Raw genomic sequence first — 57,671 nt, 5'->3', positions numbered from 1 at the left:
GGGTCCCCTTGAATTTCTATGGCCTGGATGTCGGAAAATTTGGCCCCGGTTTTTTGCAGGCCTTTGAGCACGACAGGAACGTAACCTGCTTCCAGGGTAAAGGTGCCCAGGGCGTATTTTTGCCAATCGCTGCCGTTTACGTCTATTTTGATGGTACGGCCTTGAATGCCCACATTGAGGCTGCTGGCTTGAGCAGCTTTGGCGATCAGTTTCAGGGAGTAAGTCCCTTTTTCCATAATGCGGAAATACACCGTGGGGGTCACCGCAGCGTCCGTCCAGTTTTGGATGCCCATGGTTGAAAGGCCGATGCCACTTGCTCCAAAATTATTGAAGAAGGTATTGCCACCCAAGGGGACCAGGTTGAAGGGTTGGTTACTGGTAGTTGGAGGCGAGACTACGCCTGTGCTGGAGGAGGTTTTCCAGCGGGCACTCAGCCAGCCGGGCTGGATTTCCCCCAGTTCAACGGCACCGCTTTCTGTGTGTAAATAGGTACTCCACCATTTGTTTTTGAGGCGTAGCTGATCAGTACCCGCAATGGGTTCCAGAATCCACATGGCGCTCCACCAGCCGGGTTCAATGGCCCCGATGGAGGGGAATTTCGCATCTTTTTCGGCATTGAGGTAGCCTCCACTGGCTACGTGTTTGAGGTGAACCTCCGTGCTGTTGGCGATTTTTTCGATGACCCAGGCCGATTTGTTGCTTTGAACCCCCAGACTGGGTTTTCCTGCATCAGATTGGAGGTAAGTTTGTTTCCAAACGTTTTGGATGTTGACATTGTTTTGGGCAGCAAGCTGCAGGGCCAGGGAAAAGCCTAAGATGAAGACGAGCAGGTTTCTCATGATAAAGTGGTAATGAGCTTGAAAGTATGTTTAAACTATTTTGGATGCCGTTACAATTCATCTGGCCAGGCTACCGGCTGACCAGTTGACTTCCATACGGGTATTTGTGCATTGCGTTTCCTCAATTCAGTAGCCAGCAATTTAGCCATTCTGGCTGTTTGAGCCGGGTATTTTTTAGAAAGATCATGCTTTTCACCAAGGTCCTCAGCAAGATTGTAGAGTTCCAGCTTTTTCTGCTTGAACAGATATACCAGTTTCCAATTCCCTTTGCGGATGGCACTGGCCCAGGCAATCGCTTCCGCTTCCCTGGTCGTCCAGCGATGGGGATAATGAAAAACCAGGCTGCGACTGGTATCCTGGAGTGCGGGCTTTTTCAAAACGGAAAGGTATGATTTTCCATCAATGGTATCTCGCAGGGCCTTATTCTGAATGCTGGCCATATCGAGAACTGTGGGAAAAAAATCTTCAGCCATCACGTATTGGGCAGTTCGGCTTCCCGGTTTGGTAGTACCCGGCCATTTTACAATCATCGGGATACGGATGCCGCCTTCATAGACGGAGCCTTTGCCCGAACGAAGCGGCAGATTATGGGTATGGCGTATTCCGCCCCGGTTGCTATTGGACAGGCCTCCATTGTCCGACATAAAAACGATAACCGTGTTTTTATCCGCATTTTTGCTTTTCAAAAAATCCATAACATCACCCAGGCTTTTGTCCATGCCCTCTACGAGTGTAGCGTAAGCCGCCTCAATCGAGTCAAGGCCATTTCGAAGGTATTTGTTAAAATAACGGTGGTCCGGCATGATGGGGGTATGCACCGCATAGTGGCCCAGGTAAAGGAAAAATGGTCGCTTTTGCTGAATGGGAGCGGCCATCAATTGCAAAGCTTTGCGGGTAAGTGCTTCGGTTAAAAAAATGTCCTGACCATAAAATTCCTGCAAACTAGGGATGGCCCAATGCGTCATTTTTCCGGGTTCATTCCCAAAATTTTTCAAACCGTAATAGCTCTGCGGATGGCCAATGGCCGTGCCTCCGATATTGCTCATAAAACCCAAATTAATCGGGTCGCTGCCAGGGGTAGACTGGCTGCCCCAATGCGCTTTCCCCACATGCAAGGTAATGTAACCCGCATCTCTGAGCAGTTGGGGCAATGGCTTGGCGGTGTAGGTTTTTCCAGTATTGGTAGGGCTCAAGCCGTTTACATTCCAGTCCGGAAATTGCAATAAACTGTCTGGATAATCAGTAGGACTGTCCTTGGGCGTATTGGTCCAATTGGTAATGTGGGTACGTATTGCGCTTAGGCCGCTAATCAAACTGGTACGGGTGGGAGTACATACCGGATTTACATACGCATTGGTAAATACCATGCCTTCATCGGCAAGCCTTTGCATATTCGGGGTGAAATATTTTTTATTGAGGGGCATCACCGTCTCGCCAAAAGGCAGCGAAGTATCCATCCAGCCCATATCGTCTACCAAAAACAGGATGATATTAGGTTGCTGCAGGGGGGCTTTTTGCCGGACAAAATCCTGTTGCAAGAACAAACAGAATAGCGTCAATGCGCACAAAGCTTGCTTCGTCATGGCTATTTGGTTGGTGGTTTAAAGTTGGACTTGGAAACTGTTTGAGTTTGTATCGTGGGCCGCATAGGGCCTATTTTAGGCCAACACCTGTTTATTGATCACCTTCAAACAAATCAGCCAATTGCACACTAAAACCGGGCAGTATATTCTCCCCGTTCAAAAATTCGTCAAAAGGAATTTTACTTTCAGTCCCATCGGCTCGAAACACGTTGATTGCTTTTTAAAAAGTTAGCGCATAAACAGCTATCAGGCCACAGCATACCCAGTATAAGGCCTTAAATGTGGTGCATGAAAAGCCAATACAATGTCTGATTTAGCCACACCTTTCTCTTCCAAGTCACCCACAATATCATAGTCCGAGGCATTTACTTGAACCCAGATTTTTCCGTCATTGGCGATAGAAAAGAAAAAAACAGTGAAACTGATTCTACGTTTGTTGCGCCAGCCCATTTTTTTAATCTCATAGTTATCGTGTTCTTCGTCAAAAACAGGCACAATTTGAACACCATCATCAGGGTTCTTTTTGCGGCGCTCAAGATACTCGTGCAGGACTTCTAGAAGAATTTGTCGATTGATTACTGCCTTATCCATTGCACAATGATTTTATCTGTTATTGAAAAAACCAAAAGGTTAATCTTGTCTTCATTCAAACGTTTTTGGGGGAAGGGAAGTTTGAAGAAAGATTCGTAAATGTCTTCCGAAATGGCTAGAAAGATAACCCTTTCTGGCTCAATGTCATCAAGCGCACTTTTGTAGTTCCGATATTGGCCAACAGCTTGGTGGAATTCATACCCTGCTGATTTTCCGACGAAGCTTTTAACCTCCACTGCGATTTTTTCTACTCCTTTTTGTGCGGCAATAATTTTTTCAGCCCCCAGGTCTATTTCATAATCAGGGCTACCCATTTCTAATTCATATGGATCATGGGTAATTACCCAACCATCTTTAATCAGTGCATCCCTTACATTTGAATGAAAAATGTCACGCGCCATTTGGAGAAATTCTGATCTAAAGTTACCGATTATTGTTTGATCCCACAATATCTTTAAAATTTCGGCACCTGGCTCAATTCCACTCCCAGCACATGTTTGCTGATCACATTCAAATCCGAAGCCTTGCCCTCAAAATGAAAAGTCTGCTGCACATGCCGGTAAGCACCGCCTTTTTTGAGCACCAGGGCAGGGGAGGAGGTTTCCAGTTCATAAAAAGCGCCCATTTGTTCACCTTTGTCGTTCGGGCCATCGTTGTAGGTATTTACCACGTCGCCACGGTAGGGGTAGCGCTGGATTTCCCACATGGAATTGACATAAGCGGTATCGCCAGTGTAGCTGAAGCGCACGATGGTCAAAGCACCTTTTTCGACGTCGTAACTGCCTGCGAGGGGTTTGACAATGGCGGGCGGAATGCCAATTTTGCCTCGCGACTTGGCGTCGCCTTTGAAGAAGAGCACACTGTCTTTTTTGATCAATCGATCGGCGGCGATTTTGCCAAAATAAGCGTCGTTGACCTGAGCGCTGCCCCCAGCTTTGTAGGGCAACATGACCACTTGTGCGGGGCTGGCTTTCAACATGCCCAATAGCCAGATGGAAAGCACTCCTTTGGATTTGTCCCAATCTTCCTGGCCGGTATTGCTCAGCTGATTGTCACTTTCGTAGCCTACCCATTTTACAGCGTTGAGGGGCACTTGCAAGAGGTCGCTGGCTTCTTTTTCGCTCAACAAACGGATGCGGCGTTCCACCTTGAGGTCGAAGCGGGTGCCCGCGTAGTTCTCGATGCTGAAACTTTTGGCAAAAAGTGCTTGCGTTTTATCTTTTTGCACGGCTGGATAAGTCATGGTATCGATGGCACCGGGTGTTTGCCAGTGGACAAGGTCAAAAGGATCACCTTTTTTGAAGTACAGGCCGTATTGCCCACCTTCCGGGCCTAACCAAAAACGTTCTTCGCCGCCAAAGGCATTCATGTGGGGTTGGTATTCGCCTTTGGAGATCAAATCATGGTTGATCCAGCCGTAGCTGGTGCCTTTCATCCCGGCGGCGGTGCTGGTCATCACGCGGCCTTGGTAGGCTTCAGCGAGCAGGACTTTGTGGTCGCCGTCTTCGAGCAGGATGAGGGGGGTGTGGGCTTTGAGTTGGGTGTAATCGTAGGCGAAGGTGTTGATGTCGGTGGTGGATTCGGTGGACTTGGTAGCTGGATTTTGGCAGGCCTGGAAAAGGCCAAGGGCCAAGATGAAAGGAAGTAATCTGTGCATAGGTGTTTCGTTGGTGGACTTAATGTCTTAAAAGTATCGAAAATGATTGATTAAAATAGAATTGGGCTGAGCTATTTTCAATTAGCCCAACCCAACTAAATCATCCTTTAAAAACAACTATTTCTCCCCAACAAAAACATATGGACTATTGCCAGCAGAACCCGTGCAAAGTGCGTCAGCATCCCATCTGCCAGCCGTTTTTTCCCACTTGCACGTACTGGTGTTGCACGTGAAGCTGAGGTTGTCCCACCAAACCCGGTTGCATTTTGGGAAAACGTATTTATTGTGGGCACCTGCCGGGATGTTGATGGTTTGGCCACTGCTGCCACCCGGTAGTCGGAACTCCACCCAAGTGTGGTCGCTCACACTGCGAAAGGTTTGAGCGGCACAAGCGCAAGACGGATTGTTGATGGAGCCAGCTGATTTTTTCGACCATAAAATATTGTAAATAGGCGACTTGGTACTCGCGCCAATGGTGCCATACATCACTTTTGAGGTATACAAATCGATTTGAAGAGCGACATTGCGACCAGGGTCCTGAAGGTAGACGGACCAATCGTCGCGCCCAACTTCGTTGAAGCTAAAACGGGTGGTACCCAGCAAATCGCGTTCCAACCATTTGCCCGAAGCGTCTCTGGCTAAAGTGCCCCTGCCTTCAGCGCCGTTGTGAAATTCGATCATTTCTACGTTGCGGCCATTGGCACTTTGGCTAGCCTGGCCACTCGTGAGCCTGAGGTAACGCAGGGGGGCCGGCCGGTCGCCTCTAAAGGCCAAACAACTCACCGAATAAGTAGAATCCAGCAGCATTTTTTTCTCTTCTTTGGCCAGAGGATACTCATACAAGGTGCGGAATTTATCGGTTTGTTGCATCAACAAACTGGGGAGTGTGCCCATGTCGATATTCAACTTAGCCAGGCAATTTTTAGTGTCCAAGGAGTGCATGAGGCCAAAGGCATGCCCCAGTTCATGAGACCAACCGGCCAGTTCGGTACTCAACATATGGGGGCGATTGATGAAAATGTCATAGCAATTGTTCCAAAAAGTACCCGTCATTTTTAATACTCCACCCCAGCCGCCAGCATCACCCGCCGTGCCTTCCAGAACGGAAACCACTATGTTACGGTTGTTGAGGAATTCTTGTCCTAAGTTGGTTTTAATGAAGTTGTAGTTGTTGTTCCAGTCAACGGCATCTGTCACACTGTAGTTCGAACGCAGCACACTGACTTCCGGATCAAATTCAAAAGTAACGCCCAGCATCTTCAAATAATGGCTTTGCATGATGGCCAAAATTGCTGCGATGGCTTCTTTTGCCCTGGGTTTTTCCACTTGTCCAACTGGGACAATGTAGAGGCCTTTCACCCGCAGGCTGGTCGCCGCGATGGGACTGTGGAGTTGGTGCCCGGTGGGCGTTTCATCTGCCGCATAACTGCTGGAAGCATTGTTCATAAACAAACTGCTTTGCAGCTCCTGTGGTTCGGTAATGGGTTGAAGAGATAAGTTTTGGGCATTCAAACTGGCAAAGCCCAAAATAGCCAGCACGGTTAATTGGAAATTTTTCATATTGGATTTTAACTGTTTTATGGTGAAAAGACTTTCAAAAAGCCATTTATAGGAGCAGTTTCAGTTGTACTAAATGTTGTTGGGATCAATAGGTTATCGAGATCAATTTTAAATTGTTATCAATGGCATAGCCAGCTCGTTCAGCATAAGCAACGGCGCTTAAAAAATAGCCTTGGACTACCGATTGCCAAGATTTGCCACCATCAATGGTAGATTTGAGGTTCCCTTGATCGTCGATGCCAATGCCCAGATCAAAACTTTTGGCACTGATGCTTTTCATTTTTCCGGGAACCTGGCTCCAATTGCTGCCCGCATTATTGGTACGCCACATATTGCCACTATTGAGGGCCCAGGCGGTAGTTCCATTCACTGCCGAGATGCTTTGCGCCGCGCCACTCACTTTTGACCAGGTAAAGCCTGCGTCCAGGGTTCTATAAATTTCCAGCTTGTCATTGACGCCCCATGCCGTGTTGGCGTCAACTCCGGATATCTGTTTCAGCAGACCGGAGGTGGTTCTCCAGGTAGTGCCTCCATCCAGAGTCAGTTCAACTTTTCCCTCAAAGTTGACGCCCCAGGCAGTTGTATTGTTTATTGCAGAAACGTACGCTAATTTTTTGTTCAGGTCATTCCAGGTCTTGCCAGCATCCATGGATTTGAAAAGATACCCCGCAATATTGACGCGCCAGATGACTTGTTTCAGTGGGGCAGAGATTTGATCCGGGAAGGTCCCACTGCCCATTGCGCCCAGGGGGGCGTCGGCTGTGTTTGATGGGCTGCTTGTAGAGATTGAAGAGGACCGATAAATCTGCCATTGGGCACTCAGCCAGCCGGGTTGAACTGCGCCCATTTCCAAGGCTCCGGTCTCCGTATGCAAATAAAGGCTCCGCCATTTGTTCTTGATGCGCACCAGGTTGGTTCCAGCTATGGGTTCCATGATCCACATGGCGCTCAACCAGCCGGGACCTACTGCACCTACCACTGGAAACTTCGCATCAGTCTCAGCGTGCAGATAGGCTCCACTGGCCACATGTTTGAGGCGCACATCGGAGCTGTTGGCAATTTTTTCAACTGTCCAAACTGCTTTTTCGCCTTGCGGCCCCAATCCTGTTTTGCTGGCATCAGCCTGGATGTAACTTTTTCGCCAGAAGTTCTGGATTTCAGCGGTTTCTTGTGCTGATAGCTGCTGTGCAACAATCATGAAGCTACAAAAGAGCAACAACATGGTGCATGTGGAGAAGAAACCACGCCAGGTTTGTATTGATTCGGCCGCCAGGTCTGCCGTGTTTTTTTGGGTTAGCTGTTTCACGTATATTGGTTTTGGTGGATGAATGAATTAGATGGTAGTGATGGGACAAAATTGATCAAAATCTGTAGGCATCACAATCACCCTAAGCGGTGAAAAAGGTGGGCCTTTTGTACCGAAAACTCACCCGGCCGGGTGAGTTTTTTATTCACCAAAAGCGCTTAACTTTACAGGAATCCATACCACATGAAAAAGACCAAAATCAGCATCATTGAAGACAATAAGGTTGTCCGTGAAAATGTATCCAAGTTCGTAGGATTCCATGAAGAGTTTGAACTGTGTCAGGTACATGGCTCCGTAGAATCTTTCTTGCACGTGTTGAACATCAATCCTTCGCTCCAATCGGACATTTTGATTCTTGACATCGGGCTTCCTGGTTTGTCCGGACTGGAAGCCATCCCGCTGATTTTGGAAAGATTGCCGCAGCAAGACATCATCATGCTCACCACCTATGAAGAGGAAGACGTGATTCTCAAAGCCTTGTGTTCGGGAGCCTGTTCTTATATTTCCAAAAAAGCCAGTCTGGACGAAATTGTGGAGGCCTTGCGCATTGTGGCCAACGGTGGTTCGTACATGTCGCCATCAATCGCCCGTGAAATTGTCAATCACCTGATGGGTGGCAGGGTCAGTAAAGCCAGTATTCTTTCGGATCGACAAAAAGAGATTTTGGAGAAACTCGTGGACGGCAAGAGTTATGCCACGATTTCCACGGAATTGTTTATTTCTATTGAGACCGTGCGTTCACACGTCAAGAAGTTGTACAAAGTCCTCCAAGTAAACAACAAAACCGAGGCGATTACGCAGTACATGAAGGGCTATATCAAATAACTAAACCAAAATCATTATCTTGAGAGCCTGAAGCGTAATCATTTAAAGGCTGCTCTATGATTTCCCAAAATCGATGCCATCATCACCTGTTCAGGTGGGTAAGGTTGTTGTGTATTTGTTTTTATCTATGCGCCCTGCTTTGTTGTACTCAGAATCACCACAATGAAAACTTGCCCCATTTTGCACCCCATGTTGCCCCTGCCACTGGTCATATTGTCCCCCAGGACAGCATCATTTCGCCACAAACTACAGCGTTGGGGGCTGTAGTTGTTGGTCCCAATTGTACGCCGCTGGAAGTACCTGCCTATACCAACGTTAAGGCACTCGGTCGGCCTGAAAATAGATCCGCAAATTTGCCAATCAAAGTTGTACCTGGGCAAAACGGCTTCACTCTGCCCAAGGTAAGCTCTGCAATCGATCGGCCGGTGGCCATGGGCATCCCCGAAAAAAATATAGCCAAAGATGCCCACATCAGCGACCACAACCCCGACAATTTTAGTTCCTTCAGCGTATTGCAGGGTCTGAAACACATCCAAACTACTTGTTTGCTCCTGGACCACTTGGGTTGCTTGTGGATCGGGACTGACGGCGGGGGATTGAGCCGCTACGATGGCAAACAATTCATCACCTATACGGATCAAACGGGTTTGGGAGGCAACAGCATCAGCAGTATTTTTCAGGATAAAACGGGCAATATCTGGATCGGGTTTTGGAGTGGGGGTATCTCTAAATTCGATGGAAATTATTTCACCAATTATCATCTCGCTGAAGGGTTTACCGATTCTCCCGCAATAAAAATCATCCAGGACCGTGCAGCGAATTTATGGTTTTGCACTTCCGGAGGACTAATCAAATACGATGGCAAAAACTTTGTTCACTATACCGAAAAACAGGGCTTGCTCAACAATGATGTCATCTGCGCACTAGAAGACCAAAAAGGCAACCTTTGGTTTGGTTCAGCGGCGGGACTGAGCAAATTTGATGGCCAAACGTTTCAGCATTATACCGACAAAAACGGACTCAAAGCCAATTACATTTATGCCATCACGGAAGACAAAAACGGGCTGCTTTGGCTCGGTTCCACCGGAGGATTGGCCTCTACTTTTGACGGCAGTACCTTTGCACATTATCAACTCAATGCCGATTTTATCATTACCGACATCCTGCAGGACAAGCACGAGAACATCTGGTTTGCTTCGGATGGCGAGGGTCTGCTGCGCTTAAATACCCGCCTGAATACCCTGACCCGGTTCAGCGAAAAACAAGGGTTGAGCAATAATTTCATTTCGGATCTGCTCGAAGACCGTACAGGTGCGATCTGGAGCAGTTCTCTGGGAGGGGGTGTGATCAAATATGCGGGCAATTTATTTTCGCATTTTACTATAGAAGAAGGCCTCAGCAGCGACATCGTGTTCGATGTATTGAAAGACCATAATGGCAAGATGTGGTTGGGGACCCGTGGGGGTGGTTTGGTTCAGCTGGATCGTAGCAAAAACACTTTTCGTCAATACTCTACTAAAGATGGTTTGGGGCACAAACTGGACAACAACAGTGTATTCAGCCTTTTAGAAGACCGACAGCGCAATATTTGGTGCGGAACCTGGGGTGGGGGAGTCTCGAAATTCAACGGCAAAAATTTTGTCACCTATACCCAAGAATCTGGCTTATGCGGCAATGATATTCGTTGCATCTATCAAGATCGCAGTGGCGCCATTTGGTTTGGATCCTGGGATAGTGGGGTTTCCCGGCTTGACCCTACTGGTCAGTTTTTTACCAATTATACTACCAAAGAAGGACTGAGCCACAATGACATTAAAAGCATCATCGAAGATCAACGCGGGAATATCTGGATTGGCACCAGAGGCGGAGGCCTCAATAAACTTGACCGACAGCGCAAAACTATCACCCATTTCACTACGCAGGAAGGATTCTTCAGCGATGATGTGTCGGGGATTGTAGAAGATAAATCGGGTCAAATTTGGATCAGCAGTGTTGGCAATGGGCTGATTCGATTGGATCGGGCACAGCGGCTGTTCACCCGCTTTGGCACAGAAGAAGGGCTGATCAATAACAATATTTTGAGCTTGACCCTGGATGCCAAAGACAACCTTTGGCTGGGTACCCGTGGTGGCTTGAGTAAGTTATCGCAGACTGCCTTGAGGCAACTGGAAAAAGTGCAACTCGTACAACCTGAAGCCTTGAAACAATCGCCAGTACTGTTCAAAAACTACGCCTATGAGGATGGCTTTTTAGGCGTATCCTGTTATTTGGGTGCCATTGGACAAGATACCGCGGGCAACATTTGGGTGGGTGCAAGTGATCGCCTTACCGTGTACCACCCAGGCGGTGACAACTTTGAAACTCAAGCTCCCCAGGTAGAACTCAGCAATATCAGCTTGTTCAACGAATCGGTCCCCTGGGCGCTGTTGGCGGGAAAAAAGGATACTTCTTTCAATTTGAGCAATGGTGTAAAAGTTGGCCAATTCCGATTTGCTGATTTAATGCCCTGGAAAGGGGTTCCTGAACAATTGAGCCTGACCTATAACAACAATTTTCTTGCTTTTCATTTTATTGGCATTGCCACCAAATCGCCGCAAAAAATGCGTTATCAGTACAAATTGGAAGGTATTGATGCCAATTGGAGCGGGCTAAGTGCGCTTACTGAAGTGCCTTATGGCAACTTGCCTCCGGGAACTTATACATTTAAGGTTAGAGCCATGAATGGGGATGGCTATTGGAGCAAAACCTTGATGTACCCTTTCAGCATCCGTCCGCCCTGGTGGAAAACCTGGTGGGCTTATTTACTTTATGCGGGAATTTTTGCAGCAGCTGTTTATGTGTTTATCCAATACCGCACTGCCCAGGCCGTCCAAAAAGTAAAAGCACTGGAAGCCATTCGCACCAAAATTTCCAGCGACTTACACGATGATGTCGGTTCCATTTTATCCGGCTTGGCCATGCAATCCCAGGTAATGGCCTACACCGCCCCAACTGAAATCAAATCTGCACTCAACGAACTGAGTGACATGAGCCGCGATGCCATGGAACGCATGCGCGATGTTGTTTGGGTCATCGATTCCCGCAAGGACAAATACGAAAACCTAATTGACCGGATGCGGGTTTTTGCTGAAAAAAACCTGGGCGTCAAAAACATTACTTACCACTTTGCAGTGAACAGTATTGATGGAAAAAAATTCATTGACCCGGAAAAACGCCAAAACATTTACTTGATTTTTAAGGAAGCCATTGCCAATATCCTGAAGCATTCGGATGCTACTCAGGTCAACATTCTTTTTGAACAAGACAAGGGGCATTTGCGCTTGGTGGTACAAGACAATGGAACAGTGTCAACACAAAAACCCTCCGATGGATTAGGGATGAGCAACATGGCCATGCGGGCTAAAAACATGGGAGGTAGTTTAAAAGCAGCCTATGAGGATGGGTTTCGGGTAGAATTGTTATTGGCATAATTTGGGACATAGCCAGAGAATTTTGCGATTACTTCTCCACAATCACAAACTCAATCCTCCGATTCCGATACTGGTCATTTTTGCCTTTTTCGGGAAAAACAATGGGTTCTTTCATGCCCTGGCCGGAAAAGGAAATCCGCGATTGATCGATCCCCTCTGTCAATAAATATTCATACACTTCCTTGGCTCGATTGGTAGAAAGATCGTATTGCCCACTCTGCTTGTCAAAAACATCCTGTCCAAAATCTCCACAACAAACGTGGCCACGGATTTCCAGCTTGAGCCGGGGCATACTTTTGAGGGCCGAAGATACGGCCTGTAAAGCAGGCAAATCCGACTTGGGCATCACATGATAGCCAAACTCAAAACCCAGGCCACGGATGATGATGGCCTGGCCAGCGGTGCTGCTTTGCAAAGTATCCATAAAAGCTCTGGCTAGCTCTGCCGCTTTGGTTTTTTCGGGTATTTCTTTAGCTCCCAGCGGAAAGGTGGTTTGTAGGGTTTCATCGGCTAGATAAATCTTGCGCAGGATGTACAAGGTCGTGTTGACTTGCAGCATCGTGGTATCGATGTGCAGGGTATCACCTCTGTAGGGTTTTTTATTCCCAACGAGATAGGTCGGGGGATAAGGTGGCAGCAATAGGATTAGGGAGTCGTGCATGGAAATGGCCGTGATGCCCGGCTTGGATGGCGCATCATCCCCGATAGCCAGGTAAATGACCCGAGTACTCCGCAAGGTATCCCCGATTTGCTGGGAACGGGTTTCGATCAAAAGGGTATCACCTGCTTGTGGTGCAGGATGCTGGTTCAAAAATTTGGCTGGATAGGGCGCTGAAACCAAAACCAGCGAATCCCGGTAGCTATACACCTTGCTTCCGCTTGCCGTTGGAGCCTCACCAGCGGATACCGTGATCCATACCACCCGATTCAAAGAGTCGGTATAGGGTTCGATGGGATTGCGGCGGCCATAGCCGATGATGGCATGGATGTTTTCGCGGGGAAATTGATTGGCAATCAAAAAACTCTTTACTGTCAGGGCCCTTTTGAGCGAGAGGCTATCATTCAAGGCATCTGAACCTTTGCGGTCGCCACGGCCAACAATGCTGATGTTTTGTTGGGTTTTGTGCTGAGTGGCAAAGCTTTGGAGCTGAGCCTTGGCACTGGCCGTGAGGTTGTATTTCCCTTCCGCAAAATAGATTTTGAGCAGGAGGGTGTCCTGCTGGGCATGGGCGTAGTGGATGCACATGAGGATAAACAGCAGAGGGATGAAGAATAATTTAGTAAAGTGGTTATTTTTCATAGTTATGCTTATTCTAGGTAAAAGAAAGAAGGGCCATCTTTTTAACCCTTTTGATTATCTTTAATCAGGGGTAATGGGGTCAGAACCTACAATTTACCTTTCTCCCTGATTACTCTTTTTTTCTTGGCATGTTAAGGTCTTTGGCCATATTCTTTTTTAAAATTCGTTCGTATGACATTTTAGGGTTAGTAGAATAATTAGTTACTTTAAAACTTCCATCAGGAGTTACTAAATAGCTAGAAATTATTCTTCCCGTTTTTCCACTTAACGTAAATCCTGCTTCATCATCCGTTCGGGAAAACTCATTGTTGTTGTATTTTTCTAAATAATTACCATGGGAATGAATAAATCCAGTTAATACCGCACCTTCCGTCGGAAGTTTTATATTAGTGTTATCTATACCACCCTTTCTTGCCTTATTATATGAATAGTATTCTTTACCAAGAACTTTTACCTTAAAAATAGAAGAGCCATACTCTTTTCCTTCTTTTATTGATAATGCACTATACCTAAGGCCCCAATCTTCAGCAGCTTCTTCCATAGTTCCAAAAACTGGCTCACTAATTTTTTCTAAAAGATCTGAATCCTTTTGTTTAATAAAAGATTTTGCTATTTCAATTATTTTTTCATCACCATCAATTATTCTAATATCATTATTAACACCAAGCAGCCCAATAAACTCCCCCCGACTGCTAAAGAATATCTCCTTCCCGTTTTTATCCACAAACAATATCGGGTTATTCGCCACAAAACAATATGGCGATAAACCTGGATACTTACCCGCCTTTGGGTCGACACCCACCCACTGACTCGTCGCCGGATTGTAATACCGCGCCCCATAATAATACAGCCCCGTCTCTTCATCCCGCTCCTTGGCATTGTACAAATAAGGCGTCGTATTGGAGCTACTATGCTCCTCAAAAAAGGTCTCGCCGAAAGCGGAATACTCCACATGCTGCGCGACTTCCCCCTGTACATTGCTCACATAAGACGTACTGCCTAAATGATCTTTGTGGTAGAAGTACTGGTTTACCTCAGCGATATGCCCGGTACCTCTAAAACCATAACCCGCTTTCACAGAGTCATTACTCGGTATCGAAGCCACATAAACCGGCGGGCCGGTCGCTGGTTTGGTCGTATTGCCGGGCCAGCCCCGAGGCACATTGGCAGCAGTGCTATCAACCAGTACAGGCGGAGCAATCCCGCTGTTTTGCGGCTCGGCGTAAAAGAGCTTTTGGGTTGGCGGGCCGGGGCTGATCCCCAAGCCGGCGTAATAATTGACCCGATCTTGTTTAAGTTGTGCGGCCCGCTGGATGTAATTGACGCCACCCGCTGTAAGGGCAGATTGCGGGAAGGAAATATTGGTAAAACTGCCCTCGCCAATTTTAGAAACGACCCGCTCGCCTTCCATGTAAATGTGTTTGGTGAAGCCCGTTCGGCGGCACACCAGGTAAGGGCTGACGTAGACGGTGTAATTGTCGTGGTGGTTGATGGTGCCTGCAGGGGCGCCGTTGAGCCAAGTGCCCTGCATGCCACCGCTGCTTTTGATGACCCGTTCCCCTCCAGCGTCATAAGTATACTCACTCAGGAGGCCTTTATCCAGTACACCCATCAGGCGATTTTCTTCATCCCAGAAGTATTCGGAGCTGCCGAATGTGGTGAGGTTGCCATTCAGGTCGTAGGCACATTTTTTGTTGCCTATCTGGGTGGCTTGATGGGGGGCTGCGCCTCCGTAGAGGTAACTTTGTTGGTAGCTGCGTGCGGTATCGCGCTGGGAAAGTTTTTTACCCACAATGTTGTACAGATTGTCGTAAGCCATTTCCAGGCCATAGGTAGCGGTATCTTTCGCGCCCTGGTATGCTCCGGTAGCGCCGATGAGTCGGAACAGGTTGTCGTAGGTATATTTTTGGCTGGCGCGGCCACCCAGTTTACCCGGCTGGGCTTGGACCTCGTTGAGGATGCCCGTGATGTTGCTCACTGCGTCGTAGCTGTACTTGTTGTTCAGCATCAATTGGCCTTTGGGTGTGGCGGCTTGCAAGGTTTGCAGGCGGCGGCGTTGCTCGTCGAAAGCATAGGTCGTTTCAGTGCCATTGCCGTATTTGAGGTACACTTTGGCCTCAAATTCGTCGTAGCCCAGCTTGCTCACATAAGGATAAGGATTACCGTTTTTCTGCCCGTCAATGCTGTACAAATTTCCGGCGCGGTTGTATTTGTAGGATACGACCTCCCCGTCAGGATAAGTCATTTTTTTAATGCGGTTCCAGGTATCGTATTCCTGCTCGCTAACATAAGTTGTATAAAACACGGTATTGACCAGTACGGTGCGGATTTCTTTGGTCACCTCGCCCAATTTGCCGTAATAAAACTCCCGGCCTCCACTGGCATCTTTCACCAAGGTCAGTCTACCTGTGCGGTTACCTGAGCCCGGTGCGCCGTAGCTGTAACTTACCTTATTTTGGTACTGGATGGGGTAATCGATGTCGACGATGCGCTCGAAGTCGTATGCGTACTTGATGGCCCCGCCCTGGGGGATTTGTTTGCGGAGTTGGGCCGTGATTTTTTCCAAAAGGTTACCCGTTAGGTCGTATTTGTACTCGGTCAGGCCAGCATCGGGGTGTTTGACGCTAAGTCTGCGGCCCAGGTTGTCGTAGGTGTTGACAATAGAGTTTTGGTTATTGTCCTCTACCCGTAGCAGTTCGCTCAGGGCATTGTAGAAGTAGATGGTGCTGATGGTCCCATTGGGGCCGCCGTATTGTTTGACGGAGCGTTGTCGGCCTCGCACATCCTGGTAGGTTTCGGCTTTATTGCCCAGGGCGTCGGTCATTTGGGTAAGCAAAAGATTGTCGATGGCCTGGTAACTCAGGCTACTGGTGGCCCCATCGGCTAGTTTCTGGGTACGCACCCGATCCAGTACATCGTAAGTGACGATTTCACTGATTTTACCCTGGGTACCGGAAAGGCTGGTATTGCTTGCTCCCAATGGTTCGGTGGTAGGGAAATAGCTTTCAATTGTGCGCCCAAAGGCATCGTAGACCGTGGCCCCGGAAACGATCATTTTAAGCTCATCATCCTGATTTTTGCCTTTAAAAATCGAACCCATTTTTTTGACCTCGATAGCCCTTCCCAGTCCATCGACAAAAGTGATGATGTCGATGTCATCGTCGTATTCCGGGTCATAGTGGTGGGTAATGGCGTAGGGAACTTTGGCTTCGGGGTGGTAATCAAAAGCGATGGTATAGGGTTTTCCAGCCGCCAACTCATAAGGCCCAGTCACCGTGCTGATTCGACCGCGATTGTCGATGGCAAAACGCATCTGCTCATTTTGCAGGCTGGTGCTGCGGATCACATTGCCAAAGCGGTATTCATACTCCATACTGCTGCTGTAGCCATAGGCATCGCTGGTTTTGGTGACATAGCTGTGGATAAGGTCATCATAAACATAGCTGTGAAACATGCGCTGGCCCTTGTAATTGGCAGGGCGGAGAATTTTACTGAGGTTGCCGTATTGGTCGTACTCCATGTTGTGGTTGGCGGAAGTACCATCGGCCAAAAACTGGCTGATCTGGGTGATGTGGCCTTTGCCGTCGATGGTAGTGGTACGCCTTCTTTTTACCCCTTCGCTGGTATTGACCACTATTTCGGAAGGAATGGCTTTGATGTACAGGGCATCGTTGTTGTGGTATTTTACCGTAGCGTTGATGAGGTCTTCGGGGCTGCCGTCGCCGATGTCGATAATTTTGATGATGTTGCCGAGGGCATCGTAGTCGTATTGGGAGTAGGTACTGGCGCCAGGCGTGGTATTGCCTTCGTAGATGAACTGGGTGCTTTTGATCAGGGCTGGGAAAAAGACACTGTCCCGCACCGTGCGCAGCTCGTATTCATTGGTGTTTTGGGTGAAAATTTTCCCGGCAGCGTCGCGCAGGGTGGCGCTTTGCAGGAGCCCTTTGTTGTAATAATTACTCGTCAGGAAAACTTCTTCGCTGCTGCGGTAGAGGGCATTTTTTTCTGCCGTATTCAGTTGTTGGGTAAGAACGGTATCAAAACCATAAAATTCCCTTTCGCGGCGGTCGTAATAGCCACCCAGGTACTTGAAACTACTGCGCATGGTGTCCACGCCATCTCCGGGTACGCCGTCAAATACTTCCAGGTTTTTTAGAACCCATACGTTTTGCGAAAGCCGATAGGTGCTGCCGAGTTGCTCATAGTCCATGGCGAAACTGGAACCCAGTGGGCATTGCACTTTGCGCAGCATATTGGTGCGCCCGATGGTGGATTTTCTCACCGAGAGGTCGCCGTCGTCCTCGGAATGAAGCAGATCGGGGAAACCATCGCCGTCGATGTCCATGATTTGATCCGTTTGGCTCGAAACCCCATGACCGATGTTGAAAGAAGGGTTGATGCAAATTTTAACCACAATGATCGGAATGGGAATGGTAAGGGCCACGTTGATGGACTCACCTGTAGAGGTCGTATTGTTGATGATATTGCTGGCATGCCAAGGCAATGGAGCGGCAAAGCCGTTGCCCGTATTCAATTGCACATTAAGGTTCCCAGTGGCGGAAATTTTATCGGGCAAACCATCCCCATTGACGTCCAATAGTGCAAAGTTGGTATTGTCCTCGCTTCGCGTCAAACCAATTCCGGCTTGAATGGTTCCGCTGATCAGGTTCACGCCAATTCCTGCACCAAAATTGAGGCTTTTACTCTCATCAATTCCTTTAAAATTCCAGTCTTCAAGAGGCGTAAAGGAGTACCCAAGGTTGAGTGCCACTTGTCCATCCTGGTATACTTTGTCAGGTAAACCGTCACCATTCATGTCAATCCAGGAAACATTGGTACTTTGTAGGTTGTAGCCCAAATTGCCTGGGAAACCAATGGCAGATGCGGCCGTGGCTAGGGCACTGCGGGCATTGGATCTGGTTTTGTTGTTGTTGGCGTTGGAGGCAGTACTATTGCGTTTGTTGCTGGCGGTGGCCCTGGGAAATTCTCCGCCAAAATTCAGCCCAATAGAATTGCCCGTACTGTTGGTTGCCAGCAAGGCATTTTTGCGCCCCTCCCGCTCGAGTGCTCCATTGGGCAAGGTGTATTGGACGTCGTTGGTATGCAATACATCCGGGTAAGCGTCGCCGTTCATGTCCATCATGTCCAGCATATTGGTGGTTTGGACATTGGAATACCCCGCGATCAGTACTGCCCCGGCGGAGAGGGTGTTGGCAAAACTTTGCTCCACTTTGCTTACTGCAGTCAGGCTTGAACCCGTACCCAGCATCAAACTATCTACCGATACATCGTGCATCATGAGCCTGGAGCTACTCATGGTGGTGGCCGACACAAAAGCTGCCGAGTCGCGGCCTACCCATAAGCGTTTTTGCCCGTTGCCATAAAGCGGAGCAAAATCTGTTTTGGTAGGGCTTTTTACCTTGCGAATGGAGGAGGTATCCTGCCGGTAAAGTGCAGTATCGGCTATGATTTTTTCGTAATTATTGTTTTTCAGTTCTTTAAAATTGAGTTTGGACTCATCCAGGGGGCCGTCGCCTTTGTCGCCCGTAAACGTGAATTGGCCCCATCTTCTAAAAACCGGAATGGGTTCATCTTGACTGGAATTGGTGTAAACCCCGGCTTGTAAGGTATCGAGAATGACTTTGTTGACTACTTTAAACACCACCGAGTCTTTAATCGTAGTATCCCTTTCGGAATAAGTGGTATCTTTTTTACTGATGAGCAGGGTGTTTTCTAAAGCTTGGGCGAAGACTTCATTGGAGATGTGAAACTCGGGAAATAGTCTCGTCCCAGGGGGCACATCCAGGGAGATGGTGTCCAGGTTCCCCGCCACTTTTCCTTTTTCAATGCGGATGATTTTTTTGGTGTAAAGGGTATCCAATCCCTTGATGGTGAATACGACCGTTCCGCTGCTATCGGCACGGAAACGGATATCGGGGTAGAGCTTCAGCTCGCCGGGCTTGTTTTTGATTTGAACAGGTGTAGGGATTTGCCAGGTATTGTAATCATTGTTACTCGGGACGACGGTTCCGCGCAACACCACAGGCTTACCCGTAACGGTATCTCTAAAAGTGGTTTCATAACTGGGAAACCAGGTGACTGCTGTACGGTCGATGTAAGAATCGGCGTGTACTTCGAGGTGCAAGACGTCCCCCTGCTGAACCGTGGATTCGATGGCTTCGAGTGCGCCATCAAATTGCGTTTTTGGAGGAAAAACCTTCCTGAAAAGGATACTTTTTTTACCAAAAGTATCTGTTCGAATCACCCGCAAAACTACCGTATCCGAGGTGATGCTTTTTTTGAAATTACCCGCTATACGAACACCTCCTGTGCGAGGAATACCGATGGGTTGTGCTCCTGTAATTATAAAGTCTTCCGAAGCTCGGTAATGGCTGCTTCTTTTGTTGCTGGCGTCTATATCCGGCGTAATGGAGTTGAGGTAATCTATGGCTGGATTCCAGTTTACAGCATCGTTTTCGCCATTGTAAATGGACTGGACCCGAAAGTAGATTTTATCCCCTTTTTTGACCTGCAGTCGATTTACATCGCTGGGGTTTTTGATGCCAAAATCGCCTTTGGGGATGGCGGTGGCCCAAAGCGTTTTATCGCGCAATTGGATACTTACCCTTACGCCATCTTCTTTTTTGGAACGCAGACTATCGGCTACCTGGATCAGTTGCACGGGGGCATCAACACGCACGTCGCCGTCGAATGGTGCCGTCCAGAAACGAATGATGTCCTGGAGTGGAAATTCCTGTTCTTGACGGCGTTGCAAGGCCGTATCGGGTGCCAAAAAGGTTTTGTCGACCGAGGCGCTCAAAAATAGTGGATTGGGGGTGAGGGTGCTGCTGGGTTCAAAAACGGGATTGCCCTGGGAATCGATGTGATTAAAAAGTACCAGGCCATTGTGGGCGATATCGATTAAACCATCTCCGTTAAAATCAGAAAAATAAGTGCTGGTTTTAGTTGTAGTACTGGTGAAATTATAGCCTAAAAATAAAGGCCCAAAGGGGATGATTTGCAGACCCACCCCAAAGGAGAGCGCAGTACCCGCACTGAACTGGTCAATGCGACCCAAAACGGGTTTTGGTGGGCCGAAACCATTCGCATCCTTCAAATTGGCGCGGTAAAATAAGCGATTACCTTGTTTTGTTACTTTGTCGGGGAGTTCGTCGCCATTGATGTCGACCATACAAACCAGGCCTTCATTGGTCGTGTGATCAAATTCAAAACTTCCCCCTACTGTGGCTTGTTTGCTCCAGCCATCTCCAATGAAACCAACGGTTACAGCCAGGCCAAAACCGATACTGTTTGATTTTTCGGTGCTGAGCGCCGAACTCTGATCGGTAAAACCGGGGATAGGATTGATGATTCCCGTATTTATTTCGTCATTTTCAATGCTCCATTTTTTCTGCTCACCCAAGGACACATAGCCTGCGCTGGCATTTACATCGTCGTAATAATCAAAAGAGTGGGCATAAAAAACCTTGCCCGCATCGTCCAGTTCACTGATGTTTTGCAGGAGGGTTTTGTAAAAAGCGCCTTCTTTGTATTTTAACTCATAGCTCCGAATGAGTTGTCCATTGAGGTTTACCGTGATTTTGCGCAGCAGATCCGCGGTGACCATTTTGTAGCCATAGCGGCCATCGATGCTGACGTCTTTTCTTTTGGTTTCGCCCAATTGGCGGTCGCGGGTGAATACTACACTGTAAGGACCTTCTTGTGTAGTTGTTCCAGTGTAGGTGATTTTATCGATGTACAATTGTTGACCGGAGCTACCACCCTGAACACCAGGGTCTTGAACCTTTGCGTAGGTGTAGTGTTCACAGTTGTTGTCCAGGTCGCGGGTTTGCACCAGCGCCCAATGGGCAATGTTGCCCTTATCGTCGCTTAGCACTGCTCCCTGTACCACTCCACTTTCAGGCAAGCCCCCATAAAAACTTCGGGCGCCTTGTTTATTGATGATTTCCCACCAGTAATTGGAAGGCCGATCTCCGTGACGGATGATTTTGTCAAAACTGCCTTCCACCCGAGGATAAAATTCCTTTTCACTGCTGCGTTTGACCAATGCACCTCGGTGCGCCATTGGAGCCAGTTGTTCGCCAATTAAGGTATAAGTTTCCGTTTCATCACTCGGGTCGAATCGGGGTGCACCCCAGCGCGTATCGATGCTGATAAAAGGTAAAGTCAAATCCCATCCCAATCCTAGCCAGCCATTGCCGCCATTGTTGTTGTACTGAATGCTCAAGTTAGGCTCCATGCCTTGCCGTCCAGCTGGTAACTTTAGGTCAAAAGAAGAAGATGCATTACCGTAATTGTTGGCAACAGGTGGAGCAATCATCGTAATCCCCGCAGAAGGATCGGCGGGTTTAAAGTCCTTGATGCTGGTTGGTGCATAGCCTTCGGTTTCAGGCGATTCAGGTACTTTGATGATGCCGTTGATCATGTCCGTAAAATGCAGGGTATGGGACAACACCATTTTCGCCTGCGCATCAACCGAATCCAAGGGCAGGTCCAGCCATCTGCGCTCCTGCTCGTCAAAATAATAGCTGCGGATGTCCTCGGGGGTATAGCCCTCCGGGATCAAGGTGCTGTCGTAAGGTATCTTCAAATTGGCTGCGATGCTGAATTTGCTGCCATGGGGCAAAAAGCGATAACCTGAGGCTCCAGCAGTCACATTGACCATATCCGGGTTCAGCACAGGAAGTTCGTTTTCGCGGAGGGCAGTGATGGAGATGATTTTATTGTGGGGTAGGGCGTAGGCTGGAATTTGGATGGCAACGTTGACCTGATTGTTAGACAAAGTCAAAGTCAGGCCCTCTTTTGCTTTAAACAGGCCGCTGACCTTTTTGCCTAAGCTCTCTTCAGGAAGGTAGGCTTGTTTGAGTGACGGTTTTTCGATAGTACTCAAGATTTCCTGAGGATGGAACATGGACTTGAGCCAGGTTTTAAATGGAATATCTACCGGGTTTGAATCCGAAACGCTTATGAATGAATACAATAGAACCAGCGCGGCAAGTGCCAATGCAGTTTTGAAGAAAAATTGCTGGATTCGCTTAGGGGTAAGCGATTGAAGAAAGGAGGATTTATGGTGCGCACGATTCATTGCAAGAATTTTTAATAGGGTCAGGTTAAATGGGCTAAACCAGTTAAATGGCGAAAATTTCAGTTGATGATCAGGAGTTTATGCGTAGTGACTGCCGTTCCGGACTGTAAAACAATGTAATAGAGTCCGTTCGAAGTCAATTGATCCGTGAAATTGTAATGATCGGCCCCGGAGGCTTTTTTGGAAAGAACCAGTTTGCCTTCTGCGGAATAAACCGACATACTGAGCGCCGCAGGTTTGCTCAACTGTATTTTTACATTGAACATTCCTTGGGAAGGATTGGGATATACCACTTCCGAACTGAAAATGCTGACTGCTGGCGCATTTACCTCGATTTCTCGGGTGGCAGTGCAACCGTTCCGGGTAGTGCTGAGGGTATAGATTCCAACTTGATTGAACTCAATTGTTGGAGAAAAAGACTCGAAATTGGTAGGGCCTCGCCAGTGGTAAGCTACTCCTGTAGGCATCTTTTCCGCCGCATTGACCTGGATGGTTTTACCTGTGGGCAGCTCGTAGGCAGCCGCCAAAGCCAGCGCATGGGGTGCATCAGCAGGGTTAACCAAAAAGGAATCGACATAAACCTGTTGCCGGGCATCCGTCACTTTGAGCAGGTATTTGCCAGCCGCCAGTTCATTCACTTGCTCCAGCAATTCAGCATCCTGAACCTGGCGAACGGTCGTGCGTCCGGTTGTTTTGTTGAGAATGTTTAAGTGATAAGGCGCTTGTCCACCCAGAATTTTTACCTGTATTTGCCCCGATTCGGGTTGGGCGCAGCTGGGATCGAGCACCTTTGCCGCCAACAAAAGATCCTGGGCCACGATAAAGGCGAAGATGTATTTTCCAGCTTTATTTTTCTTCCAGCCCGCTTTAAAATGAGCAAAGCCTTGCGGATCAAGCTGCTCCATCTTGAGGTATTGAATGCCTGAGGCGGAAAAATCGCCGGTACCCGTGCTGTCTATGGCCATCCAGTAAACCGGTTTTGCGGGGATGGCGGCATAAACCTGTTTGCTGTCCAATACAATTTCGGTTTCCCAAAAAGGACTACTTCCGTGGGTGGTCAACAACCAATTGCGCTTTAAAAAAGTGGGTAAACCCGGGAGTTTGGGCGCAGGTGACAAGGTCAGGTCATTGTCTCCCCAAAGTAGAAAATTGTTGTTGGCAGGTGCCCCGGTGATGGATACGGAGAGGAGTTTAGGGGAATTGCTGCTGCTGGCGATTTTTTGCACCCAGACAGAAGCATCATCGCGGCCAATCCCCGCAATATTGTGGTGGAAAAGGGGCCTTGCTTCGCCATTCCAGATGATTTCACCCGAGCTATTCACATAAGTTGCGCTGGACTCCGTCAGGGTAATTCCATATTTGAGGGCCAGATAAGAGGCGACCTTTAAACGTTCTTCGCGGTCGAGTACCCGGTTGAAGGCAATGATCTCCGGGATGAGCCCGCTGAAACTGCTGACTGGCAAGCGGGGTGAGGCGGGTATTTTGCCAATGTTCCAGGTCTGTTCTTGCAGTGTCAGACTATCTTTTGACTTTAACTGACCGTAGATGTTGATCTTGGGTGTTGCGGGTGCCAGGTCGGTAAAATTCATGTATTTATAATCAACCAGATCGGCCATCCGCTCGGTAGTCAGCACCAGGCTCGGTTTTTTATTTTTTTCAATGCTCCAAATGAGGTGCTCCACACTGGTGTCCCGGGCTTGATATACGGTAAAAAAGGTTGCACTATGCAGCTCCTCTTTGCCTAAATCGGCGCTGAGGCTATTTGATCCGTTCAGAACCAGGGAAGGACGATGATTGAGCCACCCAAAACTACGCGGATTTGGGGACAACAGGGAGCGTTTTCCCGGAATCTGGCTGCTTAAAATACATTCCCCAGCCAGGGTATCCGCTATAAACCACTGGGTTGCACCTTTTACTCCACCGGGAGCCCCGCTGCTGTGTATTTGGGAAAACCCGATAAAAGTGCAGAAGCAAAATGCAAAAACAAGACAGGTTTTGAACAGGGCCAGGTACATTGGTTTAGGTTTTAGGTTGCTGATGAGTATTCCTTTTTAACTTCTCGGTTTCCTGATGATGAGCAAGCGTTTTTTGGGATAACTACTGAGGAACTCCCAGCCCAGGGTAAATTGGAAGGTATTGTTGGTGTTTTTATTTTCAATGAAGTTGTAAGCGTTGGCTTCGGTTTGTACAATGTCGCTCAATCCATGGTGGTATTGAAATTCCAGATTGAGCCCCGCCCCGCCAAAATCATACCCCAGGTGAAAATTCAGCCCAAAGTTGTTTTGGCCCTTCAGCACGTTGCGGAGTTGTTGCTGTTGTTCCAGGTCAGTACCAAATGCGGGTAACTTACCTGGGCCATCGGAGGTATAAATGATGTTTTCCGGGGATAAATTAAGACCAAACTGGGGCCCCGCGCCCACATTGAATCCATGTAACCCGTCATGCACTTTTTCAAAAGGATACACCTTGATCATCAATGGAAAATTGAGGTATCGATAGTTGAATTGCATTTTATAATTGAAGTCTTTTTCCAGGTTGTTGAACAACAAATCGCTGCCTTGTTGGGCATATAAAATGTCCAGATTAAGCGATGCGATGGAGTTCTTGAGCTCCCAATTGACGCCTAAGCCACCCGTATAGCCGATTTTTTTTTCACCGTTCAGGGAGTAGTTTAAAAAGAACGGTTCACTTAGGATGGTGGTTTGCAGGTCATTGATGCCGGAGTACAAAGCTCCACCTTTAATGCTGACACGTACGCCATCAAAAGTTTGAGCATGGGCACAATCAGTGAATAAACTAAAAAATATCAGGAGCTTAAATAGAGCATAATTCACAAAATGACCTTGAATATAGGTGTTGTGGAACCTGGAGAGTGGTGAGGGGAGGGCCTTGGTGTTCATACTAATGGATTTGTTTGCGGAAATATAAGCAAAGAAATTGAATGATTATTAAGGTGTTGTACATATTCGTAAAAAACAGCCAGAGCTGAGCGAAGACTTGTTTTGAACCAGGGGCAAGAAGTTTCTATCAAAAAAAAACACTAAATTAGAGCTTGAAACAGAGCCACCCAATCGCACAATTTTTGCGCTGGCCTTGCTAAACGTTCCGATCATCATGAAGCACCAAGTTCTTTTGTACTCTGTCTTTGCCTTTTGCCTGTTGTTTGGACACCTGCCATTACGCGCTCAATCCAGCGTCACCATCCCCATTGAATCCAAAGATTATGCGCTGGTACTTCAAACAGATGCGGATCAACGCCTTGGCATCACCCACTTTGGCAAACGCCTCAGCGATCCTGCCGAATACGCAGGCATCAAGGCCACTTACAGACACAACGACGGCAATGCCGGGATTTACAATAATGTCTACACCCCCAGTGGCTCCTGGAGCTTGGTGGAGCCCGCGCTGCAAATCATTCACGCCGACGGCAATACCTCGACTGAACTGAGGTATGTGAGCCACCGCAAGGAAACATTGGCCAATCAGGTCACCCAAACCAGCGTGCTGCTGCGCGATCCAGTGTATGCTACGGAAGTCACGCTGTATTTCAAGGTATACCCTCAAAACAATGTATTCGAGCAGTGGAGTGAAATCAAAAATGCGGAAAAAGGCACCATTCGCCTGGGTAAATACACCTCGGCCAATTTGTACTTTATGGGTTCCGACTACTACCTGCGGCATTACCACGGTACCTGGGCTGGGGAGATGAAACCCGAAGAAACCCGCCTACCTTTTGGCATCCATACCCTTGATTCCAAATTGGGTGCCCGCGCCAACCTGTACCAACCGCCAACTTTCATGTTGTCGTTTGATCAACCCGCTACCGAAACCAGTGGCAAAGTACTGCTGGCCAATCTGGCCTGGTCGGGCAATTTCAAGATCGACTTTGAAATGGACAGTTACCACAATCTACGTTTGATTGCGGGCATCAATCCCCATGCTTCGGAGTACCAACTGGCGGCAGGGAAAAGTTTTAAAACCCCGGCGCTGATTTATGCTTATGGGGAAAATGGCATCGGTGAAGTGAGCCGGAATTTGCACAGCTGGGCGCGGAACTTCCGGGTGCTGGATGGCAATGGCTCTCGTTTGACACTGCTGAACAACTGGGAAGCAACCTATTTTGATTTTGATGAAAAAAAGCTGGTGGGTTTGTTTGCGGGTGCCAAAAAACTGGGCGTTGATTTGTTCCTCCTGGACGACGGCTGGTTTGGTAACAAATATCCCCGCAATGGTGATGTGGCGGGCTTGGGCGATTGGCAGGAGAACGTCAAAAAATTGCCGCATGGCATTGGATACCTGGTGGAGGAAGCCACCAAAGCGGGCGTGAAATTTGGCATCTGGGTCGAACCTGAAATGGTCAACCCCAAAAGTGAACTCTATGAAAAACACCCAGACTGGGTGATTCGCCAGCCTGAGCGGCCGGAGCATTATTTTCGCAATCAGCTGGTATTGGACCTGAGCAACCCCGAAGTGCAGGATTTTGTCTTCGGCATCCTGGATAAATTGTTTACCCAAAACCCGAACATCGCCTTCATCAAATGGGATTGTAATGCCGTGATTTACAACGCCCATTCGGCCTATTTGGAAAAGCAAAAAATGCCCCAAACCCATCTTTACGTGGATTATGTGAACGGCCTGTACAGCGTACTGGAACGTTTGCGCAAAAAGTACCCGGTGGTGCCCATGATGCTTTGTTCGGGTGGCGGAGGTCGGGTGGATTATGGTGCACTCAAATACTTCACCGAGTTTTGGGTTTCAGACAATACGGACCCTTTGGAGCGGATTTTTCAACAATGGGAATATTCCTACTATTACCCCGCCATTACCCATTGTGCCCACATCACCGATTGGAGCAAGGTGGGCATCAAATTCCGTACCGATGTGGCCATGATGGGCAAAATGGGCTACGACATCGTAGTGGACCAGCTCAAGCCTGAGGAACTGGAATTCAGCCAGCAGGCCATCAAAAATTACCAATCCATCAGCGATATGATTTGGCATGGTGATCTGTATCGATTGGTGAACCCCTGGCAAAATCCCATTGCCTCAAGTATGTTTGTCAGCCCTCAAAAAGATCGGGCGATTGTGTTCAATTATGTGGTGAGCAATCGTTACGAAAATTCCTTTTCCACTGCGCCCATAAAATTGCAAGGGCTGGACCCCGCGAAAAAGTATCGTTTGACCGAACTCAACGTATTCCCGGGCACCCGGTCGAGCATAAATGCTACCACGGTTTATTCCGGTGATTTTTTGATGACGGTTGGTTTTAATCCAAGCCTGAGTCTTCGGCGCACCAGTGTTTTGGTGGAAGTAAAAGAGGTGCGTTGATTATAGCCCAACAATGCTTAAACCAGGAAGTATGTCAAAATGGCTCATGATTTTTAGTTTGCTATTGCTTGGGCACGCCTCGTTGGCCCAAGGCGTCTACATGCCCCACGGCTTCAAAGGCCCTCTTTTTTTTGACATCAATGGTCGCGTGCTCCCTGGCAAAGATAGTGCCCGGGTGTACCGCATTTTCCGGGAAGTGGGGGCTGGCGATAAAAAAAAGGACAGAGTAGAAATAGACGAAACGGGTCATATTGCAGTTTTTAAGACCCCTAACCTCTATTTTTACTTTGAAGACCATTTCATCACTGGTGAGATCAAAACCCAGGGTTACGTATGGGTTACGCCTATATACCAGGAATCGGGACTGGGGCTATTTTCCTGGAAAATGCACCTGAAAGGAGAATGTCGCTGGTATCATTTTAATGGGAACCTGTCAATGGTTGGGGTGTACGACGGAGAAACGTGGTATGGTGAGCAAAAAGAATTCGACCAGAATGGGTCGCCAAACCGCCTTACCCACGGAAAACCCTGGGCTGAATACAACTATTTTTTTGAGCGGGAGGTGCTTAAAAAGAAGGACTTCATTTATGACGAATCCCTGGGAAAAAGCACTTTGCCAGCTCCCCAACAGCGCAATACCAAAGCAGATCAAAACCTGATCGATGCCAAACCCATCGATTTTGTAGCGCTCATGAATGAAGCCCCCCGCTTCGAAGTGAAAAATTACCGCCCTTTTTTAGGTTTGTACCAGGGCGAAACCATCAATGGAAGTTTGAAAAAAAAGGCGAGTGCCAATCTTGAAATTCTAGAGTTCGTCGAAAAAAAAGGAAACTTCATTGCCGAGTTTTATGCCTTTGAAGGCTTTGAAGTACAGGCCAAATTGACAGGGAGCGTGAACGATAATGTGCTGTTCGCCAGAGGGAACTGGATGATTGGCGGGGAAAAAATGGGCTACATCACGCTGGCCATTTTTTTACAGCAAGAAGAAGGGAAGATTGAAGGTTTTTTTAGTTTGAGGCCTTTTGATCCGGAAGCGAAGGCGCAATCTTGTTCTTTTAAGTTGATCAGGGAGTCGAAGTGAGGAATACCACCACAGGACAGCACAGGAAAGTCCCCAATTCTTCAAAATGTACCTTTATTTTGTCGCTGTTCCTAAATAGCTTTCAACCTACATCAAATGGTCAAATATTTTCTGCTTTGGGCACTTGCCTGGATGTGCATTAGCCCGATTAATGGGCAAAAAGCACCTAAAATCGACCGCGAAAAACTGGTCAAACGCCACAACATCAGCCACACTGAAATTACCCCTTTCAGCCCACTCTCCGTAGGCAATGGCAAATTTGTGTTTACGGCCGATATCACGGGCTTACAAACATTCCCGGAACATTATGAACAAGGCATTCCCCTGGGTACCCAATCCGACTGGGGTTGGCATTACCCCCTGAACCCTCGTAACTATAAGCTAAGTGACATCCTAAAACCCTATCAGGTAGGCGATCGCGAGGTCAAATACGCCTGGCGCCATAGCATGGCCAGCGATACATTCAAAGCGAAAGCTTCGGACTGGTTGCGCGAAAGCCCCCACCGCATCCATTTGGGGATGATTGGCCTGGAAATGAAAAAAAAGGACCAAAGCCCGGTAAGCATTGAGGACCTGAAAAATTCAAAACAGGAACTGGACCTTTGGATGGGCCGCATGACCAGCACCTTTGAAATAGAAGGCCAACCCGTAAAAGTTGAAACCCTGGGCAATCCAAATCTGGATGGAATCTCCGTACAAATTACCTCGCCTTTGGTGGAGGAAGGTCGCCTCAAAGTCAAGATCCGCTTTCCACTGGGAATTCCCCAACGCCTGAGTTATAGTTTTACTCAGAATGATCAACACCGCAGTGTATTGTTGGACAAAAGAAACCAGCGGGTCCTATTCTCCCACCAGCAGGACAACGACCTGTATTACATTGGTGTGCGGCACAGCGCTGGCGAAATTCAAGCTGGAGGTACACATACCTGGTTTTTGGTGCCGGACGCCAAAAAGTCAAAGTTTGAATGCAGCCTGGTTTTTAGTCAATATGACTTTCCCCTCAACCGCATTCCCCATCACGACAGCATCCGCATTGCCAACGCCCAATTCTGGTCGCGTTTTTGGAAAAGTGGGGGTGCCGTCGATTTTTCCCAATGTACTGATCCTCGAGCCAAAGAATTGGAACGCCGGGTGGTTTTGTCCCAATACCTCACCCGCATCAACTGTGCCGGAACCCTACCCCCTCAGGAAACCGGCTTGACCTACAACAGTTGGAATGGCAAATTCCACCTGGAAATGCACTGGTGGCACGGGGTACATTTTCCGATGTGGCAACGCGCCGAATACCTGCGCCCCCAAATGGCTTATTACAAGCGAATTCAGCAAAAAGCCAAAGCCACTGCCCAAATGCAGGGCTACGCAGGGGTGCGCTGGCCTAAAATGACTGGCCCAGAGGGGGATGAAAGCCCCAGTGGCATTGGCCCCTTCCTGATCTGGCAACAGCCCCATTTCATTTATTTGGCAGAACTTTTATACCAGGATAAACCCAATAGAGCTACCATTTCACAATACCAGGATCTGGTTTTCGCCACTGCGGAATTTATGGCCTCTTATGCGCGTTGGGACGAAAAACGCCAGCAGTACGTCCTTGGCCCAGCCTTGATTCCAGCGCAGGAAAACTTCCAGCCGGAAACCACCATGAATCCTCCTTTTGAGTTGACCTACTGGCGCTGGGCCTTGCGCACCGCCCAGGAATGGCGCAAAAGAGCTGGCCTGGCACCCAACACTCAATGGCAAAAGGTCATTGATCAACTGGCCCCTTTGGCGACCCGGGATGGCTTGTACCTCTTTGCAGAAAATGCAACGGAGAGTTACCTCGATTCTGCGTATTTGCACGACCACCCCATGATCGCGGGCACCTACGGGATGTTGCCTCCCTCACCCGAAGTGGACCCAAAAATCCTCGAAAAATCCCTGGATGCCCTCTGGACCAAATGGGACTGGCCCAGCACCTGGGGTTGGGACTATCCCATGCTGGCCATGAGTGCCGCCCGAATGAAACGGCCTGACTGGGTGGTGGATTACCTCAGTATGAAAACCGTCAAAAACACCTACCTCACCAATGGCCACAATTACCAACGTTTCGACCTGAGCATTTACTTGCCGGGTAATGGAGGGCTGTTGGCCGCTGTTGCCATGATTTGTACCCAGGATGCCTGGCCAAAAGATGGGAACTGGAAGGTGAAGTGGGAGAAACTTCGTAGTTTATAACAACCATTTTTTATATCTTCATCCACTCAATCGCAAATCAGCTCCCACCCATGCCCAATTCACTCTCTTTGCTCGATGGCCTTATCATTGTGGTTTATTTTCTGTTGATGGTCGGCGTCGGCGTGTTTTTTTCAAAACGCAACAACAGTTCCGCTCAATTTACCACGGCCAGCGGGCGCATTCCGGGCTGGGCCTTGGGTTTGTCCTTTTATGCTACATTTTTAAGCGCCATTACTTTTTTGGGAGACCCTGGCAAGTCTTTTGGCAGCAACTGGAACCCTTTTGTGTTTAGCCTTTCCATGCCTTTTGCTGCCTACGTTTCGGCCCGCTTTTTTGTGCCTTTTTACCGCGAGCAAAAGGTGGTCAGTGCTTATAGCCATTTGGAGGAGCGGTTTGGAGCCTGGGCCAGGACGTATGCCATGCTTTGTTTCATCATGACCCAGTTGGCGCGCATGGGGACCATTTTTTACGGCGTAGCCCTGATGTTGAACGCCCTGACTGGCTACGGGATGCACTGGATCATCCTGACACTGGGCTGTTGCATCATTGTGTACACGGTCATGGGGGGTATGGAGGCGGTCATCTGGACCGAAGTGGTGCAGGCCATCATCAAAACCCTGGGTGCCTTGTTGATCTTGGGGATCGTGTTGTCACAAGTCAAGTTCTCCACCATTGTGTCAACGGGGTGGCAGGAACACAAATTCAGCCTGGGCAGTTTTAAACCCGATTTTTTTCAAAGCAGTTTTTGGGTCGTGTTTTTGTACGGTTTTTTCATCAACCTGACCAATTTTGGCATCGATCAAAACTACATTCAACGCTACCATACTGCCAGGAATATCCAGGACGCTTCGCGCAGCATCTGGCTCTGTGTGGTGTATTACCTGCCCGTGTCGATGCTATTCTTTTTCATTGGAACGGCCTTGTATGTCTATTACCAGCAGCAACCCGACTTGATTCTGGAACTCAAACAACAAGTCGCCCTTGAAAAAGGCCTGGATTTCAACGCCTTGCAGCCTGCGGATTACGGTGATAAAGTATTGCCGTTTTTTATCAAAACACAAATCCCTACAGGTTTTCTCGGTTTATTGATGGCAGCATTATTATCAGCGGCCATGAGCACCATGAGTAGCGGCATGAACAGCTCTGCCACCGTTTTTTTACAAGACATTTATCAGCGCTACTTTAACCCACAAGCGAGTCCGGAACAGCAGTTGCGGGTCTTGCGGACTGCTACAATAGTTATGGGCTGCCTGGGTATGGCTTTTGGCCTGGGCATGATCGGGGTGAAAAGTTTGTTGGACGCCTGGTGGAAAATGGCAGGTTTGTTTGCCAGCGGGATGTTGGGCCTGTTTTTGCTGGGCTTTTTGAACAAGAGGGTAGGGGAGCAGGCGGCAAAAATTGCGGCGATCTTAGGGCTGATTCTCATTTTTTGGTTGAGTTTCAGGGATTATTTTCCTGTACAATGGCAAAGCCCATTTGATTCCAAGTTGACGGTGGTGTTGGGGACACTGATCATTGTGGGCGTAGGAATATTGGCCCAAAGTATGTTCAAAGTGAAAAATGCCAAAGGTTCTTAACTTAAATGGCATGATTAGCCACCAGTCGACTTACCGTAGGTTCACTACTCCCCCCCAGTGGCTCGATGGTGATGTTGAGGCTGGTGGCTTCATCCAGGTATTTTAGGTCCTGATATTTTTCCAAATTGGTGCTAATCAAGCCAATGCTGATCATTTTTCCGGCTACATCAACCCAAATTTGGTATTGCTTATCTTGCGGTAACTTAGGTAAATTAAAAGGATTGAGCATGGCTTTTTTGCTCTCTTTGTTCCAATAAACCAAGGCTGCTGCTTCAGTATTTGCAGCAGTTTCGGTCAGTACAACCGGCTGAGTTCGGGGGTCTTTGAGGAAAGCAATTATTTCTTCCCGGCTTTCACAAGTGCTCAATTGAGTCAACAAAGTTTTGTTTTCCTCCTGCAAATTGCGCAGACGTAAAACGGACAAGACACACAATAGCGCTAAAGACCCCAGCACCACTACACTCAGCCAATGGATTTGGCCATAAGTTCTACTACCCTTTGTATTTGAAGCAATTGAAGGTTCATTCGTCCTTTGTGTCGGAGCCGGAATGTCTTGTTGCAGGGCGTATTGTTTGATGGCGTCCCGCATTGCGGTTACCTCCTGATTGAGTTCGGGGTACAAATTGAGGTGTCGCTCTACTTCCTGCGTTTCCTCAGGGTCAGTAATGCCTAAAACGTATTGCTCCAATAATCCGCTTGTCAAAAAAGTCTGCTTATCCATAGTGTTTGGTGTCAAAACAAAAGCAAAACAGAAAAATGAAGAAAAGGTTGTACTTCGGCTACGCTCAGCCACCGCTTCTTGGCTAATTTGAAGGACAGGTTGCTGAGCGTAGCCGAAGCACAACTTTTTCCTTATCTTCGCTCCGCGTTCTTCATCCCCGCAACCTATGGACCAGGCACTATTTAAGATCAGAGAAAAAGGAAAATTCGGTTTTATCAACCGCAGTGGAGAGGTAGTTATTGAGCCACAATATTACGAAGCGGAAGACTTTTTTAATGGCTATTCCCGCATTCGCCTCAACGATAAGTGGGTTCCCATGGACACCTTGGGCCGCTTGTTGATCAAGCATTTTTTCAATTTTGTTGGTTATTTTGAGGAGGGCCTGGCACGGGCACAACTGGTCAATCGTTGGGGCTACATCGATCAAAAATGCAACATTGTTATCGATATTCAATACGATCAGGCTGGTGATTTTAATGCAGGACTGGCAGCGGTGAGTCGCCGCCGACAGTATGGTTACATCGATCCGGAAGGCGATTGGGTGGTGCAACCACAGTACGAATGGGCAGGTCCCTTCAGCAAAGGCCTGGCCCCGGTAGCCTGGAATGAAGGTTCCGGCTTCATTGAGCCGGATGGCTTTTTAGCCTTTAGTACCCCCTATGAAAAATGTTTACCTTATCAGGAGGACGTAGCCGTTTGTGTGCATCGCCGACTTTGGGGCTTGCTCAACCGACAAGGCAAAACCCTTTGTGAACCTCAATATTTGTACAAAGAGGGAATTTCCAATGGCGATTTTTTCGACGGCATGGCCATCATTTGCCGAGACAACCTTTTTGGCTTCATCAACCAAAAGGGAGAAGAAATTGTAGCGCCACAGTACGGAGCAGTTGGTGATTTTAGCGATGGTTTGGCTCCGGTACAGCAAGATAAACTATACGGCTACATTGATCCCACAGGAAAAGAGCAGATTCCCCTCCAATTTCAGGATGCCAATGTGTTTTCAGAAGGTTTGGCCGCGGTGAACAGCAAGGGTTCTTGGGGTTACATTGATCGCAGTGGGGAATTGGTTATTCCGCCGCTCTACCGTCAAGGGGGAACCTTCAAAAATGGATTGGCCTTGGTCATTGCTGCGGGCAAGTGGGCTTATATTGATACCAAGGGGCAGCCAGTGTGGGTGGAAAATATCCGCTAACACACCGCAATCACATCCACATTCCCCTTCACTTTTTGCCCGATTTTCACTTTTACTTCCGCATCCAATGGCAAAAACAGATCCACCCGCGATCCAAACTTAATGAAGCCAAATTCTTCACCTTGCGCCAGGCTTTGCCCGGGCTGCACATAATAACGGATCCGCCGCGCCACCGCACCTGCGATTTGGCGCAACAAAATTTCCACTTTGCCATTTTTAATCACCACAGTAGTTCGTTCATTTTCTGTAGACGACTTGGGGTGCCAGGCCACCAGGTATTTACCAGGATGGTATTGGGCGTATTGTACGGTGCCCCCAATCGCAGCCCGGTTCACATGCACATTCAAGGGCGACATAAAAATGGAAATCTGTAATCTTTTCTCCTTGAAATACTCCGGTTCCTCCGCCTCCTCGATGACCACAACCTGCCCGTCAGCCGGGGCATAAACTATGCCTTCGCCTATTGTTGGGATAGCCCGTTTTGGGTTGCGGAAAAACTGCACGATCAGACCCCAAAAGCCCGTGCTAAGAACGCCCAACCAGGGTTGGAGAATTGGCAAATACTGGGCACACAATATATTCACCCCAACTAGCAAAAGGGTGGCGATGAGAATGATGAGGTAACCTTCGCGATGTATGCGTATCATTTTCAATTAATTAATTACCCAAAATAAATACGCTGCCGAAAAAGGCAACTGAAACATAAACCCATCAAAACGATCCAAAAAACCTCCATGCCCGGGCAGAAGAGCACTGGAATCTTTGATGTTGATGCCTCGTTTGAAACTGGATTCAACCAGATCGCCAATTGATCCAAAAACAATCACGATAATGCCCAAAACCAACCAATGCAGAAAGGCCAATTCCGGAAACAGTCGCCACAAGCCCCAGGCGACAATCAGCGTAAAAATGGTAGCACCCAGCGAACCTTCCCAGGTTTTTTTGGGTGATATTTTTGGAAACAGGGGCGTTTTGCCCAATTTTGATCCAACCAAATAGGCACTGGTGTCACTCGTCCAGGTCATCAACATGAGACCAAGGGGAATGTGGAACGAAAAATTGGACCCGATGAATGCAATTGCATTCAAAAGGGCAAATGGTACACCTATATATAATATGGTCAAAAAAATAAACCCAACCTGCTGAAAAGCTTGGGTATTGCCTTGGGACAATTCAAAAACAAAGGGCAAAAACAACAAGGGGAAAAAACTTAGCAGCATTGGCAGCCAACAATCGTAGGGAATAATACCCAGATTGAGTGCGGTCAGCCAAGCGTAAGGTAAAAGCCCCAGGGCCACTCCAATGGATCTGCGGATTAGGTCGGTCCGATTGTCTTCGGGGAAAGTCAAACCCGTAAACTCCCACAAACACATGCCCGTAATGACGCCAAAAAGCAGCAAAAATGGAATCTTACCCCCAAATACTCCTCCCAGCATAATCAATACAAAAAATACAGCGGTGATTACCCTCAATCGAAGACCTCCCATGTTGCTATTTGGTTTTTTAGCTGTTTTGCTGTTTGTGTAAACGGCTTAAGTAGTATCCTACCACAATCAATATGGCTAAACCCACTATACCCCCCAGCCAATTTGGATTGTCGATGGCCTGGTCCGGTGAAAATTGATCAGCTTTTTCACCCAGGAAGTAATAAGCAATCACCTGTAAACTATTGAATAAAAAATGAACCAGAATGGGCAACCACAAACTACGCGACCAGTGAAACAAGTAACCCAATCCAGCGCCCAAAATCATTCTTGGCAAAAAACCAACGAACTGCATGTGGATGGCGCTAAAAACAACGGCAGTAACCCAAATACTAAGAATAGGGTTTTTCACTACTTTGTTCATCTGTTGCTGGACAATCCCCCGAAAAACCAGTTCTTCACCCAATGCCGCAACCACTCCAACGGTGAGCAAATTGAGTAACAACTCTGCTGGGCCGTCCATGTGGAGCAATATTTTGACCAATTCGTTGGCACTTTTTTCCATGTCCTTCATCCACATGGGCAATGGCAATTGCTGATTGAGCCAATAACTGGTTTGAGCTACGGGGAAAATCGCAAGCACAAATAAAATTCCTCCAGCGATGAACAACCAGCTGGGCCAGCGCTGCAACTGTAGTTTTTGTAACCACTTACTTCTAAAAAAAAGCAGTGAAACCGCAACAGCTCCCCCTGTAAATGCAAAAAAATGGGGAAAAAGATTGGCCCAGCGGGCCATGTTGCGCTGCTGCAAACTGGCGTCTTCTTTCATGTTCCCTAAAAAAGACAAGCCATCCAAACCTTGTGCACGCATCAGCGTATTGACGAGCATTGAGCCAAGTATCAAACCGACCAGCATAAACGCAACCAGGCAAAGTAACATTATCCAGGGAGAGGCCTCTTTACGTTGAACAGGCATTTCAGAATCCGGGAGTGGGTATTCCATGAATTTTTTTGGTAAAATTACGTAAAGTCATTGATCAATCGGGGAAAAAATATCGAGCTTTGTGCCTCGGCTTCGCTCGGCAACCGGAGCTCCAAGATCACGGTCGCTGAGCGAAGTCGAAGCGCCTGATCTCGGAGCTCCGGTTGCCGAGCGAAGCCGAGGCACAAAACGATAAAATATGCAAACCGTCCGCCTAAGTGTCAACATCAACAAAATTGCCCTGATCCGCAATTCAAGGGGCTCCAACTTACCCGATCTGACCCAAATTGCCAGAGATTGTGAAGCATTTGGTGCACAGGGGATCACTGTACATCCCCGCCCCGACGAACGGCATGTGCGCTTTGATGATTTACCACTGCTGAAAGATATCGTTACCACTGAATTCAACATCGAGGGAAACCCCGATGCACGCTTCATGCGGGAAGTTACCCAAGTAAAACCCCATCAAGCCACCCTGGTACCTGATGGCCCTCAAGCCTTGACCTCCGATCAGGGCTGGGATACCTTAAAATACAAGGATTTTTTGGTGGATGTGGTCGCCCAATTACAAGCAGCAGGGATTCGGGTATCTATTTTTGTGGATGCAGATGAAAGATTGGTTGAAGGTGCCAAAGCGGTAGGTGCCGATCGCATCGAATTTTACACCGGGCATTACGCCAAAGATTTTTTGAAAAACCCTGCCGAAGCAGTCAAAAAACATGTCCAGTGTGCCCAATTGGCCGTAAACCTGGGCTTGGGGGTCAATGCTGGACACGATTTGAACCTCCAAAACCTTAATTATTATAAGAATGAGGTGCAGGGGCTACAAGAAGTATCCATTGGCCATGCCCTGGTATGTGATGCCTTATACTTCGGACTCCAAAACACCATCCAGATGTACCTAAGGCAATTAAAATGAAAAACAATGAATCTTTTTCAGTCTTGACAGAAAAACGACAAACAAGCTAAAAAGCAAAAAGTTCGTAAAAAAAAACGACCTTGTTGTTAAATAATTGATAAAATTTCAATTATTTGGCGGTGTATTAGCCGACATTCAGATTCAAAGCAAGAATCGGTGCCATTTTTTACCGTTTCGATTGTATTTTTTTAACATAAAACAGCGATAGTATGAAAAAACACTTACTAGCACTTGCGCTGGTACTGTTCGCATGTGTAGCCACATGGGCACAACGAACTGTTACCGGTAAAGTGATCGACAAACAAGGAGAAGCACTTATTGGTGCAAGCATCCTTGCCAAAGGTACCACCAGCGGTACCGTTACCGACATCGATGGGACATACAGCCTTTCCGTTCCCGCCAACGCTTCCATTCTTGTTGTTAGTTACACAGGGTACAACTCCCAGGAAATCACACTAGGTAGTGGAAATGTAGTGGATGTAACCCTTGAAGCAGGGATTACCCTTGAAGAAACGGTAATCACTGGTTTGGGGATCAAACGTTCAGAAAAATCGGTGCCTTATGCCGTACAAACCTTAAAGTCTGAAGACCTGAACGTGATTCGTCAGACCAACCTCAACAACGCCTTGGCTGGTAAAGTAGCGGGTGTACAGTTGCGTGGTCAGTCTACGGTTAAATTGGACCAAAACTCCACCATCCGGATTCGTGGCGCGGGTTCCTTGACCGACAAGCAGCCTTTGTACGTAATTGACGGTACTCCTGCTGATGCGCTTGATTTCAACATGGATGACATTGAGTCCCTGACCGTATTGAAGGGACCAAACGCTACGGCTATTTATGGCCAGCGTGGTGATGCCGGGGTAATTGTGGTAACGACCAAAAAGGCTGCCAAGCGCCCTGGTATTGGCATTCAGTTCAACCAGAGTACCTTCCTGGACAAGGTGTACATCCTGCCCAAGTACCAGAATGCTTATGCAGGTGGTGGTTCTGCCGACCTGATCAAGTTCTCCTGGGAAGCAGGTATGCCTGAAGAGTGGAAAACTTTTGAAGGCAAGTACTACCATGATTATTCTGACGACGCCAGCTGGGGCCCCCGGATGGTTGGTCAAGAGTACATTCCATGGTATTCATGGTATGTTGGCACACCTGACTTTGGCAAGACTGATAAATTGGTTGCTCAACCCAACAACATCCGCGACTTTTACAACACCGGTGTAAGTACCAACACCAACTTGAACTTTACCAAGGCCGGTGAAGGTTATTCTTCTCGGGTTTCTTTGACCAAGCAAAATACCAAAGGTTTGTTGCCCAATTCTGGTTTGGACAAATACACCCTGTCTACCCAGAATACCCTCAACCTGAGCAAACACTTTGAGGTTGGTGCCAACATCAACTTTACCACCACTAAAGTGAATGGTGAATTCCAAGATGGTTACTCCAACAACAGTACGGGTTCTTTCAACTCTTGGTTCCACCGTAACCTGGACATGAACAAGATCAAAGAACTGAGTAATACCCGTTCACCAGAAGGTATTTTGGCTTCTTGGAACCACAACAACCCAGGCTCTTACCTGAGCTCTCCACTGGCGTTTTATGGTGCCAATTACTGGTACAACTTCTTTGGCTATTTTGATCAATTGGATCAGCAGGCCAACCGCGAACGTTTGTTTGGCGACGTGAGCCTGACTTACAAACTCAACGATAAGTTCCGGGTTTCCGGCTTTATCCGCCGCAACCAGGTGAATACTTTCTATGAAAATAAGGGTCCTGCGATTCTACAAAACAGTGCAACCCAGACTGGTTTCAAAGCCTTTTATGCTACTGGCCAAACCTTTAACCGTGAAGACAATTACGAATTGCTGGCTATTTATTCTGACCGGATTGGTGAATTGCTTTCTGTGGAAATCAATGCGGGAGGTAACATTCGTAAGAACATCAGAAAGGATTATCTTGGAAATACTGTTGATGGGTTGAGCGTGCCCGATTTGTTCACTCTGGGCAACTCTATCAAACAACCTTTTAACTTTAACAACTTCCGCTCCAACAAAGAAGTACGCAGCTTGTACGCCCGTGGTTCTTTTGGTTTGAAAGACATGTTGTTCGTAGACTGGTCGGTGCGCAACGACTGGAGTTCTGCACTGCCTGTTGAAAATAACTCTTACCTCTATCCATCCGTGGGAGGTAGCTTCGTTTTCAGCGAATTGACCAAAAATGCCCTGCCTTTCTTGAGCTTCGGTAAAATCCGTGGTAGCTGGGCACAAGTAGGTTCCGATTTGGATCCATACCAATTGGCTTTGACTTACGGCCTTGGTGCTGACCAATACAATGGCAACATCCTGATGGGTACTCCCAACGAATTGGTAGACCCCAACATCCAGCCATCATTGTCTTCTGCGATTGAATTTGGTTTGGACTTGCGTTTTGCCAAAAACCGTTTGGGTCTGAGTGTAACTTACTACGATGAATCCAAGACCAACGAAATCCTTTCAGTTTCTGTAGCTGGTGCTAGTGGATTTACTTCCAAAAAAATCAACGCTGGTCAAATCGACCGCAGCGGGGTAGAAATCCAATTGGAAGCAAAACCGATAGCCAGCAAGGACTTCAACTGGGATCTGAACCTGAACTTTGCGAAGAACACCACCGAGATCATTGAATTGGCAGATGGCATCAACGCCTTCATCGCTGAAACGGGTACTTTTGGTACTTCTTCGGGTGCACGTTTGGTACACGTAGTTGGCGAAAAATGGGGTCAAATCCGCGGCGGCGGCATCAAGAAACTTGATGGCAAAAACGTAGTAGACGCCAGTGGTCTATTTGTTGCACAGCCTGATACTTATTTCGGTTCTGCTCTGCCTGATTTCACCGGTGGTTTCTTGAACACCATTTCCTACAAGAACTTCCAGTTGAACTTCAACATCGACTTCTCCAAAGGAGGCAAATACTTCTCTTTGTCTGACCACTGGGGAACTTTCTCTGGTTTGTTTGAACGTACAGCCGAACTCAACGACAAAGGCAATCCTTCTCGTGATCCAGTTGCTGACGGTGGTGGTGTCCATGTACAAGCAGTAAATGCTGATGGTACGCCATTTGATGGTTACATTGATGCTCAAACTTACTGGCACCAGTTCCGTAGCCGCAACATCGCTGAAACCAACGTTTATGATTTGACTTTTGTTAAACTGCGTGAAGTAAGCCTGGGTTATAGCTTGCCTGTTAAAAAAATGGGCTTGAGCAAATATGTTCAGAATGCCACCATCTCATTGGTAGCACGTAACCCATGGTTGATCTACGCCAAGAACCGCGACTTCGATCCATCTGAAATTTCTGACAGATATGGCGAAAACGGTCAGTTCCCTGGCACACGTTCATTCGGTTTCAACATTTCTTTGGGCTTCTAAAAACAAACAATAATGAAGAAATTCATATTTCATAAATCCGCTTTGGTATTGCTCACTGCTTTGTTTGTAGCAAGCAGCTGTGACATTACCGACTTCGGAGATACTAACGTCAGCCCCAACGCCACGACCATTCCAATTACCTCGGCGTTGCTGACCAACTCCATCATTGGTACCTTTAATGCAGGTACTTTGCGCGATGTTACTGCGGGAGGTTATGCCCAATATGTGGCCGCTACTCAGTACACTGAAGCCACCTTGTACACCTTTTCTAACCCTGCATGGGATGGGGTGTATGCCGGAGCATTGTACGATTTGCAAAACCTGATCAACAACAATACCGATCCAGCTACCGCTCCAGTTGTAGCTGTCAATGGCTCGAATGCCAACCAACTGGCGGTTGCCCGTATCGTAAAGGCTTACCGTTACTGGTGTTTGACCGACGATTACGGAGACATTCCTTATTCTGGGGCTTTGAAAGGTGAAGGTCAGGTTGCTTACGATAACCAAGCAGACATCTACAAGGATTTGTTCAAGGAATTAAAAGAAGCGGTCGCTCAATTCGACGGTGGCTTGGCTGCTAAAGGAGACATTTTGTACAATGGAAACATTGCAAAATGGAAAAAATTCGCGAACTCGATTCGTTTGATCATGGCATTGCGGATTTCCAAGGCCGATGCTACTTTGGGTAAAGCTGAAGCAGCTAGTGCAATTGCGGCAGGTGTGATTGAGTCCAATTCCGACAATGCAGTGATGAGCTGGCCTGGTGGTGCATTCAAAAACACCTGGTTCAACTTGTACGATGGTCGTAAAGACTGGGCGATCAGCGATGTGATTGTCAATGCGATGACTCCTCTGAATGATCCCCGCCTGATGAAGTTCGCTACACCAAACAACAAAGGTGAGATTGTGCCCATGCCTTATGGTTTGACCCGTGATGCGGCGATTGCCTATACCAACGTTCACCCTGATTTCTCCTTCGTGATGGCAGAACCCATGCGTGCTCAAAATTCACCACAGGTGATTCTTTCTGCTGGCCAGGTTTATCTGGCTCGTGCCGAAGCTGCGCAACTGGGTTGGACCTCTGAAAGTGCTGCCAACATGTATGCTGCTGGTATCAAAGCAAGCTGGCAAGAGTGGGGTGTATTCGATCAGGCCAAGTTCGATGCCTACCTGCAGGCTGACGCAGTTAGCCTTGCAGCGGGAAGCGCACCAGCTAAAATCGGTTTGCAACGTTGGTTGTCCTTTTATCCAAACGGATCTCAAGGTTGGTACGAATGGCGCAGAACAGGTTATCCTGACCTGAAGCCTACTCCTTTTGCAACCAATTCCAGCAAACAAATTCCAGTGCGTTACGCTTATCCATCTACTGAGCCAAACTTCAACGGTGCCGCTTATACCGCTGCCGTTGGCCGTTTGACCGGAGGAGATACCCAGGACGCCAAAGTTTGGTGGGACAAATAAAATAGGGTGTGAGTTTGGGGGTGGGTGTGAGTGTGATTCACCCTGCGCTCAAGCTCATATCATTAGTCTTAAAAGTGTTTTTCAACGCTTAAAATGGATCAAGTATGAAAATTTTTAAATATATCCCTCTGATGCTTTTGGGTGGCGCATTGAGCTTCCTGGGCTGTGAGGATGAGGTTGTGAACCCAATTGAAGGCAAGGGAGACAACTTTGTACGCATTTCCGAAGCTGCCAATGACCTTACTTTGGTAGGTTTTGATGTGGTTCCAGGTGTTAAAAGTGTCCGTTTGTTGGACCTGCTGCGCGACGCCAATTCTGAAAGCTCACTGGCAAGCAGTGTAGGCATCAAAATGAAAATTGACAAAGCAGCCCTGGATGCATTTAATAAGGCACACCCAGATGATGCGATGGAAGAACTGCCAGCCAGTTTGTACACCACCGATCCCCTGGAGTTTTCCCTCGGTGCTGGCGAGTTTGCAAAACCCATCAACATCAAACTGGATCCAACCAAATTGGACTTGACCAAGCGGTATGGTATTGCTGTGAGTCTGGTGGATGCGAGTGGCCATAAAGTACGCAATGGCTTGGGCACTGCCGTGTTCAACATTGTGGCCAAAAACGCCTGGGATGGTCGGTATCAAGCAACTGGTATATTTGCTCACCCGACGGCTGGCGAACGTGTTATTGATCGGGTAAAGGATTTTGTAACCGTTGGTCCAACCTCTGTATCTGGCGAACTGGGTGACTTGGGTGGTGCAGGTTATTTCATGGTACTTACTGTGAACCCAGACAACTCGGTAACCATCGCTCCTTCCGGAGTAACACCTGCACTCAAGACTGATTACCAACCGAACTACTACGATCCAGCTACGAAAACTTTCTTCCTGAAATATTCGTATAATACTTCTGCTCCTCGTATCGTGACAGAACAAATCAAGTTGAAGTAAAATAGAGAATGCCTGAAACAGCGGCAGAAGGCCGATCCAAAACAATTTGGGTCGGCCTTTTTTTATCCACTTTGCACCTCCACTTCCAACCACTCATCAATCTGTTTCTCCTTTCCATTAAAATTTACCCCGATCAGATCACCTTTCTGGCAAGAAGTTTCTTTCCTAGAAAATGAAATGTTACCAACTTGTAAACTTAGCCAGAACCCATCCATGCTCCAAAATGTCGGCCATCCGTCATTTTTTTATTTTGCAAATTACCGCAGTAAGCAGCGAATTTTTCCGTTCTTACGTTCACTATATGCAATAACATTCGGAGATAAACCCACAACTCCTTTTTCAGACCAACACCAGTTCAACATTCCCAAATAAAAATCTGGAAAAAATACCTGCTCTATCAACACTGTTTTACGCATTTATTCTGCCATTGTTAAAAAATTTAGAAATAGTTATTGCTTTTTTAAACAATGGCTTAATTTTGAGTTAGGATTAGTTTCTTAAACAGATAAAATCGGATTAGTATGAAAAAACACTTACTAGCGCTTGCGCTGGTGGTCTTTACTATGGCTTCCGCCGTAGCACAAAGGGCTATTACCGGCAAAGTGACAGACAAAAGTGGTGGCCCGCTCATCGGTGCCAGTATCCTTGTGAAAGGAACAAGCAGTGGTAGCGTGACGGATGTAGATGGGACCTACTCCTTGAGCGCTCCTGATGGTGCAACTACCCTCGTGGTAAGTTACACTGGTTATGCTACCCAAGAAATCACGCTTGGAACTTCCAACATCATTGATGTAATGTTGGAAGAAAGCGCCTCTCAATTGGGTGAGGTGGTGGTAACTGCACAAGGTATCCGTCGGGAGAAAAAAGCCTTGGGTTATGCGGTTTCTACCGTGGACGAAAGCGACATCAAAGACCGCCCACAAGCGGACGTAGCGCGGGTTATCCAAGGGAAAGTGCCCGGGGTGAACATCACCTCTACCTCTGGGGTATCTGGTACGGGTACGAACATCACCATCCGCGGTTATTCTTCTATTACGGGTTCAGTGCAACCACTGTTTGTGGTGGATGGGGTTCCTTTCAACTCCAGCACCAACTCACGGGGTGGTTTTACAGGTGGTGGACAATCTGCCTCCAGTCGCTTCCTGGATTTGGACCCCAACAACATTGAAAGCATCAGTGTATTGAAGGGTTTGGCTGCTACTGTAACGTATGGCGACCAGGGCCGCAACGGGGTAATCCTGATCACAACCAAGAGTGGTAGTAAAAAATCGCGTAAGGCCGAATTCAGCTTGACGCAATCTTATTTTACCAACACTGCTCACTTGCCTCGTTACCAAAACGATTACGTGGGTGGCTTCCAACAAAACCTGGGCTACTTCTTCAGCAACTGGGGACCAACCATTAATGAAGCCAAGATTTACCCTTCGCAGAACACCAACACTGCATTGACTCAGCACCCTTATGCTTTTTTATCCAATGCCGCTTTGCGGGCAGGACAAGCTGACTATGTGGCTTCAGTACAACCTTACGCCATGCAGGTGTTCCCCGATAACGTAAATGATTTCTTCCGCACCGGGAAAATTTACAATACCTCCTTAAACGTGTCTGGAGGTAGTGAGAATGTGAGTTATAATCTTTCAGGAGGTTACGTGAACGAAGAAGGTTACATTCCAGAAAACGGATTGAAAAAATTGAACTTAGGATTAGGGATCAATGCTAAATTGAGCAAAAAACTCTCGGTTGTCACTTCCTTCACTTATGCAAACACGGATCAAACCACTCCTCCTTTGAGCGGTGGAACCGGGAACAACGCTTTGGATTTCCCTTCAGTCCTGGCCAACGTGATGTTTACCCCTCGTCAGGTTGACTTGATGGGCTGGCCTTACGAAGATCCAGTGACTAAAGCTTCGGTATATTTCCGCAGTGGCAATGACATCCCTAACCCACGTTGGGTATTGAAAAACTACAAAACCACGGATATTGTAAACCGGATTTTCTCTGCAACTACCTTCAATTTTGAAATCGCGAAGGATTTCAACCTGTTGTACAAAGTAGGTCTTGATACTTACAATGAAAGCCAGGAATACAAATTTAACAAGGGTGGTGTACAGTTGGTCAATGGTTTTTACAACACCTATGACATTCAGAACACCATCTGGGACAACTCGGTGATCTTGTCGTACACCAAGCCTGTATTTGAAAAACTGACTATTGCAGCCAGAGTGGGTGGTAACTTGCGGAATGACCGTTTCAGAGGAAACTTTGTAACCAGCCAAAACCAATTGGCCCGTGACCTGTTCCGCCACAACAACTTCATCGACAACGTTGCTTCGGACTTCACCAGCGAACAAACCCGGATGGGTATCTTCGGGGAGGTAACTTTTGATTACAGCAACTTCCTGTACTTGAACTTCGCAGGTCGCAACGACTGGACCTCTACCGTAGAGCCAGAAAACCGCCGTATCTTCTATCCATCTGCCAGTATCTCCTTTGTACCTACTTCAGCTTTTGCAGGCTTGGATGGTGGTTTTATCAATTTCTTGAAGATTCGTGCGGGCGTGGGTACCTCTGCTGGTTTCCCAAACCCATACCAAACAAGGAACATTCTGGACCAAAGTGCCCGTGCATGGCTGAACGCTTCGGGTGCTGCAGTACAAACGCATGGTGTAAACAACTCTTTGGGTAACCCCAACTTGAAGCCAGAGCTGCATACTGAATATGAATTGGGATTGGAAACCAAGTTGTTCAACTGTGTGAGCAGGCCTGCTAAGGGTAGGTCAATATAATATGAATTGGGATTGGAAACCAAGTTGTTCAACAACCGCCTAGGTGTTGATTTGACATTGTATCGCCGGAATACACGCGACCTGATCACCAGCTCTCCACTGGATCCTGCTACAGGGTATACTTCTACGACCATCAACATCGGCCAAATTCGCAACGAGGGTATCGAAATCAGTGCAACGATTAATCCGGTTAAAACCAAAGATGCCAACTGGGACATGACCTTTGCCTTTAGCCGCAACACACCAAAAGTAATCGATCTGGGTGGTACTTTGCAAGAAGTACAAATTTCCGGCTTTGGTGGTGCCTTGGGTAACTACGCTATTGTAGGCAAGCCATTTAACATCATTAAAGGTTCTGGTAACCGTCGCAATGATTCAGGCCAATTGTTGATCGATGGTCAAGGTTTCCCAATTGCTACAGCATCTCCGATCATTCTGGGTGATCCCAACCCTGCTTTCACCACCAGTTTGGTCAACGGATTTACTTACAAGAGTCTTACCTTGGATTTCATGATCAGTTACCGCCATGGTGGTGCAATGTACAGCTCTACCGCAGGTGCATTGATGGGGCGTGGTTTGACTTATGACACTGGTTTGGAGGCAGGTTATGACCGTGCTCAGACCTTCATTTTCCCCGGTGTAAAAGCAGATGGTACGCCCAATGATATCCAGGTTACTGCTTCAGATGTAGGCTTCAACACGACTTACTTCTTCACGGACGAAGGCCGTATCTTTGATGCTTCGACCATTCGCCTGCAAGAAGTTTCTCTGACTTACGCATTGCCACAAAAGATATTGTCCAAAACCCCATTCAAGACCATGTCTTTGGCGATTTCTGGATCCAACCTCTGGTATAAGGCACTGCACTTCCCTCCAGGTTTGAATTTTGACACAGACAACTTGGGCTTGGGTGTAGGTAATGGTCTGGGCTTTGAATTTTTGACTGGCCCTAGCGCCAGAAGGATTGGCGGTACCTTGAAACTGACCTTCTAAAATTGAGGTAAAAACCTACCTCTATTTAGTCGTTCTAAAAAAACAAAATGATGATTCGTAATATCAAGATACTATTTTTGGTATTGGCGGTAACCTTGATGGGCTCCTGCGAACTGGATTTGCTGGATAACCCCAATGCGGTTACTGTAAACAATGCCGACATCAACTACATCCTCAATAGTGTTGAACTCGGAGCGAGAAATAACTTTGGAGATTTCTCTGGCTTGGGTGGTGCATTTACACGGATGTTTCATTTAGGCGGTGCTGCCATTTATGACAACTCTTCTAGCCCAGCTGGTTCGGATGGTCGCTGGAACACTGCCTATGCAGGTGTATTGGCAGATGTGAATGCCCTGATTCCACTTGCTGAAAAGGGAGAATTATTCGTACATGCAGGGATTGGCCGGGTAGTACGTGCGATGGTTTTGATGAATCTGGTGGATTACTTTGGTGATGTACCCTATTCACAAGCATTAGACCCATCCAACTTTAACCCTGGAGTGGATAAAGGAGCCGATGTGTACGCAGCTGCTTTGGCTGATTTGAACAAGGCCATTGAAAACTTTAATGCAAAGTCTAAAGGTGGTGCTACTACCGATTTGTTTTACGGGGGGAGTACCGACAACTGGATTCGTGCGGCCAATACCTTGAAATTGAAACTCAATTTGAACCTTCGCTTGATTAACAAAGCAGGCGCTACTTCTGCCATCAATGCCTTGATCACGGACAACAAATTGATTTCTACGGCAGCTCAAAACTTTGTATTCAAGTATGGTACAAATTTGACCAACCCGGATACCCGTCATCCAAGTTATGCTGGGCAATATAGCCCCACAGGTGGTGGCGACTATCAGTCGAATTCTTACATGGGGACTTTGCACAACGCCAAAGGGTTTCCTGATCCAAGAATCCGGTTTTATTTTTACCGCCAAACGATCAAAAACTCTACTGACGTCAATGAAATTCGTTGTATCAACAACAGTAAGCCTGCCCACTACAGCGAAAATGATGTTTTTTGTTACGCCACTTCAGTAGGTTATTGGGGGCGTGACCACCTCAGCAACGAAGGTATTCCACCAGATGGTTTGAAACGTACTGCCTATGGGGTTTATCCTTCTGGTGGCCTGTATGACAACGACGCCGGTGTTGGAGTTTCTCTAGGCGCAGGTGCTGGTGGTGCAGGTATCCGCCCAATCATGATGCGTTCTTTTGTTGACTTTATGTTGGCTGAAGCAGCACTGACACTTGGTACCTCTGGCAACCCTCGGGATTTACTGAAATCAGCCATTGAAAAATCCATGGCCGATGTGCGCAGCCTTGCCATGGGAAGTAGCGAAGCGGGAAAAATTACCGCTTTTGAGTCGAGCAAAGGTTTCGTTTGGGCAGATGAGGTGAAAAAATACGTCGATAAGGTATTGGCAGATTACGATGCAGCAGCTTCGGATGATGCACGTTTGAACATCATCGCTACTGAATATTGGATTGCTTTGTATGGTAATGGCATAGAAGCTTACAACCTTTACCGGAGAACGGGCAAACCAGCCAATCAACAACCTGGCTTGGATCCAAACGTAGGACCATTCCCACGGTCGATTTATTACCCAAACAGCTACATCGCCCGTAACAAAAATGCTGTTCAGAAATCCAACATGTCTGTGCAAGTATTCTGGGACAACAATCCTGCTAACAACTTCATTAAGTAAGTTCAATACACTGCTGCGGAGGGGCGATTTTTGCCTCTAAAAAATTGATCCTCCGCATTGTTTTGGCTTATAACTTAGCAAAATGCATGCAGAAATGAAAAAAATCATATTCTTTCTAATGTTATCAGTTTTCTTCTTTGCTTCCTGTGAAACAGAAATTGTGGAAGAAATTGACGAATTCGCTTTTGAAAACGGCGGGTACATGCGTACAGTGACGCCATATCCTGTAGTCAACAATTCCACCTTCAAGGTGAGCAAAGCGAATATGTCAGGTACAAAAATGGAACTAGTTGCGGAAGCCGTTACACCCAATGCTGGTGCCCTGTTTTCTTCTTATGATCTGGAAGTACGCTTCGTTGATGCAACCCCTTTACCAGCAGGTAGTGTCAACAATAGCAAAGCCTATATTGCCTTCAAATCCTATGCAGCATCTGCTTATGCCAAAGATGCGACTACTGGTTACCCACGGGCTACTCTTAGTGCTACAGGTAAAGAAATGCAGGATAAGTTAGGCCTCACCGACGATCAAATTACCAGTGGTGACCGTTTTGAAATCCGGGCTACCATGAAATTGACCAACGGAAAGTCATTTAATGCAACTAATTCAGGGGCGAACCTGACAGGTGCATTTTACTCTTCACCTTTCTTTTACCAAGTGAATGTAGTTAATTAACAACAATTCTTAAATAATTTCGGAATGGAGTGCTTTTTAAGCGCTCCATTTCTATTTTTGCAAAGTTTTATCTTTTTGTCTGCCAAATTGCAGATGTATATCTGTAGTAATATTTTGAAGCAGCCCTAAGTCAGACCCAAACGTTTACCAATTTACAGCGACTAATTGCAACCCATTTTTCCCTTGAACAATCCTGCTCTAAACACAATGTCTATACCAGGTGTTACACCTCGCGGTGTATGGCCTGACTGTATACTTTTTGACATTCAATAAAATCAAATTCATTGGTATGAAACAACACTTACTGGCTTTACTGCTGATGCTCTGTGGAGCGACGCTGACTTTTGCTCAGCGGACCATCAGCGGCAAGGTTACCGCTGAAAATGGCGAAGCGCTCATTGGAGCAAGTATATTGGTGAAAGGTGCTTCAGGTACTGCCACCGATGTAGACGGCACATTTAGTCTTAATGTACCTGCCAACGCTACTATCTTAGAAGTTTCTTATACTGGGTACGCATCTCAGGAAATTACCCTGGGAGCCAGTAATGTAGTGAACATTACTTTAAAAGAATCCATTACCCAGCTAACGGAGTCCATCATTACCGGTTATGGCGCGTCACAAATCAAAAGAACCCTCACCGGTAACATTGCAAAACTGAAAGGCGAAGACATCCAGAACCTCCCAGTTCCCAGCGTAGAGCAAGGTTTACAGGGCCGGACTGCTGGTGTGTTTGTCGAGTCGGTGAACGGTAAACCAGGTGGGGCCATCCGGGTACGTGTACGAGGGGCTTCTTCCATTACTGCCAGCAGCCAACCCTTGTACGTCATCGATGGGGTTCCGATTACCGTTGCTTCACAAAACCAAAACGGTGCAGCATTGAACCCTCTTGCTGACTTGAATTTCAACGACATTGAGTCCTTGGAAGTATTGAAAGACGCCTCAGCCGGAGCCATTTATGGGGCTCGTGCAGCCAACGGAGTAGTGCTCATCACGACCAAAAAAGGTCGTTCAGGGCGTACCAACATCGAATTCGACATTCAACGTGGTATCGGCCAACCCTCTGGTTACCGCGAGTTTTTGAATACAGCCGAGTTCATCCAGTACTATACAGAAGCTGCCAATAACACCGATGTGGTTGATGGTGTTGATCCAAACGATAGTGGCTCCACCACTACGTTCGTAAAAAACCGTTTTAAGCGCTATTCCGGTTACGCTGACTATACCAAGCAGGAGATTGAAACGGATTGGCAGGATGAAGCTTTCCGTACCGCCAATTCTACCCAGGCTTCATTGTCGGCAAGTGGTGGCAACGACAAAACCCGCTTTTTTGCCAGCGCCTCATTAAGCGACCAGGAAGGTATACTGGTGGGCAATGCCTTCCAACGTTTGAGTACTCGCCTGAACCTGAGCCAAAAAGCCAGCGAACGCTTGACACTCGGCATGAACATGTCTTTGTCGCGCACCTACACCAATCAGGTGCCTGACGATAATGCCTTTTCTACTCCCTTACAGCTCATTGCGCTGGCACCCATCACGCCCGTTCGCGATCTAACCGGGCGCTTATATGATCGGCCAACCGCTACCTATTACAATGGGTTGATCGATGTCGAAGACGCCAAAAGAGACATCATCTCGTACCGAACCCTAGCCAACGCTACAGCGAGTTACCAAATTGTAAAAAACCTGACTTTGACAGGGGAAGTAGGTGCAGATATTTACAACCTTCGGGACAACCTTTTTGCCAGCCGCCGTACTTTTGCCGGTCAAGGCACCAATGGAACCGGCAACTCGCTTTATGCCCAAGTGGTGAACATCAACACTAAGGCTTATTTGAACTACAACGGAAAAATCAGCGAACGCCAAAACCTTGGCTTTACCGTTGGGACTGAATTCCAGCGTTCACGCCAGGATCGCACCAATGTTACGGGTACAGAATTCCCCGTTGACGACCTTAAGACCCTGGCAAGCTCGGCAAAGATTACAGTAGGCAACTCAACACTGACTGAGTTCTCCTTCTTGTCTTACTTTGGTCGCGTGAATTACGATTTTGACCGTCGTTTCCTTTTGACCTTGAGTGGTCGCGTAGACGGATCTAGCCGCTTTGGTATTAACAATCGTTTTGGTTTCTTCCCTGCTGCTTCGGCAGGTTGGGTAATTTCGGAAGAAGGGTTTATGGAAAACAGCCCATTCAGTTTCTTTAAAATACGCGCCAGTTATGGCTTGACTGGGAATGCCGAAATTGGCAACTTTCAGCAATTGGGTCTTTTGGGTTCTGCTTCCTACAATGGCGTATCCGGTTTGTCGCCCAACCAAATAGCCAACGATGACTTGCAATGGGAAAAAACTGGTCAGTTGGACATAGGGATTGATTTTGCGATTCTTAAAGATCGCATCAGTGCAGAAATCGACTATTACAACAAAAACACCTTCGATTTGCTGTTGAACGTGCCAGTGCCGGGAACATCGGGTTTTCGTACCCAGACTCAAAACATTGGCAGGGTTGAAAATCGTGGTTTCGAATTCGTATTGAATGGCCGGGTACTGGATGGTGCTTTTAAATGGAGTACCGCATTAAACCTCGCATTCAATCAAAACGAAGTAAAAGAGCTGGCTCCTGGCCAAGATATCATCGATCAAGGTAGTGCTAGATTGATGAACGTTGTAAAAGTAGGTGCGCCACTTGGCGTATTTTATGGCGCTGAATATGCTGGGGTTGATCCTCAAAATGGCGACGCCCTCTGGTACCTGAATACGCCAGGGAAAGAGCGCGAGACAACCAACGATTTCAACCTGGTACAGTACATCGAATTGGGTAGCCCACAGCCTACCGTGATCGGTGGCTTTACGAATACGTTTAGCTACAAAGGTTTGGAACTGAGCGTGATGTTTCAAGGGGTAGGTGGCAACTCAATCCACAACGGTGCAGGTGAATTTATGTCGGCCAATGCCAACTGGTTTGACAATCAGACTAAGGATCAGCTTAGTGCCTGGAAAAAAGTTGGCGACATCACCAATGTGCCACAAGCCCGCTTGGGATATGTCAACGGCAACCAATCGCGCTCTAGTCGGTACTTGGAAGATGGAGATTACATCCGTTTGCGAAGCGCAACCTTGTCCTATCAACTGCCATCCAGTGTGTTGGGCAAACTCAATTTGAGCAAATTACGCATTTATCTAACTGGGCAGAACTTGTTGGTTTTCACCAAGTACACTGGTTGGGACCCAGAAGTTAGCTCCGATGCATTTGTAGACAACGTGACTTCTGGCGTTGATTTCTACGCTGCTCCGCAGCCCCGTACAGTCGTATTGGGTGCAACAATTGGTTTTTAAGTACAGATTAATGAAAAACAACATGAAAGCGAATAAAATATTTTTGTTGGTTCTAACCCTAGGGTTGTCACTGAACGCATGCCAGGATCAGTTGGAACTAAAACCAGCACAGAGTATTGCGGATACTCAGGCTTCGGCCAATGAAAGCAATGTCAAGGCTGTTTTAATCGGTGCCTACGACGCCATGGCCGAAGGTGATCTATTCGGTGGTAATACTTTGCGCAATGCTGAATTGCAAGCTGGCGATGATGAGATCCTGTGGGTAGGAACTTTTTTCGACCCTCGCGAGATTTTTAATAAAACCATGCAAACTGCTAACCGTGATGCCACGGAGCTTTGGTTGGATGGCTATAACGCAATCAACATCGCCAATAACGTTCTCGCTTTTTTGCCCGTTGTAGCCGAAAAAGACCGCAAAACAGTCGAAGGCGAAGCCGAGTTCATTCGAGCACTGGTTTACTTTGAATTGGTTCGTTTCTTTGGCAAGCCCTACGTGGCTGGCCAGACAAACAGCCAATTGGGTGTTCCGCTAATTACAGAACCAACGCGTGGGATTGACGAAAAAAGCCAGGTGGCACGCAGTACTGTAGAGCAAGTATACGCCGCTGTCATCGCTGATTTAATCAAAGCAGAAGCCAATCTTCCGCAAACCAACTCTTGGCGAGCCAGTAGCCTTGCCGCTACCGCTTTGTTGGCTCGCGTTTACCTCCAACAAGGCGATTATGCAAAGGCCCGCGATGCCGCCAATAAGGTGATCAGTTCGGGTAAATTTGCACTTTTGGCTGATTATGCCGACAATTTCAACCGCGATGCCAATTCTTCGGAAGACATCTTCGCAGTTCAGGTTACGGATCAGGACGGAATAAACAACATGAACACTTTCTTCTCTATTCCCGATTTTGGTGCCCGCGATGGCGATATCGAGATTCTGGATGGCCACCTGAACCTATACCCAACTGGGGATGTACGTAAAGATCTCTTCTTTGATGGGGCTGGCGCAATGCGAACTGGAAAATGGAACAACCAGTTCGGCAACATTGGTTTGATTCGCCTTGCCGAAATGTACTTGATCCGTGCAGAAGGCAACGCCCGTTTGAATGCAAGTGTAGGCGCTACACCCTTAGCAGACTACAATACCATCCGTAAACGTGCAGGCCTGGCCGAAGCAACAGCTGTAACCATCGACCAAATCTTGTTGGAGCGTCGGTTGGAGTTGGCTCATGAAGGATTTCGCATACACGACCTGAAACGCACCAAACAAGCAGTCGGCAAATTCAATTATGATGCTGATAAACTGGTTTTCCCTATCCCGTTCCGGGAAATAGAGGTGAATAAAGCGTTGGAGCAGAACCCTGGGTATTAATCTAGTATTTGCATCAATTTACAAAGGGGAGCTATTTCTGCAAAGGGGTAGCTCCCCTTTGTAATTTTTATTTTTAATTTTTATTTTTTAAAATTAAAAGTTTATTATTATTGCTTGCGATAATCTTTATTTTCATGTAATTTGTTGGGGTAAAATAGATTTTAGAGTATTCCTGATGCAAATCTGGCACCATGCGCACCTTAAGCAAAGAAGAATTGTACAAAATTTATCCCAGCTCAGATGGCAAGCCAATGGCAGACAATACCTTGCAATGGGAATGGATTGCATTGATCAAGCAGGGGATGGATGTGGTATTTAAAAACCGTAAGGATGTCTTTGTAGCTGGTGATTTGTTTTGGTATCCAGTAGAAGGACGTTCGGACCTCCGGGTGGCACCAGATGTCCTGATTGCGATAGGCTATCTGAACATTAAGGCTTCAACTGAATGGTATAATGGTAACCCTGATTGGAAGAGCCTGCAACGGACGTCGGTGCTTCAGGTGAAGTCGAACTACTAATGCTATATTGAATGGATAGTGGAGCGGGTGGGGAAGTGGCCTCTGATGATGTGTCCTGATTCACCTGTAGTTTGAAGTGGATGTTCAAAGTCCGATGGTGTTGCACCTTTAATTTGTACGCTTTAGACACTTCAAACTGCAACAAATGCACCAATCGGATGGCTTCCTCGTCACAACCATGCCCTAAACTGGCAATGACCTGGCTTTTGAACACCTTCCCCGTATGGTCAATGCTAAACCGAATTCTTACGGTTCCTTCCACTTTGGCAGCAATGGCTTCCGGGGGGTATTGCAGATTGTTTTGGATAAAAAGCAGCATGGCTTTTTGCCCTCCGGGGTAAACTGCACCTTTGATGAAATGATTTTCGCTTTTTTGACGCGCCATAAAAATTTTCTAAAAAAATCGAAAAATTGTTAGGCAAATTAAACGGCAATTTATCAGTGGGTTAGCTGAATTTGCCAATTATAATGTTAAGCCAAAGTTAAGTCGATCCTTGACTTTCTCCGTTTAATTTTTTAAATTTAAATCAGATCAGAATACTGTTCGATTCTACATTAAGAGAATCGATGACAACCCGAACGAATGACAATAGCAGGATTCTTGAAGTATTTGCAGTATGAAAAACGCTTTTCAATGCACACCGTTGAAGCCTATAAGGTTGATTTGGAGCAATTTAGTTGTTTTTTGCAGAGCCAATACGAGATCGTTGAACCTACGATTATCCAACACATCCATATTCGGTCCTGGGCAGTTTCTTTAATGGAGCAGAAGTATTCGGCTTCCTCCATCCGGCGCAAATTGTCAACCCTCAAATCTTATTTCCGTTTTTTGCAGCGCGAGCAGGTGATCGCACGCTCGCCAATGTTACAGGTTAGTTTGCCCAAGCTTGGGAAGCGCCTACCCAGTGTTGTTCCCGAACAACACCTGGAACACTTGCTCAATTCGGCAGACCTGTCCGATGATTACGAAAAACTGCGTAACCGGGTGCTGGTAGAGTTGTGCTACCTCACCGGTATGCGCCGTGCCGAGTTGTTGAACTTAAAGGTAAGTGATCTGAATTTTAGCAGCTTCACCATAAAAGTATTGGGAAAGGGAAACAAGGAACGACTGATCCCCATTTCTCATGCAATGGCTACACTCCTGCGGCAATACCTGGAGGTACGACAACGAAGCTTCCCCAACACCCCGGAATTGGGACTTTGGCTGACCAAAAACGGTAAAGCAGCCTATCCCAAACTCATCTACCGGATTGTGAAGGAGGCCCTGAGTACCATCACTACCCAGGAAAAACGGAGCCCTCACGTTTTACGGCATTCTTTTGCTACTCATTTATCAGATCACGGAGCTGATCTGAATGCAATAAAAGAATTGCTGGGCCATTCAAGTTTGGCGGCAACTCAAATCTACACTCACCATTCTATTGAGCGACTAAAAAAAATTTACCAGCAAGCTCATCCTAAATCTGGTGCGGAGTAAGCCCCACTATTTTGAAGGATGAAGAATCGATCTTTATGGTCTAACCCTTTAAATCTTGAATTATGGTTGTGTACACTGAAGCAGTACAGTTCAAAGTTGACAGCAAGTTGATCGACTACATTGAAAAGAAATTGAGCAAAATTGACCAGTTCTTCGATCGCATCATCAATGCAAAAGTGGTCCTGAAACTGGAAAACACCGGACAAGTCAGAGAAAAAATCGCTGAAGTACGTATCAATGTCCCAGGTGAAACCCTGATCGCAAAATTTGGTAATAAAACTTTTGAAGCCGCTGTGGAGCAGGCTGTTGATTCCCTCAAACGCCAAATCATCAAATACAAAGAAAAACAATCGTAGCGGCAACCCTCGCGGTTGCCGTCATAAAGGGCAACCGCAAGGGATTGCTCCAACTAGGGCAACCGCGTAGAGCTGCCCAACGAGTTTAACGGGTTTAATCAACACCGCAGGAACTAAATTCTCCTGCTGTTGGTTAAACCCGTTAAACTTTTTAGCTACAACCTTTGAAAATATCAAGAACCTTACCCTATATTTGCGCCACGCTTTCAAAAAAGGAAAATCAAAGAAAAAAAATTGCGCAAAAATTTGATATTTCTTAGAGAGGCACTATCTTTGCAATCGCTTTCGGAAAAAGACGCCGAAATGCTTACAAAACTTGACATTTTTGACAAAAATATCTGATTTGAACGGGTTGAAAAACCTTATAAAATCTGGTTTTTGATCAAATGGTATTCATTTTTCGATAAATCATCTACCAACTGATTTTTCAGGTATCTGTTTGATGGAAAACCAAAGCTAGGCCAGCATAGCTCAGTTGGTAGAGCAGCTGATTTGTAATCAGCTGGTCGGGGGTTCGAGTCCCTCTGCTGGCTCCATCCCATGAATTCATTCGTGGGTCAGTTCAAATCAACCTCAAAGCTTTGCTTTGGGTCTCCAAGGGGGTGCGCCGCAGGTGGAGAGGCGGGCCAGACTGTAAATCTGGTGTCTTTGACTGAGTTGGTTCGAATCCATCCACCCCCACCATTTTTGTCATACAAGCGGAAGTAGCTCAGTTGGTAGAGCATCAGCCTTCCAAGCTGAGGGTCGCGGGTTCGAGTCTCGTCTTCCGCTCCATGTATAAGTTCCTACCCTACGGTTTCAACCATGGGAGGACATTACATACACCAACCCACGAATTTATTCGTGGGTATGTTCGTGGACATACAAGCCGATGTAGCTCAGGGGTAGAGCACTTCCATGGTAAGGAAGGGGTCAAGGGTTCAAATCCCTTCATTGGCTCCAGGTCATAGATGCTTTTTGTTTCATAATTTACATCCAAAAATTCTATACTGA

General features: G+C 47.2%; 34 protein-coding genes, 4 tRNA genes and 1 pseudogene (1 of these 39 running past the window's edge). 23 read left to right on the top strand and 16 right to left on the bottom strand.

The window, feature by feature from the left end; translation table 11 throughout:
• The 7 genes from SFV55_RS11980 to SFV55_RS11950 all read right to left on the bottom strand — a co-directional run.
• Positions 1–839, bottom strand: partial view of a DUF3472 domain-containing protein gene (locus tag SFV55_RS11980; protein ID WP_320029737.1) — the 5' end (the start) only. Its footprint begins 853 nt before the window's first position; 839 of the gene's 1,692 nt are visible here — the first part of the coding sequence; it begins with the start codon at positions 837–839; its stop codon lies off the left edge, out of view.
• Between the two features lie 50 nt (positions 840–889).
• The gene (locus tag SFV55_RS11975) at positions 890–2,422 is read right to left on the bottom strand and encodes a sulfatase (protein WP_320029736.1); all 1,533 of its coding nucleotides are present in this window, start codon (positions 2,420–2,422) and stop codon (positions 890–892) included.
• A gap of 246 nt (positions 2,423–2,668) precedes the next feature.
• Positions 2,669–3,013, bottom strand: coding sequence for a XisI protein (locus tag SFV55_RS11970; RefSeq protein WP_320029735.1), 345 nt, complete (start codon positions 3,011–3,013; stop codon positions 2,669–2,671).
• Positions 2,998–3,414 (bottom strand): element excision factor XisH family protein, encoded by a 417-nt coding sequence (locus tag SFV55_RS11965; protein WP_320029734.1) that lies wholly within the window; start codon positions 3,412–3,414, stop codon positions 2,998–3,000. Before SFV55_RS11965 ends, SFV55_RS11970 begins: the two co-directional genes overlap by 16 nt.
• A 53-nt stretch (positions 3,415–3,467) precedes the next feature.
• Entirely contained in the window at positions 3,468–4,670 is a 1,203-nt protein-coding gene (locus SFV55_RS11960; protein WP_320029733.1) for a DUF6786 family protein, read from the bottom strand.
• 117 nt (positions 4,671–4,787) lie between these two features.
• Positions 4,788–6,230, bottom strand: a complete 1,443-nt coding sequence (locus tag SFV55_RS11955; protein WP_320029732.1) for a hypothetical protein — start codon at positions 6,228–6,230, stop codon at positions 4,788–4,790.
• 85 nt (positions 6,231–6,315) lie between these two features.
• On the bottom strand, positions 6,316–7,536 hold the full coding sequence (locus tag SFV55_RS11950; protein WP_320029731.1) for a tectonin domain-containing protein: 1,221 nt from the start codon (positions 7,534–7,536) through the stop codon (positions 6,316–6,318).
• 183 nt (positions 7,537–7,719) lie between these two features.
• On the opposite strand from SFV55_RS11950, the gene SFV55_RS11945 reads away from it, so the two are divergent.
• Both SFV55_RS11945 and SFV55_RS11940 read left to right on the top strand, forming a co-directional pair.
• On the top strand, positions 7,720–8,361 hold the full coding sequence (locus SFV55_RS11945) for a response regulator transcription factor (RefSeq protein ID WP_320029730.1): 642 nt from the start codon (positions 7,720–7,722) through the stop codon (positions 8,359–8,361).
• A 170-nt stretch (positions 8,362–8,531) separates the two neighbouring features.
• Positions 8,532–11,831: a two-component regulator propeller domain-containing protein gene (locus tag SFV55_RS11940; RefSeq protein ID WP_320029729.1), complete on the top strand. Its 3,300-nt coding sequence runs from the start codon at positions 8,532–8,534 to the stop codon at positions 11,829–11,831.
• Between the two features lie 28 nt (positions 11,832–11,859).
• On the opposite strand, the gene SFV55_RS11935 is transcribed toward SFV55_RS11940, so the two are convergent.
• The 4 genes from SFV55_RS11935 to SFV55_RS11920 all read right to left on the bottom strand — a co-directional run bounded on the left by SFV55_RS11935 (position 11,860) and on the right by SFV55_RS11920 (position 25,137).
• Complete coding sequence (locus SFV55_RS11935; RefSeq protein ID WP_320029728.1) at positions 11,860–13,131, bottom strand: OmpA family protein; 1,272 nt, start codon at positions 13,129–13,131, stop codon at positions 11,860–11,862.
• A 109-nt stretch (positions 13,132–13,240) separates the two neighbouring features.
• Entirely contained in the window at positions 13,241–22,237 is an 8,997-nt protein-coding gene (locus tag SFV55_RS11930) for a toxin TcdB middle/N-terminal domain-containing protein (protein ID WP_320029727.1), read from the bottom strand.
• A 59-nt stretch (positions 22,238–22,296) separates the two neighbouring features.
• Positions 22,297–24,252, bottom strand: a complete 1,956-nt coding sequence (locus SFV55_RS11925; RefSeq protein WP_320029726.1) for a T9SS type A sorting domain-containing protein — start codon at positions 24,250–24,252, stop codon at positions 22,297–22,299.
• A gap of 36 nt (positions 24,253–24,288) precedes the next feature.
• Complete coding sequence (locus tag SFV55_RS11920) at positions 24,289–25,137, bottom strand: outer membrane beta-barrel protein (RefSeq protein ID WP_320029725.1); 849 nt, start codon at positions 25,135–25,137, stop codon at positions 24,289–24,291.
• Positions 25,138–25,351: 214 nt separating this feature from the next.
• Here SFV55_RS11920 and SFV55_RS11915 point away from each other — a divergent pair, with 214 nt between their 5' ends.
• The 4 genes from SFV55_RS11915 (at position 25,352) to SFV55_RS11900 (ending at position 32,434) form a co-directional block, all read left to right on the top strand.
• Positions 25,352–27,565 (top strand): alpha-galactosidase, encoded by a 2,214-nt coding sequence (locus tag SFV55_RS11915; protein WP_320029724.1) that lies wholly within the window; start codon positions 25,352–25,354, stop codon positions 27,563–27,565.
• 31 nt (positions 27,566–27,596) lie between these two features.
• Entirely contained in the window at positions 27,597–28,646 is a 1,050-nt protein-coding gene (locus tag SFV55_RS11910; protein WP_320029723.1) for a hypothetical protein, read from the top strand.
• Between the two features lie 96 nt (positions 28,647–28,742).
• Entirely contained in the window at positions 28,743–30,857 is a 2,115-nt protein-coding gene (locus SFV55_RS11905; protein ID WP_320029722.1) for a hypothetical protein, read from the top strand.
• A gap of 50 nt (positions 30,858–30,907) precedes the next feature.
• Positions 30,908–32,434, top strand: a complete 1,527-nt coding sequence (locus SFV55_RS11900; RefSeq protein WP_320029721.1) for a sodium:solute symporter — start codon at positions 30,908–30,910, stop codon at positions 32,432–32,434.
• Position 32,435: 1 nt separating this feature from the next.
• Here the strand turns inward: SFV55_RS11900 and SFV55_RS11895 are convergent, their stop codons facing one another.
• Positions 32,436–33,155, bottom strand: a complete 720-nt coding sequence (locus SFV55_RS11895) for an anti-sigma factor (protein ID WP_320029720.1) — start codon at positions 33,153–33,155, stop codon at positions 32,436–32,438.
• A 166-nt stretch (positions 33,156–33,321) separates the two neighbouring features.
• Here SFV55_RS11895 and SFV55_RS11890 point away from each other — a divergent pair, with 166 nt between their 5' ends.
• On the top strand, positions 33,322–34,347 hold the full coding sequence (locus SFV55_RS11890; protein ID WP_320029719.1) for a WG repeat-containing protein: 1,026 nt from the start codon (positions 33,322–33,324) through the stop codon (positions 34,345–34,347).
• Here the strand turns inward: SFV55_RS11890 and SFV55_RS11885 are convergent.
• Genes SFV55_RS11885 through SFV55_RS11875 form a run of 3 tightly spaced genes read right to left on the bottom strand, consistent with a single transcriptional unit; the run spans position 34,344 to position 36,774 of the window.
• On the bottom strand, positions 34,344–34,991 hold the full coding sequence (locus SFV55_RS11885) for a phosphatidylserine decarboxylase family protein (RefSeq protein WP_413776703.1): 648 nt from the start codon (positions 34,989–34,991) through the stop codon (positions 34,344–34,346). The genes SFV55_RS11890 and SFV55_RS11885 overlap by 4 nt on opposite strands.
• A 9-nt stretch (positions 34,992–35,000) precedes the next feature.
• On the bottom strand, positions 35,001–35,834 hold the full coding sequence (locus SFV55_RS11880) for a phosphatidate cytidylyltransferase (protein WP_320029717.1): 834 nt from the start codon (positions 35,832–35,834) through the stop codon (positions 35,001–35,003).
• Between the two features lie 16 nt (positions 35,835–35,850).
• Positions 35,851–36,774, bottom strand: a complete 924-nt coding sequence (locus SFV55_RS11875; RefSeq protein WP_320029716.1) for a type II CAAX endopeptidase family protein — start codon at positions 36,772–36,774, stop codon at positions 35,851–35,853.
• Between the two features lie 178 nt (positions 36,775–36,952).
• On the opposite strand from SFV55_RS11875, the gene SFV55_RS11870 reads away from it, so the two are divergent.
• The 10 genes and pseudogenes from SFV55_RS11870 to SFV55_RS11820 all read left to right on the top strand — a co-directional run bounded on the left by SFV55_RS11870 (position 36,953) and on the right by SFV55_RS11820 (position 54,845).
• The gene (locus SFV55_RS11870; RefSeq protein WP_320029715.1) at positions 36,953–37,672 is read left to right on the top strand and encodes a pyridoxine 5'-phosphate synthase; all 720 of its coding nucleotides are present in this window, start codon (positions 36,953–36,955) and stop codon (positions 37,670–37,672) included.
• Between the two features lie 209 nt (positions 37,673–37,881).
• Positions 37,882–41,070 (top strand): SusC/RagA family TonB-linked outer membrane protein, encoded by a 3,189-nt coding sequence (locus tag SFV55_RS11865; protein WP_320029714.1) that lies wholly within the window; start codon positions 37,882–37,884, stop codon positions 41,068–41,070.
• Positions 41,071–41,082: 12 nt separating this feature from the next.
• A complete protein-coding gene (locus SFV55_RS11860; RefSeq protein WP_320029713.1) occupies positions 41,083–42,531 on the top strand; it encodes a SusD/RagB family nutrient-binding outer membrane lipoprotein in 1,449 nt (482 codons plus the stop codon).
• Positions 42,532–42,635: 104 nt separating this feature from the next.
• A complete protein-coding gene (locus tag SFV55_RS11855) occupies positions 42,636–43,478 on the top strand; it encodes a BT_3044 domain-containing protein (protein ID WP_320029712.1) in 843 nt (280 codons plus the stop codon).
• A gap of 521 nt (positions 43,479–43,999) precedes the next feature.
• A pseudogene (locus SFV55_RS11850) lies at positions 44,000–47,257 on the top strand (SusC/RagA family TonB-linked outer membrane protein).
• 47 nt (positions 47,258–47,304) lie between these two features.
• Positions 47,305–48,960 (top strand): SusD/RagB family nutrient-binding outer membrane lipoprotein, encoded by a 1,656-nt coding sequence (locus tag SFV55_RS11840; protein ID WP_320029709.1) that lies wholly within the window; start codon positions 47,305–47,307, stop codon positions 48,958–48,960.
• A gap of 94 nt (positions 48,961–49,054) precedes the next feature.
• Positions 49,055–49,633 (top strand): hypothetical protein, encoded by a 579-nt coding sequence (locus SFV55_RS11835; RefSeq protein ID WP_320029708.1) that lies wholly within the window; start codon positions 49,055–49,057, stop codon positions 49,631–49,633.
• Positions 49,634–49,922: 289 nt separating this feature from the next.
• A complete protein-coding gene (locus tag SFV55_RS11830; protein ID WP_320029707.1) occupies positions 49,923–52,964 on the top strand; it encodes a TonB-dependent receptor in 3,042 nt (1,013 codons plus the stop codon).
• Between the two features lie 22 nt (positions 52,965–52,986).
• Positions 52,987–54,327 (top strand): RagB/SusD family nutrient uptake outer membrane protein, encoded by a 1,341-nt coding sequence (locus tag SFV55_RS11825; protein WP_320029706.1) that lies wholly within the window; start codon positions 52,987–52,989, stop codon positions 54,325–54,327.
• A gap of 191 nt (positions 54,328–54,518) precedes the next feature.
• Entirely contained in the window at positions 54,519–54,845 is a 327-nt protein-coding gene (locus tag SFV55_RS11820) for a hypothetical protein (RefSeq protein WP_320029705.1), read from the top strand.
• On the opposite strand, the gene SFV55_RS11815 is transcribed toward SFV55_RS11820, so the two are convergent.
• Positions 54,757–55,230: an energy transducer TonB gene (locus SFV55_RS11815; protein WP_320029704.1), complete on the bottom strand. Its 474-nt coding sequence runs from the start codon at positions 55,228–55,230 to the stop codon at positions 54,757–54,759. The two genes, SFV55_RS11820 and SFV55_RS11815, sit on opposite strands and share 89 nt — an antisense overlap.
• A gap of 198 nt (positions 55,231–55,428) precedes the next feature.
• Between SFV55_RS11815 and SFV55_RS11810 the strand changes: the two genes are divergently transcribed.
• The 6 genes from SFV55_RS11810 (at position 55,429) to SFV55_RS11785 (ending at position 57,620) form a co-directional block, all read left to right on the top strand.
• On the top strand, positions 55,429–56,322 hold the full coding sequence (locus SFV55_RS11810; RefSeq protein ID WP_320029703.1) for a tyrosine-type recombinase/integrase: 894 nt from the start codon (positions 55,429–55,431) through the stop codon (positions 56,320–56,322).
• Between the two features lie 62 nt (positions 56,323–56,384).
• On the top strand, positions 56,385–56,678 hold the full coding sequence (gene hpf / locus SFV55_RS11805; RefSeq protein ID WP_320029702.1) for a ribosome hibernation-promoting factor, HPF/YfiA family: 294 nt from the start codon (positions 56,385–56,387) through the stop codon (positions 56,676–56,678).
• Between the two features lie 460 nt (positions 56,679–57,138).
• Positions 57,139–57,214, top strand: a tRNA-Thr gene (locus SFV55_RS11800).
• Between the two features lie 62 nt (positions 57,215–57,276).
• Positions 57,277–57,362: transfer RNA gene (locus tag SFV55_RS11795), tRNA-Tyr, on the top strand.
• Positions 57,363–57,376: 14 nt separating this feature from the next.
• Positions 57,377–57,452, top strand: a tRNA-Gly gene (locus SFV55_RS11790).
• 93 nt (positions 57,453–57,545) lie between these two features.
• Positions 57,546–57,620, top strand: a tRNA-Thr gene (locus SFV55_RS11785).
• Positions 57,621–57,671: the final 51 nt, after the last annotated feature.

Source organism: Haliscomenobacter sp. (genome assembly GCF_033763495.1).
Lineage (GTDB): Bacteria > Bacteroidota > Bacteroidia > Chitinophagales > Saprospiraceae > Haliscomenobacter.
The sequence above is the reverse complement of the archived record's forward strand: the minus strand, read 5'-3'. Positions and strand labels throughout refer to the sequence as shown.

Coding starts and splice junctions, on each gene's coding strand:
- SFV55_RS11925 (WP_320029726.1), bottom strand. CDS start 24,252: ATGTACCTGGCCCTGTTCAAAACCTGTCTTGTTTTTGCATTTTGCTTC.
- SFV55_RS11875 (WP_320029716.1), bottom strand. CDS start 36,774: ATGGAATACCCACTCCCGGATTCTGAAATGCCTGTTCAACGTAAAGAG.
- SFV55_RS11870 (WP_320029715.1), top strand. CDS start 36,953: ATGCAAACCGTCCGCCTAAGTGTCAACATCAACAAAATTGCCCTGATC.
- SFV55_RS11930 (WP_320029727.1), bottom strand. CDS start 22,237: ATGAATCGTGCGCACCATAAATCCTCCTTTCTTCAATCGCTTACCCCT.
- SFV55_RS11960 (WP_320029733.1), bottom strand. CDS start 4,670: ATGCACAGATTACTTCCTTTCATCTTGGCCCTTGGCCTTTTCCAGGCC.
- SFV55_RS11970 (WP_320029735.1), bottom strand. CDS start 3,013: ATGGATAAGGCAGTAATCAATCGACAAATTCTTCTAGAAGTCCTGCAC.
- SFV55_RS11945 (WP_320029730.1), top strand. CDS start 7,720: ATGAAAAAGACCAAAATCAGCATCATTGAAGACAATAAGGTTGTCCGT.
- SFV55_RS11965 (WP_320029734.1), bottom strand. CDS start 3,414: ATGGCGCGTGACATTTTTCATTCAAATGTAAGGGATGCACTGATTAAA.
- hpf (WP_320029702.1), top strand. CDS start 56,385: ATGGTTGTGTACACTGAAGCAGTACAGTTCAAAGTTGACAGCAAGTTG.
- SFV55_RS11975 (WP_320029736.1), bottom strand. CDS start 2,422: ATGACGAAGCAAGCTTTGTGCGCATTGACGCTATTCTGTTTGTTCTTG.
- SFV55_RS11915 (WP_320029724.1), top strand. CDS start 25,352: ATGAAGCACCAAGTTCTTTTGTACTCTGTCTTTGCCTTTTGCCTGTTG.
- SFV55_RS11815 (WP_320029704.1), bottom strand. CDS start 55,230: ATGGCGCGTCAAAAAAGCGAAAATCATTTCATCAAAGGTGCAGTTTAC.
- SFV55_RS11880 (WP_320029717.1), bottom strand. CDS start 35,834: ATGGGAGGTCTTCGATTGAGGGTAATCACCGCTGTATTTTTTGTATTG.
- SFV55_RS11855 (WP_320029712.1), top strand. CDS start 42,636: ATGAAAATTTTTAAATATATCCCTCTGATGCTTTTGGGTGGCGCATTG.
- SFV55_RS11955 (WP_320029732.1), bottom strand. CDS start 6,230: ATGAAAAATTTCCAATTAACCGTGCTGGCTATTTTGGGCTTTGCCAGT.
- SFV55_RS11860 (WP_320029713.1), top strand. CDS start 41,083: ATGAAGAAATTCATATTTCATAAATCCGCTTTGGTATTGCTCACTGCT.
- SFV55_RS11830 (WP_320029707.1), top strand. CDS start 49,923: ATGAAACAACACTTACTGGCTTTACTGCTGATGCTCTGTGGAGCGACG.
- SFV55_RS11865 (WP_320029714.1), top strand. CDS start 37,882: ATGAAAAAACACTTACTAGCACTTGCGCTGGTACTGTTCGCATGTGTA.
- SFV55_RS11895 (WP_320029720.1), bottom strand. CDS start 33,155: ATGGATAAGCAGACTTTTTTGACAAGCGGATTATTGGAGCAATACGTT.
- SFV55_RS11920 (WP_320029725.1), bottom strand. CDS start 25,137: ATGAACACCAAGGCCCTCCCCTCACCACTCTCCAGGTTCCACAACACC.
- SFV55_RS11910 (WP_320029723.1), top strand. CDS start 27,597: ATGTCAAAATGGCTCATGATTTTTAGTTTGCTATTGCTTGGGCACGCC.
- SFV55_RS11820 (WP_320029705.1), top strand. CDS start 54,519: ATGCGCACCTTAAGCAAAGAAGAATTGTACAAAATTTATCCCAGCTCA.
- SFV55_RS11840 (WP_320029709.1), top strand. CDS start 47,305: ATGATGATTCGTAATATCAAGATACTATTTTTGGTATTGGCGGTAACC.
- SFV55_RS11905 (WP_320029722.1), top strand. CDS start 28,743: ATGGTCAAATATTTTCTGCTTTGGGCACTTGCCTGGATGTGCATTAGC.
- SFV55_RS11900 (WP_320029721.1), top strand. CDS start 30,908: ATGCCCAATTCACTCTCTTTGCTCGATGGCCTTATCATTGTGGTTTAT.
- SFV55_RS11935 (WP_320029728.1), bottom strand. CDS start 13,131: ATGAAAAATAACCACTTTACTAAATTATTCTTCATCCCTCTGCTGTTT.
- SFV55_RS11810 (WP_320029703.1), top strand. CDS start 55,429: ATGACAATAGCAGGATTCTTGAAGTATTTGCAGTATGAAAAACGCTTT.
- SFV55_RS11825 (WP_320029706.1), top strand. CDS start 52,987: ATGAAAGCGAATAAAATATTTTTGTTGGTTCTAACCCTAGGGTTGTCA.
- SFV55_RS11890 (WP_320029719.1), top strand. CDS start 33,322: ATGGACCAGGCACTATTTAAGATCAGAGAAAAAGGAAAATTCGGTTTT.
- SFV55_RS11835 (WP_320029708.1), top strand. CDS start 49,055: ATGAAAAAAATCATATTCTTTCTAATGTTATCAGTTTTCTTCTTTGCT.